Here is a 57,671-nt window from a genome sequence, read left to right as displayed (position 1 = left end):
AAACACCTGGGCGGGTTGCGGCAGTCTCCTAGGTATGGGCACAGACGCGCCGACGAGCGCCGGGCGGGGCGACGCGCGTCGCGATGCAGCCGACGCCCGCGAGCTCGGCAGTCTCGTACGAGCGCGGCAGTCCGGGGTGCCGACCTCGCGCGCGAGTGCCGAGCTCGTCGGGGATGCGTCGGGTGAGCGGGGGACGCACGTCGGGGTTGCGTCGGGCGAGCGGGGGGCGCACGACGAGGTGGCGCAGTTCGTCGGTGAGCATCGGCGTGCGCTGCTGCGCGTGGCGCTCGGCATGTGCCGCGAGGCCGCCGCAGCCGAGGACCTGGTGCAGGACACCGCGGTGCGCCTGCTCGTGCACTGGGACAAGGTGCGCACCGCGCGGGTCCCGTTCGCCTACGCGCGCACCGTGCTCGTGCGGCTCTACCTCGACCAGGTGCGCGGCCGGGAGGCGGCAGTGGTCGCCTCGGGCGGTCGCGAGCCGGTCGCGCCCGACGAGTACGCGTACGTCGAGTCGGTCGACGCGGCCGTCTCGATGATCGCCGGCCTGCCGCCCCGCGCCCGCGCGGTCCTCACGCTCCGCTACATCGAGGACCTGGACGACCGCGAGATCGCCCGCGTCCTGGGCATGTCCCGCAGCACCGTGCGCGTGACCGCGCACCAGGCCTTGCGCCGCCTGTCCGTCGCCGACCCGAGGAGGTCGTGATGAGCGTCAAGATCACCGAGAAGGACTTCGCGGCGGCGTTCCGTGCGCAGGTCGACGCGGAGGCCGACGACCTTCTCGTGCGCGCCGCCGCCGGGACGAGCCCGCAGCACGGGCCGGCGGCGAACCCCGAGCCGGGGCGAGCGGACCCCGCACCGGCGCGAGCGCGCTCGGCCGACGAGGTCCCGCGGCGCCGGTCAGGGCGCCTGACGGTCGTCACAGCGCCAACGCCGGGGCCGGACGGGCTCGTCGGGCGCCGGCGGCACGGGCGGGCTGTCGCCCTGACAGCCGCCGCAGCCGTGACCGTCGTCGGCGGTGTGGCCGCACTGCTCGTCGGACCGCTCACGGACGACGGACCGGACCCGGGTGCGGCACCGGTCTCGGCCGTGAGCATCGTCCGGGACGCGGTCCCGGACGGGCCGGTCGTCGTGGGACGGCTCGGAGTGCTCGACGGGTGCCTGGCGATCTCGCCGGGCACGCTCGTGGCCGTGAACCCGCCGACGTGGCAGTGGGACGCGCTGCGGGGTGCGCTGACGTGGATCGCCAGCTCGAGCAGCGAGCCGTTCCGGATCGGCGACGACCTGCGCGTCGCGGGCACGCTCGTGCCTGCGAGCCAGCTCCGGGCCGACGGCGTCGAGCTCCCGACGTCGTGCGCAGACTTCGCGGGCGACGTGCTGCTCCTCGGCTCGCCCGTGCCGCGTACGGACGACGCACCCGCCCTCCCGCGCCTGGGGACCGGAGAGACGTCGTCGCCGCAGGGGTAGCGCCGCGCCCGGCGACGGACCGAAGCCGATCCCGGAGCGGCCTCGCCACGGGCGTGAGCACGGTGGCCGGTCAAGCGTCGCTCGACGTGGCCGGCGGAGCGGGCTGGCGCCCGGGCGCTTGGCCGTCGCCGGGACGCTCACCGCTCGACATGCCGCCGCCAGGAGCTCCGGGGCCGGCCATGCCTGCCGCGACCTCGCCCGCGGTGCCGGTGCCGGCGGTCGTCGTCCCGGCCGTGCCGCCGCGGCTGAGGGGCCCGGCGACCGCGTCGCCTGCGGTCCCGCCCAGGACCGCGGTGTACGTCGCGCCGTCGACCACGTCGGGGGACGAGTACACGACCGACGAGAACGGCTTGACCGCGGTCAACGAGGCGAGGACGTCGCCGTCGGACGAGACGACCTGCACGACGTCCCCGGCCGCGCCCTGTTGCGACAGCGTGATCCCGACGAACGACTGCGTGCCGCCCGACGGCGTCTGCGCCATGCCCGAGGACCCGACGGCGATGAGCTCGCCGCCCGTGATCTCGAACGTCCCGGCGTAGTCGAGCGAGCCGTTGCCGTCGTTCGTCGGGCCGGACACGACGACCGTCCCGCCGGTCATGGTCAGGTTCCCGTTGGAGTCCAGGCCGTCGCCCTGGGCGTCGACGACGAGCGTGCCGCCCGCGATGGTGACGGACACGTTCTCGTCGGCCGCCTCCATGCCGCCCCCGCCGCCGCCGAAGCCGCCGCCCTGCTGGGCCTGGTCGCCGGTCGCGGTCTCGTCGGCGGAGCCGTCGGCGGTCGAGCCGTTGAGGCCGTCGTCGCTGGTGACGAGCGTGATGGTGCCGTCCAGGATCGTGATCTCCTGGGCCTCGAGCCCCTCGACGGCCTGCGTCACGTCGAGCGTCCCGCCCGTGACCTGCAGCGCGTACTCGCCGTGCACGGCGTCGTCACCAGATGCGAGCGTCAGCGCCCCGCCCGTGATCGAGACGACCGCGTCGGAGTGGATCGCGTCGTCGGCCGCATCGACCGCCAGCGTGCCTCCGCCGACGACGACCGCCGCGTCGCCGACGAGGCCCTTGGGGGAGGCGTCGTCGGCCACGGTCGCGTCCGCGCCGCCGCCCGTGGTGATGTCCAGGGTGCCGCCTGCGACGAGCACGTCGGTCGCCGCGGTCAGGCCGTCGTCGCCCGCGGTGAGGTCGATCGTGCCGTCGTTCACCAGCACGTACCCGAGTGTCGCGTCCTCGTCGTCGTCGGACTTCAGCGCGTCGCCGCCCGCCGTGACGGTGAGCGTGCCGCCCTCGACGACGAGGTAGTCCTTGCCGCGGATCCCGTCGTCGACCGCGTCGACCGTGAGCGTGCCGGACGCGACGACCAGGCCGTCCTTCCCGACGATCCCGTCGTTGCCGTTGCCCGTGACGTCCAGCGAGCCGTCGCCGGTGATCGTCAGGTCACCCGCGCTGAACAGCGCGCCGCTCGCCTCGTCGTCGTCCGCGTAGGTGGTCGTGTCGGCGAGGCTGTTGTCGCTGCCGTCGGCGAGCACGACGAGCACGTCGTCGGCCTCGAGCACCTGCAGCGGTGACGTGGTCGAGCTCGTCAGGTCGACGCCGTCGAGGACGAGCGTCACGTCCTGGTCGGCGGCCGTGACGACGACCTGCCCGTCGGTCAGTGTCCCGGACAGCCGGTAGGTGCCGCCCGCGGCGATCGTCACGGTGTCGCCGTCGACGCTCACGGCGTCCGACGAGGACGACGACGATCCGTCAGCCAGCGTCACGTCGACCGCCGTGGACTCGTCGTAGGACGCGTCGACCTCGTGCGGTGCGGTGTTCTGGGCCATCGCGGACTCGACCGTCAGGTCCGCGTCGGTGGACGCCGGGACGGTCGTGCCGGTGCCGGTGCCGGTGTCAGCGGCGGTCGCGGTCGGGGACGTCGACGACGAGTCGCCCTGCGCCGTGCACCCGGCCAGGATCAGGGCGACGACGGTCGCGGGGACGGCCGCGCGGATCGCGGCTCGCTTCAGGGGTGTGCGCATGGGGTCCTCCTCGGACTCAGGCGTGGTCGTGGGCTCGGGCGGGTTCGGGGGCCGGCTCAGACGCCAGCGGTCAGGCGCTCGTACGGCTCGATGTGCCGGTCGAGCACGCGGCGCCAGGGGGTCAGCGGGAGCTCGGGGTGCAGCACGGCCATCCCCGTCCCGTACTTGGAGATGCGGACGGGCCGGTGGCCGTGGCGCCACAACAGCCGGTCGGTGACCGACGGCGACGCGCCGGTCTTGGTCTCGACCACGACGAGCGGACCGAGCGGGCGTTCGTCGCCGGTCTCGGCGTCGACCCACACCAGGTCGGTGTCGATCGTCGTCCGGGCGATCGCGCCCGGCCGTCCGCCGTCGACGAGCAGCGTGGTGCGGCGGTAGCGGTTGGCGAGCGTGGGGCGCAGCGGACCGTCGAGCGGGCGGTGCGGGCCGAGCGTGCTCGTCGTGAACGCCCGGGCGGCGTCGGTGAGCTCGTGCGCGGCGCCGTCGTGCGGCTGGCGGAGCTTGACGGTCGCGCCGCGTGCGCCGCGGGTCTTGACCTCGACGAAGCAGTCGCCCGAGTCCGCGTACGTGCGGGTGCGGACCTTGTACCGGCCTCGCCGACGGTGCGCCGCGCCCAGGTAGCTCGCGAGCGCGGGGGTGTCGAAGTACACCGACGCGTACTGCGACGTGCGGCGACCCTCGATCTCGAGCACCCGTGCGCCGTCGGTCAGGGGGAGCGTCGCCAGCGCGACCGCGGGGAGCACGTACTTGCGGTCGACGCGGGTCAGGAGCCCTGCGCCGGCCTCGTCGATGTCCGCGAGCCCGACTGCCGTGAGCGTCGCGAGGCGCCGCTCGAGGTCCGCCGCGCTCACCGCAGCGTCTCCGGCTGCACGCTGCCGGCCCGCTCGTACCCCGCTTGGTACCGCGCCCCCTGACGCTCGGCCTGCGGGTAGCCGGTGACGCCCGTCGCGCCCATCGGCTCGTCCGACGAGAACGGCAGCGTGCCTGCCGAGTACCGCACGTCGACGGTCGTGGTGTCGTTGACCAGGTCGAGCCGCTGCACGGTCGCGGAGTGCACCCGCCCGCCGAGCAGCCGTTCGAGGTGGGCGACGAGCGCGGTCTCGTCGGCGATCGCGCGGTCCACCACGACGATCTGCTGCCGCAGCCGGTCCAGCAGGCGCGGGCTGTCCGCGAACGCGACGACCGCCACGATCGCCACCATGAGCTCGACCCCGAGGCCGATCGACGTCGTGCCGAGCCCGCCGATCAACCCGAGCGCGAGCGCCGCGAAGTAGTAGGCGACCTCGTGCTGCGCGAGCTCGGTGGACCGCAGCCGGATGATCGACAGCACGCCGAACAGCCCGAGCCCGAGCCCCGCAGCGATCGTGCTCTGCGCGAGCGCCGCCGACACCGCGAGCACCCCGACGTTCACCGCGAGGAACGCCACGACGAGGTCGCGGCGCCGGTGCCGGGGCAGGTAGACGGCGAACGTGAGGACGAGGATCGCGACGAGATCGGCCGCGTAGAGGGCGTAGGGCGACACGTGGTGCTCCAGAGGTCGGGGCTGGGAACGACCTCGATTCAGCCAGCCTGACCTGGGCGAACACTGGGCGCCGGCTGGACCCCGGGTCCGAGTTCGTTGACCCTGCGTTCACGCCGACGCGGCTCAGCGGGTGAGCGTGAGGTGGGAGCTCGACATGAGCGGGCACCGGCGAGGGCGGCACTCCGGCGCGAGATCGGCAGTCCGGAGTGCCGACCTCGCGCAGGACTGCCGACCTCGCCGCCGCCGACCGCGCAGGGCTGGTCGACGTGGGAGTGCGGGTTCGCCTTCGACGAGGTCAGGGCGTGGCGAGCTCCACCGGGACGGGGCCGGCGACGAGAGTGCTCGGGGTGCCGTCGACGGTCACGCCCAGGGCCGCCCAGGTGTCGTAGGTCCCGGTGCTCAGCGGCCCGTCGCACCCCTCAGGGTCGCTGTAGGTGGTGCTGAACGTCGTGGACTCGCCCGGCTGGAGCGTCGTCGTGGTCGCGTCGTACATCGCGGTCAGGCCCATGCCCACCACCTGCTCGCCGTCCGAGAGCCCGGCACTCAGATGATCGGGCAGGAGAGTGACCGGGACGTCCCCGCTGTTCGTCACCGTGACGGAGAGCGCGCCGTCGGCCGGCGCCGCGGTCGCCTCGACGGCCAGCGGCGACTCCTGCGTGATCGCGGCCCACTGCGCGAGCTCGTCGGCGGAGGTGCCGCACGTCATCTCGAGCAGCCCCGGCATCTGGTCGTCGACGACCGCGTCGCCGGTGACCTGCAGCGGCCACGGCCCGGCCGCGGCGGACCAGTCGTCGGCGTCGGTCTCCCGCGCGCCGTCGGGACCCAGCGGCGTGAACGTCGACAGCGCCCAGACCTCGTAGTCGCCCGGCTCGAGCGGCGTGGTGTCGTCGGTGCAGCTCAGCAGGAGCGTCCCGGCGTCGAGCGGCGTCGACGCACCCGGGTCGAGCGAGAGGTCGATGCCGATGGCCTCGATGGGGCCGGGGCCGCCGACGACGACACCGTCACGCACCAGGACGACCTCGGGGTAGCCGGTCCGGGCGTCGATGTGCGCGGGGCCGTCGTTGGTGACCGCGAGCTGCAACGACAGGTTCTTGCCGGACGCAGCGGTGCGCGGCACCGAGCTCGCGCTGAGCAGCAGCGGCGCCGGGTTGGTCTGCGGGTCGGCGAGGTCGCGCAGCTCGTCGTCGGTGGCGCCGCAGGTCGTCGGGCCGGCGAGCGGCGTGCTACTCCCGGCGGGGACGACGACCTGGAGCGGCTCGCTGGTCGAACGGGCGTCGTGCAAGTCGCCCGGCACGTCGGAGCCGCGGGCCGCGAGGCCAAAGCGGATCGTCGAGGTCGCCACCAGCTGGTACGTGCCCGCGTCGAGGACGGCGTCCTCGCCGGTCTCGCACGAGACGAAGGTGCCCGCGAGGTCGACGTCCAGGGGGAACGGCTGCGGCTGCATGTCGACGGCGACGCTCCGGGCCTCCTCGAGCGACATGTCGTACGAGCCGTCGAGCACGGCGACCACCGCACCGTCGCGCACCAGCACGACGGACGTCGCGATCGAGCCACCCAGCGGGGTGCCGAGGTAGTCGGCGGCCTGCATGTCCGCGGTCGTGCTCACGGCCATGGCCCACCGCCCCTGCCGTGCGGGCTGGAGCGTGCCGGGGACGACCCTGGTCTCGACGACCCATCCGCCGTCCCCACCGTCGGCACCGACGACCCCGTCGCCCGCACGGATCTGTGCCGGCGACACGCTGCACTGCGCGGGCGCGTCCGCGGCGAGCCGCAGTCCGCCGTCCCCGTCCGCGAGGCGCGGCACGGCGACCGCGACGCCCGCGACGACGAGCGCGAGCGCACCGGCCGCGGCGGTCGTCCGACCGGCCCGACGACGCCGTGCGCGCGTGCGCACGAGCTCGACGGGGACCTCGTAGGCGCGGGCCGCGGCAGAGTGCTCGGCGGCCGACAGCGCGTCGGACAGGGGGTTGCGGGGCTGGTCGTGGTGCTCGGTCATGACCGGGTCCTCCCGGGGGTGAGCGGCACCGACTCGTCGTCCGGGAGCGGACCGAGCAGCGCCTCGAGCTTGTGACCTGCGGTGGACAGGTACCTCCTGACGGTGCCGTCGGCCAGGCCCATGCGGGCCGCGACCTCCGGCACGGTGAGGTCCTCGCACCAGCGCAGGACGGCGGCGGCGCGCTCCTGCGGTGCGAGCGTCGCCAGGGCGGCGCGCACGTCCAGCACGGCTCCCACCGCGGGTGCGGGGTCGCGTGCGGGCTCGTCGTGCCGGCCCAGCAGGTGCCGGACGCCCGACCACCGCTGGCGCCGACGCGCGTCGTCCAGGAACGTCGTCAGGATCGCGCGCCGCACGTACGCCTCGGCGTCGTCGGGCGTGAAACCGGCCCGACGACGCGCGAACGTGCGCACGAGCGCCTCCTGCACCAGGTCCTCGGCGGCGTGCGACTGCCCCGTGAGCAGGTAGGCGTAGCCGAACAGCGCCCGCCCGCGCTCGCGGGCCAGCGTCGCCAGCACGTCGTCGTCGCCCACACCGCTCCGATCGGTCACGAGGCCGGCGGTGCGCCGTCCTCATCAGCAGAGACGACGAACCCTCGCGAACCGTTGTAGTGCATGGCAAGGCTCATCCGGTCGTCCGTCACCATCAGCGCGACGAGCCGAGCCGCTTCGTTGTTCCCGCACCGGTTCGTCGGGTCGCACCGACGAACCGGTGCCGGACCGACGAAGCCAGCCGCCGGGACGACGAACCGGGTGCGACGCACCGGCACGGGGTGGGTCAGCCGGCGAGCGTGATCGCCAGGGGTGCGCTGCGGGTCAGCAGGACGCGCTCCGGGGAGGAAGCGGTGAACCGGGAGCCGTCGGGCTGGACCAGGGTCGGGTCGAGGACCAGGTACAGGACGGTGAGCTCGTAGTCGCCCGGAGGAAGCGGGTTGCCGTCGCACGTGGCAGACGCGTCGCCCGGCGACGCCAGGGTCACGTCCATCGGGACGGGCAGCCCCGTCGGCAGCACGACGTGCTCGAGGCCCGCGTCGCCGGGGCCGAGCTCGGAGCCCGCGACCACGACTCCGTCGCGCAGCAGCCAGTACGTCGCGTACGCGCGCGCGGTGCCGCTCAGGACGCCTGGACCCGTGTAGGTGACGGTCACGGGCAGGTGCCAGCCGTCGGGCGACGGCGTGATCCCCTGCTCGGGCAGGGTGGCGTCGACCCGGACGGGTGAGCCCTCAGGCCACTGCGGTGCCGGTTGCCCGCACACGGTCTCCATCCACCCGAGCGGTGGCAGTGCCGGGTCGGCGGTCGAGCTCGGGGCGGGGGTCACGTCCTCGGCGGTGCCGACGATCTCGAGCGTCCCGACGACCTCGTCACCGCGAGTCTCGCGGTCGAGCCGCGCGGAGACGAACAGCTGGTACGTCCCAGCAGGCAGGGGCGCCCCGGCCGACGAGCCCGCACCGTCGTCGCACACCGCGGCTGGCGTCCACGCCGCGACGAGGGTGTCCGAGGTCCCGTCGCCCAGCTCGGTGGCGTCGGCTGTTGCCACGACTACGCCGTCGAGCGCCAGCGCGAGCGTCAAGCCCTCCAGACGCGCACCTTCCTGCACGAGCCGCACGGACGTGAGCGTGCGCGCCGCGGTCCCTGAGCGCACCTCGTCGTCGAGGAGCGTGGTGCGAACGGTCGCGGTCGGAGCGTTGTCGCGCGTCGCGAACCACTGCGTGGGGTACCCGCACAGGTCGCCTGGCGCGCCCGGTGTGCTCCGCGGTGTGGGCAGGACGACCGGTGCCGTGCTCGCTCCGGCCGTCGCCGTCGGTCCAGCCGTGGCGGTCGGCGTGACCTGGCCCGGGACGACCTGGGGCTGGCGCAGGCCCACGGCGAGCGTCGAGCCGCCCACCCAGATCCCGACCGCCGCGACCGCGGCGACGCCGCCCAGCGCGAGGGTGCGGCGTCGACGACGCCCGTGCACGCGCGCCAGGACGACGTCGAGGTCCTCGAGCGGGCGTCGGGCGTGCGGGTCGTCGCCCAGGTCGTGCAGACGGTCGCGGAACTCGGTCATCGGGCACCTCCGTCGGGTCGAGCGGGCGGGCTGGTCTGCGGGCCGGTCTGCGGTCGTGCTCGCGGGCTCGGGTCGAGGTCGCGGCCCGGCCGCGGGCCGGCGGGGGCACGGCGCGCGACGACCGGCGTGACCTCGTCGTCGGCGTCCAGCGGGCCGAGCTCGTCCTCGAGCAGGCGCAGCGCGTCGTGCAGGTAGCGCTTGGCGGTGCCGACGGCCACACCCAGGCGTGCCGCGACCTCGGGGACGGTGAGGTCGTCGTAGTAGCGGAGCACCACGGCCGCGCGGTGCTGACGGCCCAGGACGTCGAGCGCCCGGCGCAGGTCGAGCCGGTCGTCGCTCTCGCCCGGGGCGGCGGCCTCGTCGGGCGTCGCGACGACGTGCCGAACCCGGTCGAACCGGGCCGACGAGCGGCGCTCGTCGAGGAACACCGTGAGCACCGCGCGCCGCACGTACGCCTCGGCGGAGTCGGGCGTGAACCCGCGCCGCAGGCGCCCGAACACGCGCACGAGCGCGTCCTGCACGACGTCCTGGGCCGCGGCGCGGTCGCCGCAGAGCAGGTGCGCGTACCCGACGAGTGCCGGTCCTCGTCGGTGCACCAGATCGGCCAGCAGCCGGTCAGCGTCGTCGTCGCGCACCGTGCTCCCTCTCCCGCTCGTCCGTCGTCGGGCCCGTCGCCCTCCTACCTTCTCGACGTCTGCGGCCACCAGGACCGTTGCCCCGCCGAAGGCGCGCGTCCACGTGGCCGTCACGCCGCGCCCGGACGGTGGTTACTCGCCCGTCACGTCTAGGACCTTGGGCCGTGGCTAGACTGCCCCATCGCGCGGCAACGGGGCCGTGCGGGAGGACGTGCAGGGGGTGCGTCCGAGGGTCCGAGGAGGGTGCATGGTCGAGCTCGGTTCCACGAGCCTGACGATCGTCGGGGTCATCGCAGCGTTGGCGATCGCCTCGCTCGTCGTCGCGGCGGTGCTGCGGCGGCAGGTGCTGGCGGCAGGCGACGGCACGGCGTCGATGCAGGAGATCGCCAGAGCGGTGCAGGAAGGCGCGTCCGCCTACCTCAACCGGCAGTTCCGGACGCTCGCGCTGTTCGCGGTGGTCGTCTGCGCGTTGCTGTTCCTGCTGCCGGGAGACGGCGGGGTCAAGCTCGGACGCTCGATCTTCTTCCTGGTCGGTGCGGCGTTCTCCGCCGCGATCGGCTTCCTGGGCATGTGGCTCGCGACGCGCGCCAACGTGCGCGTGGCCGCGGCGGCGTCGCTGCCCGGCGGACGGGCCGAGGGCGCGCGCATCGCGTTTCGGACCGGCGGCGTCGTCGGCATGTCGGTGGTGGGCCTCGGCCTGCTCGGTGCTGCGGGAGTCGTGCTGATCTACCGGGGTGACGCCCCCGCGGTGCTGGAGGGCTTCGGCTTCGGTGCCGCGCTGCTCGCGATGTTCATGCGCGTCGGCGGCGGCATCTTCACCAAGGCCGCGGACGTCGGCGCGGACCTGGTCGGCAAGGTCGAGCAGGGCATCCCCGAGGACGACCCGCGCAACGCCGCGACCATCGCGGACAACGTGGGCGACAACGTCGGCGACTGCGCCGGCATGGCGGCCGACCTCTTCGAGTCCTACGCCGTGACGCTGGTCGCGGCGCTCATCCTGGGCCGCGCCGCGTTCGGCGAGCAGGGCCTGGTGTTCCCGCTCATCGTGACCGCGGTCGGCGCGCTGGTCGCGGCGCTGGGCGTGCTGATCACGCGCGTGCGGGGCGCGGAGAGCGGCCTGACCGCGATCAACCGCGGCTTCTACATCTCGGCGGTCGTCGGGGTCGTCCTCGCGGGCATCGCGGCGTTCGTGTACCTGCCGGGCTCGTTCGCGGACTTCGTCGGCGGCACGGCGGACCTGTCCGGCCAGGACGGCGACCCCCGGCTGATCGCCACGGCGGCGGTCGCGATCGGCGTCGTCCTCGCGGGCGTCATCCTGTGGGTCACCGGCTACTTCACCGGCACGACGAGCAAGCCGACGCTCCACGTCGCGGAGACGACCCGCACGGGTGCGGCCACGGTCGTGCTCTCGGGCATCGGCGTCGGCTTCGAGTCCGCGGTCTACACCGCGGGCATCATCGCGGCGGCGATCTGCGGCGTGTTCCTCATCGCGGGCGGCAACGTCGCGCTGTCGCTGTTCCTCATCGCGCTCGCGGGCTGCGGCCTGCTGACGACGGTCGGTGTGATCGTCGCGATGGACACGTTCGGGCCGGTCTCGGACAACGCGCAGGGCATCGCGGAGATGTCCGGCGACGTGACCGAGGAGGGCGCGCAGATCCTCACCGACCTCGACGCGGTCGGGAACACGACGAAGGCCGTCACCAAGGGCATCGCGATCGCGACGGCGGTGCTCGCCGCGACGGCCCTGTTCGGGTCGTACGCGGACGCCGTGGCGACCAAGATCGCCGAGGTCGGCAACGCACCCGTCGACGACCTGGTCGCCGCGATGATGAACTACGAGATCATCAGCCCGGTCACGCTCGTCGGCGTGATCCTGGGTGGCGCGACCGTGTTCCTGTTCTCGGGGCTGGCGATCGACGCCGTGACCCGCGCGGCAGGTGCGATCGTGTTCGAGGTGCGCCGCCAGTTCCGCGAGAACCCGGGCATCATGACGCACGAGGTGCGGCCCGAGTACGGCCGTGTCGTCGACATCTGCACGCGCGACTCGCTGCGCGAGCTCGCGACGCCGGGTCTGCTCGCGGCGTTCGCGCCCATCGCGGTCGGGTTCGGTCTCGGCATCGGCCCGCTCGCCGGGTTCCTCGCAGGGGCGATCGGCGCCGGCGTGCTCATGGCGGTGTTCCTCGCGAACTCCGGCGGCGCGTGGGACAACGCGAAGAAGATCGTCGAGGACGGGCACCACGGCGGCAAGAACTCGCCCGCGCACGAGGCCGCGATCATCGGTGACACCGTCGGTGACCCGTTCAAGGACACCGCCGGCCCGGCGATCAACCCGCTCATCAAGGTCATGAACCTGGTGTCGGTGCTCATCGCCCCGGCGATCGTCGTGGTCTCGTTCGGCGAGGACGCGAACACGCCGCTGCGCCTGGGCATCGCGCTGGTCGCGGCGGCCATCGCGTTCGGCGCGGTCATCGCGAGCCGCCTGCGTGCGGCCCGCGTGGACCGGGAGGGTGCGCTCGCGCACGCGCTCGACGAGCCGGACAAGATCGCGGCCGTCTGATCCTCCGCACGACCTCGCACGAACCTCGCACGAACCCGCACGACCCGTACGCACGAGAGCGTGGCACCGCACCAGGTGCCGCGCTCTCGTGCTCCCGGTACGGGTTCGGGCGCAGGAGGTCTTGCGGGCCCAGGTGAGCGGCGTGGTTGGCTGGGGGCATGGCGACGGTGCTGGTGCTGGCGGGTGCGGGACGGTACAGCGACCCGTGGCACGACTGCGCCGCGCAGGCGGACGAGGTCGCGCAGGTGGCGCGTGCGCTCGGCCACGAGGTCCGCGTGCGCAGCACGCACCCCGCGACGTTCGACGAGCCGGGGCTCGACGAGTGGGCGCCGCAGCTGCTCGCGGTGGTCGCGGCGGGCGACCCGGCGCACCGCGCGGACCCGGGACCGGAGGCCGGCGAGTGGCGCCGCTTCCACGACGCGCGCCAGGCGCTCGTCGACGGCGGTGCCGCGGTGCTCGCGCTGCACGAGTCGTCGTACGCGTTCGGCGACGACCCGCGGTGGGCCGCGACGATCGGCGGCCAGTGGGTCGACGCCCGCTCGTGGCACCCGCCGTACGGCCCGGCGACATTCCGCGTCGTCGACGACGAGCACCCCGTCACCTGGAGCCTGGGCGAGGTCACGACCGAGGACGAGCGCTACGCCGACCTCGTGGTCGCCGACGAGGCGCACGTGCTCGTCGTCGCGGACGTCACGCCCGACGAGGCGCACGGGCACGGCACGGCGGGCGCGCACCCCGTGGTCTGGACGATGCCCGGCACGACGAGGGTCCTGTACGACGCGCTCGGCCACGACGCCCGCGCGCTGTCGAGCCCGTCGCGCCGGGCGCTGCTCGCGTCCGAGCTGTCCTGGCTCCTGCAACGCTGACGACCGAGGGGTGCCGATGAGAACCGGGAGGCGGCGGCTCGTGGCCCTGACCGCGGGCGCGGCGCTCGCGCTGGGCCTCGTGGGCTGCACGACGTCCGACGACGCGACGACCGACCGTGCGACGGCGGACTCCGCAACGGCAGACCGCGCGGCGACCGACCGCGCGACGCGCGGCGAGCAGACCGACGAGGCGACCCCCGCCGCCACGACCGGCACCGGGGCGTTCACGCACGTGTTCGACTTCGGCTCCAACCCCGGCGGTCTGAGCATGTACCAGTACCTGCCGGCCGAGCTGGCGGACCCGGCCCCGGTCGTCGTCGCGATCCACTACTGCTCGGGCTCGGCGCAGGACTTCCGCACCACGGGGATCGAGCAGCTCGCCGACTCGCAGGGCTTCGTCGTCGTCTACCCGCAGGCCGACCGGCTGGGCCACTGCTTCGACGTGTCCTCGACCGCGAGCCTCACGCGGGACGGCGGCGGCGACTCGCAGAGCATCGCGCAGATGGTCGAGCAGGTGCAGGGCGCGCACCACACGGACCCCGGGCGCGTGTTCGTGTTCGGCTACTCGTCGGGCGCGATGATGACCGAGGTGCTCTTGGCCGCCTACCCGGACGTGTTCGCGGCGGGCGCGGCGTTCGCGGGCGTCCCCGCGGGCTGCGCCGCGACGTCGGACCCGCCGCCGGGCCCGCTGCGCCCGGTCCCGCGCACGCCGGAGTGCTGGGGCGGTCAGGTCGATCACACGCCGCAGGAGTGGGGCGACCTCGCGCGCGCGATGGACCCCGCGTGGACCGGCCCACGACCACGCGTGCAGCTGTGGCACGGCACCGACGACGCCGTGCTGCTCTACCCGAACTTCGGCGAGGCCGTGGAGCAGTGGACGAACGTGCTCGGGGTCTCCGCGGAGCCGGTCTCGACCGTGGAGCTCGACGGCGGGTGGACGCGGACGCGGTACGGCGCGGACGGCGACCAGCCGCCCGTCGAGGCGTTCAGCCTGCAGGGCGGGACGCACACCTTCGCGGTGGACGTCGCGGCGATGGCCCGGTTCTTCGGCCTCGACGACTGAGCGAGCAGGCCCGAGACGGCCGGCCCGGGACAGGGGCGCAGCGCGGCAGGTGCGCGCGCCGCTCGGGGAAGATGGGGGAGTGGATGCTCCCCTGAACGCCCCGGACCTGGTCGATGCGCTGCGGGCCGACCTCGACGCCGTCGGGTACGACGTCGAGCACGTCGAGTCGGTGCTCGGCCCCGTGGCCGCGGGTGCGCTGCACCGCGCGGAGGTCGTGCCGGCGCTGCGCGCGACCGACACGGCGCTCGCGCTCGGCGGCGGCGACGAGGCGGTCGCGGTCCTCACCCGCCTGTTCGTCCTGGGCGTCTCGACCACGCGCGGCCGGCTGGACCGTGCGCTCGCCCGGCTGGGCACGGACGGCGCGCAGCGCCTCGGGCTCGTCACGACCGCGGGGCAGGCGCCCGACGACGAGGTGCGCGCACTCGTCGACCTGCGCCCCTACGCCGCCGTCGACGGCCGCGGCGAGGCGACCTGGTGGCTCGCGTCCGACCTGGGCGAGCTCGCGACAGGGGGCGCGCTGCGCACGGACCACGTGCTCGGGGTGGGCGGCGCCTCGACGACGCTCGCGCAGGTCACCGTGCGCGACGAGCGCGCGCGAGGCCTCGACCTCGGCACGGGCTGCGGTGTGCAGGCGCTGCACGCGTCGCGGCACGTCGGGCACGTCACGGCCACGGACATCTCGCGGCGCGCGCTGGGCTTCGCGCGGTTCAACGCGGCGCTCGCGGGGATCGGCGAGGACCGGCTCGCGCTGCGCGAGGGCTCGATGCTCGAACCGGTCGCGCACGAGCGGTTCGACCTCGTCGTGAGCAACCCGCCGTTCGTCATCACGCCGCGGCGCGCCGACGTCCCGTCGTACGAGTACCGCGACGGTGGCCGCGCGGGCGACGACCTGGTGCGCGACCTCGTCGTCGGGGTGGCCGACGTGCTCGAGCCCGGCGGCGTCGCGCAGCTCCTGGGCAACTGGGAGGTGCGGCGCGGCGAGCCGTGGGACGCGCGCGTGGGGCAGTGGCTCGACGCGTCGGGCCTGGACGGGTGGGTGGTCCAGCGCGAGCTGCTGGACCCCGCGCAGTACGCCGAGACGTGGATCCGGGACGGCGGCACCACGCCCGAGCGGGACCCCTCGGGGTGGGCGCTGCGTTACGGCGCGTGGCTCGACGACTTCGCGAGCCGTGACGTCGCGGCGGTCGGGTTCGGCGTCGTGACGCTGCGCAAGCCGCACGACGAGGCCGCCCGGGGCGCGCGGCTGCGCCGCCTCGAGGAGGTCACCGGGACGGTCCAGCAGCCGCTCGGGCCGGTGCTCGCGGCGTCGCTCGCGGCGCACGACTGGCTCGCCGCACGCGACGACGACGCCCTCGCGCGCGAGCGCCTGCAGGTCGCAGGGGACGTGACCGAGGAGCGGTACCTCACGCCGGGTGCCGCGGACCCGCAGGTCGTCCTGCTGCGCCAGGGCGGCGGGTTCGGACGCACGGTGCAGGTCGGCACCGCCGTGGCGGGGCTCGTCGGGGCGTGCGACGGCGAGCTCGCGGTCGGCCAGATCGTCGGAGCGCTCGGCGCGCTGCTGGGGACCGGCGCCGAGGCGGTCGCGGCCGAGGTCCTGCCGACCGTGCGCGGGCTCGTCGAGGACGGCCTCCTCCTGCCCGCCTGACATCACCGTTCTGCGGCATTCGCGCAGGCCAGAGCGCCGCGCTCCCAGTCTGCTCACAGGTCCGTCACATCCTCACCCCAGGTCCCTTCCCTACGTTCTGGCCCGGAACGTTCGGAGGAAGGGTGCAGATGTCTGCTCGGACAAGGCGTCGGTGGGTGCGCGTCTCGGTGTCCGCCGGCGCGGTGGTGGCGCTGCTCGCCGGCGGTGCGTGGTGGATCTGGTGGCGCGACGCCGGGCCGGCCGAGGCCGACGAGGTCACGACCCAGACCGTGCAGGCGAGCCTGACGACGATGGAGAAGTCCGTCACCGGCACGGGCACGCTCACCCCGACGGTCAACGAGAGCGTGTCGTTCGCGGTCTCGGGCACGGTGACGTCCGTCGCGGTCGCTGTCGGCGACACCGTCACGGAGGGTCAGGAGCTCGCGACGGTCGACACGCTCGAGCTCAACGCGGACCTCCTGGACGCCAAGGCGACCCTCGTCTCGGCGCAGGCGACGCTCGCGAACGCCGAGGACGACGACGACGGCTCCGACGTCGCGCAGGCCCAGGTCGACGCGGCGGCCGCACAGGTCGAGGTCGCCCAGGCGCGTTACGACGACGCCGCCGAGGCGATGGACGACGCGACCCTCGTGGCGCCCGCCGCGGGCCTGGTCACGAGCGTGGACCTCGAGGTCGGCGACGTCGTGACCGGCAGCGGCTCGTCGAGCGGCGGGGGCGGCTCGACGGGTGGGGCGTCCGGCGGGGCGGGCGGCACGACGAGCACGTCGACGGCCTCGTCGGCGCAGTTCGTGATCGTCGGGACGCAGGCGTGGGAGGTCACCACGAGCGTTGACGAGTCCGACGTCGCGCTGGTCGAGGTCGGCGACCAGGTGGAGATGACCTCCGACGACCTCACGGAGACGCTGTACGGCGTCGTGACCGAGGTCGGGCTGGTCTCGAGCAGCACGACGAGCGTGGCGTCGTTCCCCGTGACGATCGACGTGACGTTGCCCGAGCAGACGCTGCACGACGGCGTGAGCGTGGACGTCGAGATCATCTACGAGCGCCGTACCGACGTCCTGACGGTGCCGTCGCTCGCGGTGACGCGTGCCGACGACGGCACGTCGCAGGTCACGAAGGCCGGCGACGACGGCGCGACGCAGACCGTGACGGTCGAGACCGGGGCGTCGTCCGGCACCGTGGTCGAGATCACCTCCGGGCTGAGCGAGGGCGACTCGGTCGTCGTGCAGGTCGCGCCCGCCGGCCGCGGCAACGGCACCGGCGGAGGCACAGGGGGCGAGCAGGGCCAGTTCCCGGGCTCCGGCGGCAGCGACGGCCAGATGCCGCTGCCGCCCGAGGGCTTCGATTTCGGGGGCGCGGGCGGTGGGCCGCGCAATGGCTGACCTGTTCCCGCCCGCGTCGACGCTCGACGCCGGCCACCCGGACCCGGCGGTGGACCACCCCGTCATCGAGCTCACGGGCGGCCGCAAGACGTACCGCACGGGATCGATCGAGTTCGAGGCGCTACGTGGCGTGGACCTGCGGATCGACCGCGGGCAGTACGTCGCGATCGTCGGGCCGTCCGGCTCGGGCAAGTCGACGCTCATGAACGTCCTGGGCTGCCTCGACACGCTCACCGCCGGCGAGTACCGGCTCGCGGGCGAGGACGTCGCCCAGCTCGACGAGGTCGAGCTCGCGCAGGTCCGCAACCGGCGCATCGGATTCGTGTTCCAGCAGTTCCACCTGCTGCCGGCGCTGTCCGCGCTGCGCAACGTCGAGCTCCCGCTGCAGTACCGGCGCGTGCCGGCCGCCGAGCGTCGGGCGCGCGCCACCGAGGCGCTCGAGCGCGTCGGGCTCGGCGACCGCCTGGACAACCGCCCGGGCGAGCTGTCCGGCGGCCAGCAGCAGCGCGTGGCCGTGGCGCGTGCGCTCGTCGGCGACCCGGACCTGCTCCTGGCCGACGAGCCCACCGGCAACCTGGACTCCACGTCGACGCGCGACGTGCTCGCGCTGCTCGACGACCTGCACGTGCAGGGCCGCAGCATCGTGCTCATCACGCATGAGCCCGACGTGGCGCAGCGTGCGCAGCGCGTCGTGCACGTGCTCGACGGGCTCGCGCAGGAGGAGCGCCGGCCGTCGGCTGCCCGGCGGACGGAGGAGCGGGCATGACCTGGACCGAGACCCTACGGACCGGGTGGTCGGCGATCCGCAGCCACGGCCTGCGCTCGTCGCTCACCGTCCTCGGCATCCTCATCGGGATCGCGGCGGTCATCCTCACCGTCGGCCTCGGCCTCGGCACGCAGAAGGACGTGTCCGCGCAGATCAGCGCGCTGGGCTCGAACCTGCTGATCGTCACGCCGGGCTCGAGCACGTCGACCGACGGCACACGCGGCGGGTTCGGCTCGGCCGCGACGCTCACGCGCACCGACGCCGACGCTCTCGCCTCCGAGGTCGCCGCGCCGGACGTCGCGGGCGTCGCCGCCGAGAAGCAGACGAGCCTGTCGCTCGAGGCGAACGACACCAACTGGACGACGACCGTCACGGGCACGACCGAGCGCTGGCTCGAGGTGCGCTCGCGCGCCCTGTCGTCGGGCGAGTTCCTGACCTCGGCCGACGACGCCGAGCGAGCCGCGGTCGTCGTGCTGGGTGCGCAGACGGCGACCGAGCTGTTCGGCCGCACCAACGTCGTCGGCCAGACCGTGACGATGTCCGGGACGGACTTCACGGTCGTCGGCGTGCTCGCCGAGCAGGGCGCGAGCGGCGACGCGAACCTCGACGACCTCGCGGTCGTGCCGCTGTCGACCATGGCCGAGTCGCTCGTGGGCGGCTGGCAGCGCAACGCGCTGTCGACGATCTACGTGCAGGCCGCGTCGTCCGACCAGCTCTCGGCCGCGTCGCAGGAGGTCACGACGATCCTGCTCAACCTGCACGGTGCGACCTCGAGCGACTCGGCGGACTTCACGGTCGCGTCGCAGGACTCGCTGGTCTCGACGGCCACGGCCGTCTACCGCACGCTCACCGTCCTGCTCACGGGCATCGCCGCGTTGTCGCTGCTCGTCGGCGGGATCGGCGTCATGAACATCATGCTCGTGTCCGTCACCGAGCGGACGCGCGAGATCGGCCTGCGCAAGGCCCTCGGCGCGCCGCCGTGGGCGATCCGGCGGCAGTTCCTGGTCGAGGCGTCGGTGCTCGGCCTCGGCGGCGGTGTGCTCGGCGCGGCGCTCGGCATCGCCGCAGCCACCTGGCTGCCGGACCTGCTCGACACGTCGATCGTCGTGTCCGGAGCGGCCGTCGCCGGATCGGTCGCGATCGCGGTCGGCATCGGCCTCGTCTTCGGCGTGTACCCGGCGACCCGCGCCGCACGCCTCGCCCCCATCGACGCCCTGAGGGCCCAGTGACCGCGGCCCGCGCGAGAACCACCCCGACCGTGCGAGCGCCCCGACAGGAGAGATCCCGATGAACCCCCGACGCACGACCCGCCCGCTCCTCGTGCTGCTGACGGCGGCGACCACCGCGCTCACCCTCGCGGCGTGCGGAGGCGGCGGCAGCTCCGACGCCGCGACGCCGACACCGCAGAGCACCGCGACGCAGGGCACGGAGCAGCAGCCGCCGGACGCGCAGGGCCAGGGGCCTGGTGGCGGCGTGAGCGGTCAGGTCGTGCACGTCGGCGACCAGCTCATGCAGGTCCGCGACGACGACGGCCAGACCGCCGTGACCTGGACCGACGACACGACCGTGCAGGTCACGACGACCGCGGACCTGTCGGCCGTGACGGTCGGCTCGTGCGTGACCGCGACGAGCGGCGGCGGGCGTGTGCCGAGCGACGACGACGAGGTCGCGACGCCGTCGACCGACGAGGACCCGGTCGCCACGACCGTGACGGTCTCGCAGCCCGTCGACGGCGCGTGCGCCGCCGGCCCGGGCGGCGCGTTCGGGCCGGGCGGCGGCGTGCCGACCGACCTGCCCACCGACATGCCGAGGCTCGAGGGCGACGCACCCGGTGACCGGCCGACCGACCTGCCGACCGACCTTCCGGGCGGGGCCCCGGACGAGGGCGGCGGCGCGTCGGGCGGGATGCCGGGCGGCGCGTTCGGCGGCGTCACATCGGGCGCGGTGACCGCGGTCGACGGCTCGACGATCACGGTCGAGACGATCGCGCAGGACGGCACGACGAGCAGCGCGACCGTCACGGTCGACGACTCGACGACGTTCACGACCACGACCGCGGGCGACGCGAGCGCGCTCGTCGTCGGGCAGTGCGCGACGGTCCGCGGGACGGCCGACGAGAGCGGCAAGGTCGCGGCGACGAGCGTCGTCGTCTCGAGCCCGGGCGACGACGGCTGCACGCGCGGATTCGGGGGCCGCGGCCCGGGCGGCGCGCGCCCGGGCCAGGACGACCGGCCGGGCGGCCAGACCGGTGAGCAGACGGGTGAGCAGCAGGATGAGCAGGGCAGCGATGACTGACCGGCGCGGGCGTCCGCGGCGGCGGGTGCTGGGCGTGGTCGCGGGCGCGACCGTGCTGTGCGTCGCGGGCGGCGGGGTCGCGCTCGCGCTCGCGGGCTCCGACGCGACGCGCTACCGCACGGCGACCGCCGAGCTCGGCTCGGTCGCGCAGCAGGTCGCGCTCACGGGCACGGTCGCCTCGGCGACGCGCCGCGACGTGGCGTTCTCGGTCGGGGGCACCGTGGGCTCGGTCGAGGTCGCGGTGGGCGACGAGGTCGCGCCCGGCGACGTGCTCGCGACGATCGACGACACGGACCTGCAGCAGGACGTCGACGACGCGACCGCCACGCTCGCGGACGCCCAGCAGCGGCTCGAGGACGACCTCGAGTCCCAGACCACCAGCACGTCCACCGCCAGCACGTCCTCCACGGGTGTCAGCACGACGAACGCCAGCACGACGAGCGCCAGCACGACGAGCGCCACCACGACGAGCAGCGCCGCGAGCGCGAGCACGACGAGCGGCGCCGGAGAGGTCGGTGGGGTCGTTCCCGCGGCCTTCGTCGTCCCGACGAGTGCGTCCTCGCCGACGCCTCCCGGACCGGGCGACCCCAGCGACCCCGGCGAGGGCGAGCTGCCCGCCGAGGTGCAGGCCGCGCTCGACGACGTCGCGGCGGCGCAGGAGGACCTGCTGACGCGCTACGACGAGGCGTCCGACCTGCTCGCGGCGAGCGAGGACGGCCTCGGCGCGGCCGCGCTCGTGTGCCAGCAGCTGCTCGACGCGCCGAGCGGGTCGCCCGCGACGGGCGACGTCCTGACGCTCACGCCGGGCACGGTCGCGGCGGGGGGAGCGCTCCGCGTCGACGCGACCGGCACCGTCGCGGGCACCGAGTACCAGCTCGTGCTCGTGTCGTCGGGTGCGGTGCTCGCGACGCTGACCGCGTCGGGCTCGTCGTTCGCGACGGCCGTGCTGGTCCCGTCGGGCGTGCAGGGGACCGACGCGGTCGCGCTCGTCGGCCCGTCCGGGACCGTGTCGTCGACCTCCCTGACGGTGACCGCCGCGGACGCGACGTCGCTGCCGGACGCTCTCGTCGCGTGCCAGGGCGCGGTCACCGGCGTGCTCGGCGACCAGCAGGACGTCGCCGAGGCGCAGCGCGCGCTCCTGGACGCGACGACCGCGCTCGACGACGCGCTCGACGCCCTCACGCAGGCCGTCCGGAATGCGACGACGCCCACCGATCCCACGGACCCCACCGACCCGACGGACCCCACGCACCCGACCGACCCGACGCAGCCGACGGACCCGGCCCAGCCCACGCCGGGAGCCCCGACGACGCCGGCGCAGCCGAGCGACCCGTCGACGCCGGGTGACCAGAGCGGGACGCCGGGCGGCGGCGAGTCCGGCGGGTCGGTGGAGCGGGTCGCGACCGCGGCCGACGTCCTGGCCGACCGTGCCGCGATCGAGCTCGCGCAGGCACGGCTCGACGTCGCCGAGAGCTCGCTGCGCCTCGCGACGCTGACCGCGCCGATCGGCGGGACGGTCGCGGCCGTCTCGATCGCCGAGGGCGCGGCCGTCACGGCGTCGTCGACGTCGGCGCTCGTCACGATCATCGGCGGTGACGGCTACGCGGTCACCACCTCGGCGACGCTGAGCCAGGTGGACCTGCTCGCGGTCGGGCAGAGCGCGCGCGTCTCGGTCCGGACGACGGACGAGCCGCTGACCGCGCAGGTCACGTGGATCGGGCTGCTCAACACCGAGTCGTCGAGCTCGACGCCGTCCTACGCGGTCGACCTCGCGATCGACGCACCGGCGGGCGGCGCCGTGACGCTGTACGACGGCTCGTCGGCCGAGGCGACGGTCGCGGTCGCGGACGGCGAGCAGGTGCTCACGGTCCCGACGTCCGCGGTGCACGTCGAGGGAGGGACGACGACCGTGGACGTGCTGCGGGACGGCACGCCCACGAGCGTCGAGGTGACCACGGGTGCCGTGGGTGCCGAGCGCACCGAGGTCACCGAGGGCCTGTCCGCGGGCGACGAGGTGGTCCTCGCGGACCTGACGCGGACGATCGTCTCGGACGACGCGTCGTCGTCGGCGGGCCTGTCCGGTCTCGGTGGCGCGACGCCGCAGGACTCGAACCGGGGCCCGGGCGGCGGGCAGCCCCCGGCCGGGTTCACCGGCGGCGGCTTCGCCGGCCCGCCGGGCGGCTGAGCCACGGGTGGCGGCTAGGCAACGGAGGCGGCTGAGGGACCCGAGGGTCGATAGGCTCGCGCGCGTCGCCGTGTCCTGACCGCCACGACGACGAGGGTGCGCGGCGGACGAGCGGCGCGCGACGAGCTCCGGTGCGCCGGTGACGAGGGGTGGCACGACGATGACCGAGCAGCAGCGTGGCGGGACGAACGCGGCGGTCGCCGTCCTCGGCGGCGGGGTCATGGGCGAGGCGCTGCTCTCGGCGCTCCTGGCGGGGGGCTGGCCCGCGCACCAGGTCGAGGTCACGGACCAGTCGCCGGAGCGGGTCGAGGCCCTCGCCGCGCGCTACGGCGTGCGCGCCGGCAGCTCCAACGCGCAGGCGGCGCAGCGTGCCGACGTGGTGCTGCTCGCGGTCAAGCCGAACGTCGTGCCGGCGGTGCTGACGCAGATCGCATCGCAGCTGCGCGGCGGCACGCTCGTCGTGAGCGTCGCGGCGGGCGTCCCGATCGCGACGTACGAGCAGCACCTGCCGGCGGGGACGCCCGTGGTGCGCGTCATGCCGAACACCCCGGCGGTCGTGGGCAAGGGTGCGAGCGCGATCGCGCCGGGCACGCACGCGGGCGAGGGGCACCTGGTCCTGGCCGAGCGGATCCTGGCCGCGACGGGGCTCGTCGTGCGCGTCGCGGAGAAGGACCTCGACGCGGTGACCGCGATCTCCGGGTCCGGCCCCGCGTACGCGTTCTACCTGATCGACGCGATGGCCGAGGCGGGCGTGCTGCTCGGCCTGACGCGTGACCTCGCCACGCGCCTCGCGGTCGCCACGGTCGAGGGTGCGGGCGCGCTGGCTGCGCAGGGCGAGCACCCGGTGGTGCTGCGTGAGCGGGTCTCGTCGCCGGGCGGCACGACCGTCGCGGCGGTCGCCGAGCTGGACGCGCACGGCGTGCGCGCGGGCGTCGTCGCGGCCGCGCGCGCGGCCCACGACCGCTCGAAGGAGCTCGGCCGCTCCTGACGCGTGCCCGGGCCGCACGCCCGACGTTCCCCTGTCCGGGTGGTTCCGGGCGTGTTCGGGTCACGTTCAGGACACGGCGCTAGGCAAATTGTGAGCGCTCACATAGGGTCCATCGCGACGTTCCCATTCCCCTTGGGTTCCGCCACCGCGCCGGCAAAGCCGCCGGCCGACCGAAGGATGTCGATGACGATTCCTCGAGCGGCCACAGCCGCACTGACCACACTCGCGTTGACCGCGGGCACGATGGCGGGGCTCGTCCTGCCAGCGTCTGCCGCGGCCCCCACGCAGGACCTGATCGCGCACTACGAGTTCGACGAGACCACGGGTGCCACCGTGGTCGACTCCTCGGGCAACGGCCACGACGGCACCGTCGTCGGCACGCCCACCTGGACCCCGGCCGGCCTGCAGCTGTCGGGCGCCCCGTCCAACGCCAACTACGTCCGCCTCCCGGACGGCCTGCTGCAGGGCAAGGCCGCCGCGACCGTCTCGGTGCAGGTCAAGGCCGACGACGCCGCCAACACCACCGACAACTTCCTGTGGAGCTTCGGCGGCGCGTCGCAGAGCAGCGGCTCGGGGACGGGCAACTGGTTCGTCGGCCCCAAGAACGCGCTGCGCACCACGGTCACGCCGAGCCACTGGACCGGTGAGCAGAGCGCGACGTGGACGGGCAACCGGCTCACGCCGGGCAAGTGGCAGAACGTCACGGCCACGATCGCCCCGAACGACGGCGTCGCGACCTCGACGCTCAAGCTGTACGTCGACGGCACGCTCGTCGCGACGAACCCGGCCGTCACCACGAGCCCGGCGACGCTCGCGGACCACACCCGCAACCGCCTGGGCGGGTCCGCCTACGACGGTGACCGCGGCTTCCCCGGCACCTACGGCGAGACGCGCGTCTACGGCACGGCCCTGACGGCCACCGAGGTCGCCGACCTCGTCGCCGAGGACGGCGCCGACGCCGCGGACAAGCTCCTCGCGGGCCTCGACCTGGGCAGCACGTCCGCGGTCGTGTCCGACCTGACGCTCCCGACCGGCGGCCTCACGTGGACGACGAGCGCGGCGGGCGTCGTGACCGCGGGCGGCGTCGTGACGCGGCCCGCGCAGGCCCAGCCCGACGCGACCGCGACGCTCACGGCGACGGCGACCGTCTCCGGCCAGGTGCGTACCCGCACCTTCGAGATCACCGTCAAGGCCCTCGCCGCGGGTGAGGACCCGATGCCGGCGACGTCGGACCTGCGCTCGTGGTTCCCGCTGAACACCTCCTACCCCGGCACGCCGGCGTTCGGGACGACGACGTTCGTCGGCGCGACGAACACCCCGGTGTGGACCTCCACGCACGTGGACCTCACGGGTGGCGGCTACATCGCGAACAACTCCGCGGCCGGGCTCGGCCTGACGACCTCGTCGACGTCGTCGTTCGACGCGTACCTGCCGTCGAACGCGACCGGCACGGTGAACAGCACGCTGTTCACGATCGGGAGCAACGCGACCACGAACAACCTCTCGCTGCACCCGTTCTACTCCGACGGCAAGCCCGCAGCGGTCATCCGCATCGGCAATGCGGTCGTCGCGACGGCGCAGCTCACCGCGCCGTTCCCACGCGACGTGTGGACCCACGTCTCGCTCGTGCTCGACGACACGGCGGACACCCTGACCGTCTACCTCGACGGCGTGCAGGCGGCCCAGGCGACCGGCGTCACCGCGACCGCGGCGACGATCGGCACGTCGGTGCTCCGCTTCAACCGCGAGGGCTGGGGCTTCTCGAACCTGCCGGCCAAGTTCCGTGACCTGCGCGTCTACGCCGCGGCCACGCCGGCGTCCGGGGCCCGTGCCCTGGCTCGCCAGAACGCGCAGTTCGCGTTCGACCAGCTCATGGCGTCGATCGCGATCCCCGCGCTCGCCACGAAGGACCTCACGCTGCCGGCGTCGCCGTCGGTCACGTGGACCTCGTCGGACCCGGCGGTCGTCTCCACGTCGGGCGTCGTCACCCAGCCCGCGCCCGGCCAGCCCGACGCGGAGGTCACCCTGACGGCCGCCACGAACCGCGGCGGTCTGGCGCTCTCGCGCGAGTTCGACGTGACGGTGCCGGCCGCGCTCTCGGCCGGCGAGAAGGTCGCCGAGGACGCTGCCGCGCTCTCGGTCCTGCACGCCGACAGCATGCGCAGCATCACGACGCTCGCCGACGCGGGCGCGGAGTTCGGCTCGGACATCACGTGGAGCACGTCGGACGCGACCGCGGTCGCGCTCGTCACCGACGACGGGACGGTCTACGCCGACCCGCAGCGCGCCCCGTACGGCTACGACGCGCGCACCGCGACGCTCACGGCCACGCTCGAGCTCGACGGCGCCACGCTCGACGTGCCGTTCGACGTCACCGTCCCGGCGATGCCGCGTGCGGTCGACGACGAGGGCTACGCGTTCGCGTACTTCACGGCCAACACCGTCGCGGGGGAGAACATCTACTTCGCGGCGTCGGACGGCAACAACGCGCTGGCCTGGGACACGCTGAACAACGGCAACTTCGTGCTGACGTCCCAGTTCGGCGAGAAGGGCCTGCGGGACCCGTTCATCATCCGCTCGCACGAGGGTGACAAGTTCTTCCTCATCGCGACCGACCTGTCGATCGGCCGCAACGGCGACTGGGGCCGGGCGCAGCAGTCGGGCAGCCAGTACATCGAGGTGTGGGAGTCCACGGACCTCGTCAACTGGTCGCAGCAGCGGCACGTGAAGGTCTCGCCCGACACGGCCGGCATGACCTGGGCACCCGAGGCGTACTGGGACGACGAGCGGGGCGAGTACGTGGTCTTCTGGGCCTCGCGCCTGTTCACCGACTCGACGCGCACGACGTGCATCACGACGGCGAGCGGCGCCGGCTGCTACGCCCGCATGATGTACGCCACGACGAAGGACTTCGTGACGTTCTCCCCGGCGCAGCTGTGGCAGGACACGGGCGCCGCCCGGATCGACACCACGGTGCTCAAGGACGGCGAGCACTACTACCGGTACACGAAGGACGAGGGCGGTCAGACCGGCTGCGTCGACATCATCGCGGAGCGGTCCACGTCGCTGACCCAGGTCACGACGAAGGCCAGCGCGGAGGCGAACACCGGCTGGACGCGCGTCGCGTCGTGCGTCGCGCGGAACTCCGGGTTCAACGCCGCGGTCGAGGGCCCGACGGTCTTCAAGGCCAACCCGGGTGACACGTCGCCGTACGACTACTACCTGTACCTCGACAACTACGGCGGCTCGGGCTACTTCCCGCTCGGCACCAACGACCTCGCGTCGGGCACGTGGACGCGAGCGACGGGTCAGCTGCCCGGCCAGCCGCGCCACGGCACGGCCATGCCGGTCACGCTCGACCAGTGGCAGACGCTCACGGGCGCGACGGTCGAGCAGACCGCCACGACCTCGGCGCTGACCTTCTCCAAGGTGACGCGGCAGGCGTCGGCGACGGTCACCGCCACCGACGGCTACCAGGTCGGCGGCAAGGTGACGTTCGCGCTCGGCGCGTGGTCGACGACCGTGCAGCTGACGCCCGCCCAGGGCAGTGCGACGGCGACGGCCACCGTCCCGGCGGACCTCCTCGGCGAGCTGACGGCGACGTTCTCGGGCACGGCTGAGCTCGCCGCGGGCGCGCCCGCGACGTTCGAGGTCACCCCGGCGCAGCCGACGGGCCTGGAGCTCACGACGCTGCCCACCACGAGCTACCTGGTCGGCGACGCCCTGAGCCTCGTGGGCCTCGCCGGGACCGTCACGTTCGACGACGGCACGTCGCGGACGATCGGTGCCGCCGACGTCACGGCCACCGGGTTCAGCTCGACCTCGGCGGGAACGCGCACCGTCACGGTGTCGTACACCGCCGAGGGCGCCACGGTGACCGCGACGTACGTGGTCACGGTCGGGCTGGTGCCGGGCACGCCCACGGCGCTCGCGCTGACGACGCTGCCGAAGACCGCCTACGAGATCGGTGAGGCGCTGAGCCTGACCGGGCTCGTCGGCACCGTCTCGCTCGCGGGTGGCGACACCGTCACGGTGGGGGCGAACGACGTCACGGCGACCGGCTTCAGCTCGGCGACGACCGGCCGCAGGACCGTCACCGTGTCCTACACGGCGATGGGCGTGAAGGTCCGGGCGACCTACACGGTCACGGTCGTGAAGGCGGCGTCCCGCACGACGCTCACCGCGTCGGCGACGTCGGTCGCGCACGGCGGCAAGGTCACGCTCAAGGCGAAGGTCACGAGCGCGATCAAGCCGACCGGCACGGTCTCGTTCTGGTCCGGCGGCAAGCGTCTCGCCACGGCGAGCCTGTCCAACGGGTCGACGAGCGTGAAGGTCACGCTCAAGGGCGTCGGGACCAAGCGCATCACGGCGGTCTACAACGGCGCGGCCAAGGTGGCCACGAGCTCGTCGTCGGCCGTGACCGTCAAGGTGCGCAAGGCGAAGGCCACGTCGATCGCGGTCACGAGCTCGACGTTCACCAAGGGCACCCGCCCGCAGGTGGTCGTGCGCGTGGGCAAGCTCGACAACGGTGCGTACCCGGTCGGCAAGGTCGCGATCCGCTACGGCGACGCGACCAGCACCGTCACGCTGCGCGCCTCCGCCCAGGGGGTCGTGAAGCTGACGCTGCCGAAGTCGCGCACCACGGCGATCAAGGTCAAGGCGACCTTCCTGCCGAGCGACCCCGCGAACGTGGCGTCGCGGACGTCGGCCTGGAAGACCATGACGCCTCGCTGACCGAAACCCACAGAAAGTGCCGAGCGCGGTCGTGATACGGCCGCGCTCGGCGCATTCTGGCGGCGCTCAGCCGGAAGACGGAAAATCCCGAAAACCATTGCGGTCCCGCCTCGCCGATGGTTGACTTCGGCCACCGGCGTCTTCGTCCCTCACCGAGAGGCCGGCGAACGACTCGTCGCAACGACGCGGCCGCAGTTGGGCAGCGCCTCGCCGTGACGAGAAAGCCACACGTTCCCGAACGAGAGGACTGGGTCATGCCGCGCTCCACGAGGGGCTCAGCACGTCGATCCACCACCCGCAGGAGACTCGTCGCCGGCAGTGCTGCCGCGGCGGTCGTCGCCTCGTCGATCGTCATGCTTCCCACGGCCGCCCACGCGGCCGGCCCGGTGCTGCCGGGCAACGAGTCGGACATCGGTGTCTACACGAACGGCGAGAGCCACGTGATGGACATCGGTGACCCGACCTACAACTACGAGTCCGAGGTCGCGGCCCTGCTCGAGCCCGGCGTGCCCTACACGGCCGACTCGATGCACCAGAGCATCTTCGAGAAGGACCTCGCCGCAGGCCAGAACGACTTCTACCTCGACCGCGTGCTCGGAGTGCGGGGCGCGATGGGCGCCAACGTGCTGCAGACCCGCGGGCGCAGCCTGTACATGCGCGGCGCCTCGAACGCGAACTTCACCACGATGGGCTTCGCCGGCTCGGCGTTCGCGGGCGGCCCCAACAACCTCGGCAACTTCTACACGATCACGGTCCCCGGCCAGACGATCTCCGAGGTCAACGCGCAGCGCTTCAACGCGCCGAGCCACATGTCGGACCGCTACACGATCGGCACCACCGGGGTCAGCGCGGACCTCAAGAAGTTCATCACGTACGACAACGTGGCCGTCACGACCCTCGACCTGACGAACCCGGGCACCGAGGACGTGACCTTCACGGTCCGTGCCGCCTCGCCGATCGCGACGGGTACCACCGACGCGGACGACGAGCTCGTCGGCACGCGCAACCTCACGTCCGGCTCGAACAACGGCCTGGTCGACACCGCGTGGAGCAAGATCACGGTCGGCCTCAAGGCCGGCGGCTTCACGCCCAACGGCACGAGCCTCGAGCGTGAGGTCACGGTCCCGGCCGGCGGCGACCTCGAGCTCTCGGTCGTCGGCGTCCTCTACTCGGACGACCTGCCCGAGTCGAAGGCCAGCTTCTACGAGTACGCCGCGATGGGCGCCGACGAGGCGTTCTCCACCGGTGTCACCGAGTTCCACCGCCGGTGGGCGCAGGACATCCCCTACATCGACGTGCCGTCGCCGGCCGTCGAGAAGGCGATCGTCTACCGCTGGTGGGGCGAGCGCTACAACACCCTCGACACCAACTCGTCGGGCTACGTCTACCAGTACCCGACGACGATCGAGGGGGTGAACCTCTACCAGAACTCGGTCGTCCTCACGCAGCCCATGCACCTGCAGGACACCAAGTGGATCCGCACGCCGTACCTGGCGTACGGGCAGATCCTCAACATGGGTGAGCTCTCGGGCTCGTCGGCGTTCCTGGACAGCCCCGGGCACACGAGCTGGAACAACCACTACTCGCAGTACACCGGCACCGCCGGCCTGGAGGCCTACAAGGTCCACGGTGGTGGCGCCGAGATCGCCGAGCGCTTCGCGAGCTACTTCAAGAACGACGGCATCGGCCAGCTCGAGCACTACGACGGCAACGACGACAACCTCATCGCCTACGACACCAACTACATGCCGGGCAACGACTCCGACGCGATCAGCTTCGGCTTCCCGAAGGCGAACGCCACGGCGCCGGGTGCGCGCACCATCGAGCGCCCCGAGTCGGCGTACGTCTGGGGCGACTTCAACGCGGCCAAGGAGCTCTACGAGATCGCCGGCGCCGACGCGTCGGTCGTGACGGAGATGGGCGACAAGGCCGACGACATCCGCGACGCGATCCTCGACCGCCTGTGGAGCGAGGACATGCGCATGTTCCTCGCCGGCACGTCCCACGGTGCGGTCTCGGGCGCGTCGTCGAACGGCAAGGCGAACCCGCTGCCCGTCGAGGCGCGCGACCTGATCCCGGCGAAGGAGTCGAACCTCTACGACGTCTACGCCGAGAACCTGATCCCGTTCGAGGACGCCGACCAGTACGTCGACGGCTTCCGCTTCCTCAACTACGGGGACAACTTCCCGATCTTCCCGTTCTACACGGCCAACCAGTACGACCGGGCGGCCTACGCGATCGGTGGGTCGAACAACTTCTCGAACATCAACTTCACGGTCCAGTTCCGTGGCGTGCGTTCCGCGCTGCGGCACTACGACCCCGACCACAAGTACGTCACGCCCGAGTACGCCGCACGCCTGCTCGACTGGATGGCGTGGAGCACGTACCCGAACGCGGACCTGCGCGTCCCGAACCAGGCCGAGTACTACTCGAACTGGAACCCGACGACGAAGACGTACAACCGCAACAACCCGAACCACATCATGCTCGGCAACATGAACTACATCTACGTCGAGGACATGGGCGGCATCCAGCCCCGGTCCGACGACAAGGTGGAGCTCTGGCCGATCGACCTCGGGTACGACCACTTCATGGTCAACAACCTGCGGTACCACGGCAAGGACGTCACGATCGTCTGGGACGAGGACGGCAGCCACTACGGCCTCGGTGCGGGCTACAGCCTGTTCATCGACGGTGAGCGCAAGGCCGCCACGGACGCCCTGGGCCACTTCGTCTACGACCCCGAGGCGAACACGGTCGACGCGATCGACGACGTCGAGGTGACGTTCGTCGCCGCGGCGGGCGCCGACGTGCCGACGGCCGTGGACACCGCGATCGACGACGACCGCGTCGTCAGCTACCTCAAGACCGCGGGCATCGACCTCGAGGAGTCGGCCACCAACCTGGCCGCCACCGCGACCCTGTCGTCGTCCGCGACGCAGGACGGACCCCGCTCGACGCCGTGGCGCAACTTCCACACGCCGGGCTGGAGCACCTCGTCGATGAACTACACGCCGGGGGCCATCGCGACCACCGAGCGTCCCGTGTCGCTGGCCGCCGTGAACGACGGCGAGACGGTCAACGAGCCCTACTGGGGCAACCACGGCACGGGCGACACCAGCGGCTACGTCGAGCTCGACCTGGGTGCGGCGAAGTCGTTCGACAACGTCAAGGTCTGGTTCGTCAGCGACCGGCAGGCCGGCGGCTACAAGGAGCCGGCGAAGTACCAGATCCAGGTGCCGGACGGCGAGGGCGGCTGGACGGTCGTCCCAGACACGTTCAAGGCGCCGAAGATCACCGGCCCGAAGTTCAACGAGGCGCTGTTCGAGACGGTCACGGCCGACAAGCTCCGTGTCACGTTCACCAACAGCCCGGGCTTCGCCACGGCCATCTCGGAGATCCAGGTCTTCGACTCCGGCCGCGACGTCCCCGAGGTCGTCAACGACGCACCGACGGTCACCGCGACGCGCGACACGAGCAAGGACGGCAACCTGTCGACCACCCTCGTGGCGACCGTCACGGACGACGGCATCCCGGACGAGGGCGAGCTCACCTACGGCTGGACCACGGTGTCCAAGCCCGAGGGTGCGGCGGTCATCTTCGCGAACGACCGCGCGCTGAGCACGCTCGTGACGGGCACGGTGGCGGGCGAGTACGTGTTCCGCTTCACCGCGCACGACGGTGAGCTCACGACGACGCGCGACGTCACCGTGACGCTCGCGACCAAGGAGATGGTCGCCGAGTTCGGCTCCATCGCGACCATCACGACCACGGGCACCGCGTCGTGGGAGGACCACACGAAGGTCAACCTCCCGACGACCCCGACGAGCTCCAACCCGGGCACCAACCAGGGGTGGGGCACGTGGGGTCTGCCGAACAGCGGCCTCTCCGTGGCCGCCGCGGCGGCGATCACGTACACGTGGCCCTCGCCGGTGCTCCTGACGTCGACCGACATCTACTGGTACGACGACAACGGCGGCACGCGCATGCCGCGTGCCGACACGTGGGCGCTCGAGTACACGACCGACGGCACCACGTGGCAGCCGGTCACGCTGACGAACGGCTCGACGTACGCCGCCTCGCTCGTCCGCAACCGCTACAACCACCTCGACTTCGAGGCGGTCAAGGCCACGGCGCTGCGCGTCCGGATCTTCGGTCTGCAGGGTTCCGCGGGTGGCACGGGCATCGTCCGCTGGCGCGCGAACGGCGACACGGTCGACACCGTGGCGTCCCCGGTCATCATGCGTACGCCGACCGGGACCGTGCCGGAGCTCCCGGCCGAGCTGGACGTCGTGTACTCGGCCGGCGAGCGGGACGTGCTCCCGTTCGCGTGGCAGGAGATCACGCCGGACATGGTCGCCGAGACCAACGTCGAGCCGTTCGTCGTCTACGGGACGAACTCGGCGTACGGGCTGATCGCGGAGGCGCGCATCTACGTGCGTCCCGAGAACTCGACCGGCGGCATCTCGATCCAGGGTGCCGAGCAGTTCGCGCAGACCGTCTGGCAGGGCGAGCAGCCGGTGCTGCCCACCCGCGTCGCGGTGTCGTACAACGACGGCTCGCGTGACAACCAGGCGATCGGCGTGGACTGGGACTTCGACGAGGAGATCGTGAACACCCCCGGTGTCCACGAGATCCGCGGTGACCTGGTGCTGCCGGACTACGTCAGCTCTGCGGGCACCGTGGCGACGACCCTGACCCTCACGGTCAAGGCACCGCCGTCGGTCGAGTCCGTCGCGGTCGTCCCGGCGTCCACGCGAGCGCTGGCCGGCACCACGGTCCAGCTCGAGGCTGACGTCACGACGGTCTCCGAGGCGAGCGCCGAGGTCACCTGGACCGTGGCGGGCGCCCAGTCCGCCGGCACCACGGTGAGCGAGACCGGTCTGCTCACGATCGCCGCCGACGAGGCTGCCGCCCCGCTGACGGTGACCGCCACGAGCGTGTTCGACACCTCGAAGTCGGGCTCGGCGACCGTCACGGTCGTCACCCCGCCTCGGGTCGAGGCCACGCTGCCGGCGGGTGTGAGCCTGCTGGACGGCTGGAACGACGAGCCGTTCGAGGTCACGCTCACGACGGCCGCTGACGCGACCGTCCAGTACCGGCTCGACGGTGGGCAGTGGACCACGTACACGTGGCCCGTCGCCATCGACGAGGGCCGGCACACGCTGGTCTACCGGGCCCTGTGGGAGGGCGCGGTCGTGGCCGGGTCGCAGGAGACCTTCGTCGGCGGTGTCGACGTGGTCGGCCCGACGACGACGGCGACGACGACACCGGCCGACGGCCGGGGCACCGTGCTCGAGCCGGTCACGGTGGTCCTCACCGCGACCGACGAGGGCGTGGGCGTGTCGCACTCGCAGTACCGGATCGCTCCGGAGCTCGCGTGGCGCAACGCTCCCGCCGAGGGCATCGTCCTCGACGAGGCCGGCACGTCCGTCGTCGAGTTCCGGTCGCTCGACCGGTTCGGCAACGTCGGCGCCACGGGCTCGACCCAGGTGACGATCGAGGCCGCGAACGACCTCGCCCGTCTGGTGCTCACGGCCGACAAGTCCGCGATCGCCAAGGGTGACCCGATCGGGGCGCGCGTCGAGGGCTTCGCCCACGACGGCACCTCCGTCGGCGACCTCACGTCGGACGCGGTCATGACGACCGACATCACGACGGTCTGGGAGAACGGCACGTCGACCTTCAGCCGGTACCGGTACGCGCTCACCGCGACGTACACGTGGACCGACGAGCGGGACGTCGTCCGGACGCTCACGAGCAACACCGTCACGGTCGAGGTCTTCGACGCCCAGGCCCTGCTGGCTGCGATCAGCGGCACGCCTGCCGTCGGTGAGACCCTGACTGCGATCACGCTGCCCGACTGGCCGACCACGTTCCAGTGGCTGCGTGACGGGCGTCAGATCGAGGGTGCCACCGGTGCGACCTACACCGTCACGGCCGACGACGCAGGCTCGAGCCTGAGCGTGCGGGTCGACGTGGCGGCGGCGGAGTTCACGACGTCGAAGACGTCGGAGGCCGTCGAGGTCGCCAAGGTCGCGCCGGTGCTGTCCGCTCAGCTGCGGGCTGCCTCGGTGCCGACGACCGGAACGGTGACGGTCGACGTGACGGTCGAGGCCGCGGGCATCAGCTCCGCGGGTGGCACCGTGACGGTCGTGGCGGGCAACCGCAGCGCGACGGGCACGGTCGTGGCGGGCACGGCGAGCATCCAGCTCCCGGCTCCCGCGGCGGGCACGCACGCCGTCTCGGTCGTCTACCACGGCACGAGCCAGATCGCGCAGGCCACGGCCGACGCGGGCACGCTCACGGTCACCAAGGCGACTCCGGGCGTGGTGGGCAAGCTCGCGGCGACCAAGGTCACCACGGGCCAGAGCGGCAAGGTCGCCGTCACGGTGACGGCGGCCGGTGTCACCGGCCCGACCGGCAAGGTGACGGTCAAGGCCGGCAGCAAGTCGGTGTCCGTCACGCTCAAGGCGGCCGACAAGGGCAAGGTGACGGTCACGTTGCCGAAGCTGCCCGCCGGCAAGCACGCGGTCTCGGTGGTGTACGCGGGCGACGCGCTGGTCGCGGGTCGCACGGTCTCCGCCGGAACCCTCACGGTCACCAAGGTCACGCCGATGGTGAAGGCGACGCTGGTCCAGAAGACCATCTCTGCCTCCGTCAAGGGCAAGGTCTCGGTGCAGGTCAGCGCGGCGGGCATCACCGGGCCGACCGGCACGGTGACCGTCACGGTGAACGGCAAGAAGGTCACCCGGACGCTCAAGGCCTCCGACAAGGGCCGGGTCGTCGTGACGCTGCCCAAGCTCGGCAAGGGCACGTACAAGGTGGCCGTCTCGTACGGCGGTGACGCCATGGTGAGCTCCGCGAAGGCAGCGTCGACGACGCTCGTCGTGAAGTGACCCTGGTGCACCGGTGAGACGTGGGTGGGACGGGCCGCGAGGTCCGTCCCACCCACGTCCTTCACCCCGGTGTTGGCGCCCCGCGGGCAGCCCTGGAGCCGTACGGTACGTAGGGAGAAGAACACGGTGCCGTCGGGCACCGGTGGATCGCGGCGTACGCGTCGCACCTAGGGAGCAAGGGTGTCGACTGACACGGGGGCGCGGCCGCCCGCCATGAGCGACGTGGCGCTGGCCGCAGGGGTGTCGCACCAGACCGTCTCGCGAGTGCTCAACGGGCACCCCAGCGTGCGGCCGGAGACGCGCATGCGTGTCCAGGACGCGATCGCGAGGCTCGGCTACCGGCGCAACAGCGCCGCGCGGGCGCTCGTCACGCGCCGGTCGGACACGCTCGGCGTCGTGACGCCGGCCTCCGCGCTGTACGGGCCGACGAGCACGCTCGTCGCGTTCGAGGAGGCGGCACGCGAGGCGGGCTGGTACGTGTCGGTCGCGACCATGCGCCGGTTCACCGCGGACTCGATGCGCGCGGCCGTCGAGCACTTCCTGGACCACGGCGTCGACGCGCTCGTCGTCATCGCCCCGACTCGCGAGGTCGCCTCCGCGGTGTCCGGGCTCGACGTGCCGGTGCCCGTGGTGCTCATCTCGTCGGCGCTGGAGCTGCGCGAGCGTGAGGGCGTGCTGTCGGTCGGCGTCGACCAGCGCCTCGGCGCGCGCCTGGCGACGCGGCACCTGCTCGCGCGGGGCCACACCCAGGTGCTGCACGTCGCCGGCCCGCAGGACTGGTTCGACGCGCAGGACCGGCTCGCGGGCTGGCGTGAGGAGTGCGAGGCGGCGGGCGTCTCGGTGCCGAAGCCCGTCGTCGCCGGCTGGTCGGCGGACAGCGGGTACGAGGTCGGCCGCTCGCTCGCGGCGGGCGTCCTGCCGAAGGCGATCTTCGCGGCGAACGACCAGCTCGCCCTCGGGCTCGAGCACGCGTTCTGGGACGCGGGGATCCGTGTGGGTCAGGACGTCGCGATCGTGGGCTTCGACGACGAGGTCGGCTCGGCGCACTACCTGCCGCCGCTGACGACCGTGCGGCAGGACTTCGCGCGCCTGGGCGCGCTCGCCATCGAGGTGCTGCGGCAGGCGCTGGGCGGCGTCACGGGACGCGAGGCGCCCCGGCTCGTGCCGCCCGAGATCGTCGTGCGGCGCAGCTCGGGCGTGTGAGCCGCCCCTCCTGAACCGAAAAGCCCGAAAAGGCTTGCTGACGATGAGCCGGATCTCCTAGGGTGCTGTCCACGCGCTATCTCACTGTCGAGAGGTGACATCGTGGGCATCCGCTCCGCCGCGTCGGCGGCTCGTCGACGCACGCCGTTTCGCAACGGACTGTCAACGTTTTCGGCCCTCGGGGCTCGGATCGCGCGCTGATCCTGCGGTCGACTGCCGGCGCTGACCGCGCCGATCGTCGACCCCTGCGCGGCCGGCGCCCCCGCACGGGCGTCGGCCGCACCCCTGCGTCGCCCCGGCGACGGCTCCCGATCGAAGGACAAGGTGGTTCGTCGATGTCACAGCAGACCTGGCGCCGCGCCGCGGCCGCCGCGGTCACGACCCTCGCGCTCGCCGCGACGGGTGCGCTGACCGCAGCCCCGGCTCTCGCGGCCGACCTCCCGGAACCGACCCGCACGATCACGTCGGCCGGCAACCCGATCATCGCCGACGGCTCGCTCTACACGGCCGACGCGGCACCGCTCGTCGGCGCCGACGGGCGGCTGTACGTCTACACCGGCCACGACGAGGCCGGCCCCCAGGTCGGCACGTTCGTGATGAACGACTACGAGATCCTCGCGACCGACGACGTCGCGTCGGGGCAGTGGGACGTCTACGAGCACGCGATGGACCCCGGTGACGTCTTCTCCTGGGCCACGGGCAACAACGCCTACGCCGGGCACACGACCATCGGCGCGGACGGCCGCTACTACTGGTACGCGCCCGTCCAGTGGAAGAACACCACCGTCGCCAACCGCATGGCGATCGGGGTCGCGGTCTCGGACACGCCCGTGGGCCCGTGGACGGACGCCATCGGCGCCCCGCTCGTGACGTGGGCCGACGTGTTCGGCTCGTCGACCAGCGGCCAGGAGGTCATCGACCCGCACGTGTTCACCGACGTCGACGGCACGGTGTACCTGTACTGGGGCTCCTGGAACGTCGCGCGCGTGACCAAGCTCAAGGCCAACATGGTCGAGCGTGAGGGCGCGATCTCGACGATCTCGGGCCTGACCTCGTTCTACGAGGCGCCGTGGGTGTTCGAGCGGGCCGGCACCTACTACATGGTCTACGACTGGAAGCAGGGCGGCTCGTCCTGCACCCCGTCCAACTACCAGGCGTGCATCGCGTACGCGACGGCGCCCTCGGCCATGGGCCCGTGGACCTACCAGGGCATCATCCTGTCCGGAACGTCCGCGACGACCGTCCACCCGTCGGTGATCGAGTTCGACGGCTCCTGGTACCTGACCTACCACACGAAGGACGCCGTGGGCGGTGGGCACTTCCGCCGCTCGGTCGCGATCGACGAGATCACGTGGGACGGCGACCGGATGCTCCCGGTCACGCAGACGCGGGCCGACGACCCGCGGTTCCGGCTCACGCCCAACGTGGCGCTGGACGCGAAGGTGACCGCCTCCTTCACGGAGCAGCCCCCGATGCGCACGACGGCCGTCAACGACGGCTTCCGCGCCACCACCGCGCTGCTGCCGCCGGACCAGTGGGGCACGTACCGCGGCACGACGAGCACGACCGAGAAGGACTGGCTGTCGTACCAGTGGCAGGCGCCCGTGCACGTCGGATCGGTCGGCATCCAGTTCCACCAGGACTCGAACTGGATCCGTCCGCCCGCCTCCTGGTCCCTGGAGTACCTCGACGCCGACGGCGCGTGGCAGCCGGTGCAGGCGGCGACGTACCCGACGACGAACAACACGTGGCTCACGGTGACGTTCACGCCGGTCACCACGACCGCGCTGCGCGCGACGTTCGCGGGCCGCGCGAACGGTGCGTACTACCACTCGGTCGCGGTCTCGGAGTGGGAGGTGAATGCGGTCGAGCCGACCGCGGTCGCCCCGGTCGCGGTCGTCACCGAGCCGGGCGTCGCCCCGCAGCTCCCGCCGGCCGTGCGGGTCACCACCGGCGGCACGCAGCTGTGGGCGCCCGTCGCCTGGCGTGCGATCGACCCGGCGTCGTACGCGACCGAGGGCGCCTTCACGGTCGAGGGCCGTGCGCTCGGCGTCGCCGCCGACCACGTGACCGCCACGGTCACGGTCGACGAGGACGCGGTCGTGACGCCCCCGGCCGACGACGCACCCCCGCGCGTCACCGTCGCGGCCTCGGGCAGCACCGGCAAGGCCGACTGGTACTCCTCGAACGTGGTCGCGCGGGTCGCCGCCGACGACGACGTGGACTACCTCACGACGGTCTCCACGAAGGTCGGCGACGCCGACTGGCAGTCCACCGCGGACGTGCGGCACGTCGACGTCACGATCTCCACCTCCGGCACCACGACGATCAGCGGCAAGGCGCGGGACGCGGCGGGCAACGAGTCCGACGCGGTCTCGCGGGTCGTCAAGATCGACAAGGTGCTGCCGACGGTCGCCGGCGTGCTCGACGAGAGCACGCGCACGGTCACGCTGACCGCGTCCGACGCGCTGTCCGGCGTGGACGCGCTCGAGTACCGGTTCGACGGCGAGGGCGCGTGGATCACGGTCACGAACGGCACCGTGGTCGCGCCGCCGTCGGGTCAGCCGCACCAGCTGGTGTTCCGCGCGCGTGACCTCGCGGGCAACGTCGCGAGCGGCACGGTCATGGTCCCGCGCGACCCCGACGCGCAGCTCACGGGCAACGTGGCGTCGTACGCGACGCCCTGGACCACCTACACGGCGCCCTGGAACAGCGTCGCGGGCCTCAACGACGGCTCCAACGCGCCGTTCGACAACGTCGCGTCGAAGTACGGCGCGGCGTGGGGGACCTGGCCGCAGGTCGGGGAGATGGTGGCTCGCCTGACGTGGGAGTTCGACGTCACGACGGACTCGGTCGGAGTGTGGTGGTTCCGCGACAGCGCCGACAGCGCCAACGCGGGCATGATCCCGCCGGCGTCCTGGGTCCTGGAGTACCTCGACGCCGACGGCACCACGTGGCGTGAGGTCACGCTGCGCGACGGCGCGGCGTACGGCCGCACGAGCAACGGGTTCGACCGCGTCGACTTCGAGCGGGTCACGACCAAGGCGCTGCGGGTCGTCGCCCAGTCGTGGGGCCAGGAGGAGGGCGAGGGCTCCGTCGGGATCAACGAGTGGCAGGTCATCGCCGCGGCCGCTCCGCAGGTCGAGCAGGTCACGCCGCAGGCGCCGACCTTCACCGAGGCGCTCGAGTGCGTCGCGGGCGTGCCGCAGCCGGCCACGGTCGTCGTCCCCGCGGTCGCGGGCGTCGTCTACCGCGTGGACGGCGAGGTCGTCACGGGCCCGGTCGAGGTCCCGGCCGACGCGACGGTCGCGGTGACCGCGCACGCGGCCGAGGGCTATGCGCTCGCCGAGGGCGCGACGGCCCAGTGGGACCACACGTTCACCGCTCCGCAGTGCCCGGCCGTGCCCGTCGAGGTGACCGCGATCGCCCCGACCAGCACCGCGCCGGCGTGCGTCGACGGCACGCTCACCGAGGGCTCGATCACGATCCCCGTGGTCGAGGGCGTCCGGTACACGGTCGACGGCGACCAGGTCACCGGCCGGGTCGCCGTGGCCGCGGGCGAGTCCGTGACCGTGCTGGCGCGTCCGCTCGCGGGCTTCGTCCTGACGGGCGACAGCCAGGTGGTGACGTACGCGTTCAGCTTCCCGCCGATCGACTGCGTCCCCGACCCGGTCCAGGTCGAGGTCGGCACCGTCACCGTGACGGGCACGCCCGCGGTCGGCTCACGGCTCACCGTCACGACGCGTGGCTGGGGCCCCAGCGGGGTGCGGCTCGCGTACCAGTGGCAGGCGGACGGCGCGGCGATCGCCGGTGCGACCGGCACGTCGTTCACGCTCACCCCCGCGCAGCTCGGTGCCCGGATCACGGTGCGGGTCACGGGCTCGGGCGACGGCCTCGCGAGCGGCTCGGCGCTCTCGGCCGCGGTCGGGCCGGTGGCCAAGGGCACGTTCGTGGCCCCGAGGCCGACGATCTCGGGCTCGGTCAAGGTCGGCGCGAAGGTCACGGCGGTCGCCGGGACCTGGAAGCCCGCGCCGACGACCGTGAGCTACCAGTGGTACGCCAACGGGAGCAAGGTGGCGCGGGCGACGTCGTCGTCGCTGACCCTCACGCCTGCGCTCGCGGGCAAGAAGCTCACCGTCCGGGTCACGGGTGCGCGCACGGGGTACACGACCCTGAGCGTCACGTCCGCGGCGAGCACGGTCGCGAAGGGCACGTTCACGGCCGCGAAGCCGCGCATCGCCGGCACGGCGAAGGTCGGCCGCACGCTGAGCGTCCTGCGTGGCACGTGGAGCCCGAAGCCGAGCACGGTGCGCTACCAGTGGTACGTCGACGGCAAGAAGGTCGCGACCACGTCGACGCTGCGCCTCACCGCCGCGATGGCGGGCAAGAAGGTGACCGTCGCGGTCACCGGCTCGCGCACGGGCTACGTCACCAGGACCGTCACCTCGTCGGCACTCGTCGTGAAGAGGTGACCTCGACGGCCGGCGCGCTGATGTGAGGGTCGGCGCGCCGGCTCGCGGACGGGCGGGTCCTTCGGGGCCCGCCCGTCCGTCTCTACGGCGTCCGAGGTCGGCCGGCGGGTCAGGAGGCGGTGGAGCTCCGCAGCGCCAGCCGGCACGGGATCGTCTCGATGCCGTGGGCCGGGTTGCCCTCCATGGCCTCGAACAGGCGCGCGGCGGCGCGCCGGCCGAGCTCCTCGAGGTTCATGTCGATGCTGGTCAGCGGGGGCCGGGCGTTGCTCGCGAGGACCTCCCAGTTGTCGTGGCCCATGACCGCGACGTCCTGCGGGACCTCGCGACCGGACTCGCGCAGCGCGTCGAGGCAGCCGCGCGCGATCTGGTCCGAGCCGCACAGGACCGCGTCGACGTCGGGGTGCTTGGCGAGCAGGCCGCGCATGGCGCCGCGGCCCCAGTCCTCGGTCCACGCGCCGAACAGCGCCTGCCCGCCGACGAGCTCGAGCCCGGCCTCGTCGAGCGCCTGCTGGGCGCCGATCACCCGGTCCTTCGCGGCGCCGTAGCTCGCGTCGCCGGAGATGATCGCGATGCGCGTGCGTCCGCACGCGACGAGGTGCTCGACGCCCATGCGCCCGCCGCCGACGTTGTCGGTGACGAGCGAGCAGTCCTGCGGGTCGTCGGACGGCGCGTACGCGTAGACCACCGGCACGGGCATGTTGCCGAGCGAGGGCCGCGGGTCGGGGCGCGCGCCCACGATGATCAGCCCGTCGACCCGCCGGCCGAGCAGCGCCTGGATGTGGTGCTGCTCGCGGATGGAGTCGCCGCGCGCGTCGCACAGCAGGACCGAGACCTTGCCCGAGCCGAATGCGTCCTCGGCGCCCATGAGCGTGGGGATCGAGAACCGGCCCTCGAGGTCGTGCGTGACCAGCCCGACCGTCCCGGAGCGTCCGGACAGCAGGCTGCGCGCGAGGCCGTTGGGGGAGAACGAGAGCTGCTCGGCGGCGGCCAGCACCTTGGTGCGCGTCTCCGCGCGTACCTGCGCGCGTCCGTTCAGGGCCTTGGACGCCGTCGCGATCGACACGCCCGCGAGGCGGGCGACGTCCGACAGCGTCGTCGTCCTGCGACCCTGAAAGCCTTCATCGGGTCGTTTCGCCGCCCGCTGCGGGCGGTCCCCCTCGACGTCCTCGTTCATGCGGCGATCGTAGCGATAGTTGCCGCAAAATGAAGACGGTTCGCGTGATTGACGTCAGCGGGCGACCTCCGCTAGGGTCACGGAAAACCATTTCGTTGGTTTCGACAACGACGGAACGGCAGAACCTCGAAGTACCCGGTCGTCTCCGCAGAGGGCCGGACAGCATCTTCAACGTCGAATTGCTGAGGAGAGGCAAAAATGAGGAAGGTCCACCCTCGCGGGCGTACGCGCTTGGTGGCTGGTCTGGCCGTCGCGGGCATCGCGCTCGCGGGTCTGACGGCGTGCAGCGGCGACGACGACAAGAGCGCGACGCCCGATCCGACGAAGGGCGGCGGTGAGTCGGCGGCCGCCGAGATCGGCGTCGACGACGGCACCGAGCTGACGATGTGGACGCGCGCACCGCTCGAGGCGCAGGCGACGCGCCTCGTGAAGGCGTACAACGCGAGCCACAAGAACCAGGTCAAGCTCGAGATCATCCCGAACGACGACATGGAGTCGAAGGTCGGTGGCGCGGCCGCCAACGGCGAGCTGCCCGACCTGCTCGCGGGCGACGTCGTGCGCGTGCCCTACTGGGTCGACAACGGCCTGTTCACGGAGATCACCGACGAGATCGGCTCGCTGCCGTTCAAGGACGACATCTCCTCGGGCCACATCGACGCGGGCACGGTCGACGGCGCGATGCACACCCTGCCGTTCGTCCAGGACATCTCGGTCATGGTCTGGAACAAGGACCTCTACCGCGAGGCGGGCCTCGACCCCGAGGCCGGCCCGACGACGATGGCCGAGTTCAAGGAGCAGGCCCAGGCGGTCGCCGACCTCAAGAAGGACGGCGTCTCCGGCACGTACTACGGCGGCAACTGTGGTGGCTGCCTCGTGTTCACCTGGTTCCCGAGCATCTGGGCCTCGGGCGAGGAGGTCCTGTCGGCCGACGGCACCGAGTCGCTGCTCGCGAGCGACGCCGCCAAGGAGCTGTACGGGATCTACGCCGACCTGAACAAGTCCGGTGCGATCGGTGCGGGCTCCAAGGAGGAGACCGGCGCGACCTGGGTCGCCCCGTTCCAGGGCGGCAACGTCGGCGTCATGCAGTACCCGAACACGGTCGTCGCCGCGGCGATCGAGGCGGGCATCGACGTCGGCGTCGGCCCGATCCCGGGCGTCGACGGTGGCACCTCGACGTTCCTCGGCGGTGACGCCATGGGCATCTCGAAGGACTCGAAGAACGTCGAGCAGGCGTGGAACTACCTCGCGTGGATGGTCTCCGAGGAGACCCAGCTCGAGGTCGTGGCCAAGGCCGGCGACGTCGTATCCCGCAACTCGCTGCTGGAGAACGAGTTCACCAAGAGCGACCCGGTCGCGGCCGTGGCCGCCGAGGCGATCCCGAACGGCCGCACCCCCGTGGCCGCGTACTTCGCCGAAGCGTTCAACGCCTCGGGCAGCCCGTTCGTGACGATGATCCGCAACGCGACGTTCGAGGCGACCAACACGGTCGACGCCGACAACGACGCCGTCACCGAGATCCTCTCGCAGTAACCGACGGACGTGCGGCGGCCGCCACCCCTGACGGCGGCCGCCGCACGCCACCCCGGCAGCGTCGGAACCCGCAACGGGAGCTCAGCATGACCCTCACACAGCAGTCCCCACCCGCGGCCGCGGGCGCGTCCAGCACGCCGCCCCGCCGCCCGCGCAAGGCCAGCGCCAAGCGCAGCCTGCGCGCCTGGGCGTACGCGAGCCCCACCGCGGCGCTCGTCCTCGTCTTCTTCGTGATCCCCGTCGTCCTCGTGTTCTTCATGTCGGGCGCCGACTGGCCCCTGCTCGCGGGCAACAAGGGCGTCAACATGCCCGACAACTACACGGACGTCGTGGACCACCGGCTCTTCTGGCCGGCCATCTGGTTCACGCTGAAGTACACGGTCATCGCGACCGTGCTGCTCATCGGCCTCGGGCTGGGCCTGGCGTTCCTCGTGCAGGAGGCCAGCCGGTGGCGCGCGTTCCTGCGCACCACGTTCCTGCTGCCGACCGCGCTCGGCCTCGCGTCAGCCTCGCTGCTGTTCTACGCGATGTACTCGCCGCAGGTGGGGCCGATCGCCCCGCTGCTCGACAAGCTCGGCCTCACCGAGGGTGTCGTGTCCCCCCTCGGCACGCCGACCGGCGCGCTGTGGTCGACCGTGATCCTCATCGTCTGGCGGTTCGCGGGCTTCTACATGCTGCTGCTGCTCGTCGGCCTGCAGTCCATCCCGGGCGAGGTCTACGAGGCGGCGCGCATCGACGGCGCCTCGCGCTCCCAGATGTTCCGGAGCATCACCATCCCGCTGCTGCGGCCGTCGCTCGCGCTCTCCACGATCATGTGCGTCACAGGCTCGCTGCTGGCGTTCGACCAGTTCTACATCCTGACCAAGGGCGGTCCGGACTCCTCGACCATGACCGTCGTCCAGCTCGTCTACAACCTGGCCTTCGAGTCCAAGCGCGACCTCGGCATGGCCGCCGCGCTGTCGGTGATCGTGCTGCTCGCCCTCGTCGTCATCAACGTCGTCCAGCTCCGCGCGCTGCAGGGCAGCGACGACGGGACGGGCGCGAAGAAGAAGGGGGTCAAGCGATGAGCCGCCTCGCCCAGGGCCTGACGCGCACGCCGTTCTACGTGCTGACCGGCGGGCTCGCCGTGATCTTCCTGTACCCGATCATCTGGACCGCGATCAGCTCGGTCTCGGCGCAGCCGGGGTCGAACCAGGTCAGCGGCTTCGGGTTCGGCAACTACGAGACGGTGGTGAACTACCAGGCCGGTCTGTGGACCTACCTCGGCAACTCGCTCGTGATCAGCGCGACCGCGGTGGTCGTCACGCTCGTGGCGTCGACGTTCGGCGGGTACGCGTTCGCGCGGTTCAGCTTCCCGGGCAAGAACGTCCTGTTCCTGCTCACGCTCGCGATCCTCATGGTCCCGTACGCGACGTTGCTGATCCCGCTCATGACGTGGCTCAAGGCGATCCACCTCAACAACTCGCTCATCGGCGTCGGGCTGGTGCTGGCCGTGTTCCAGCTGCCGTTCGCGACCTTCATGATGCGCATCTCGTTCGAGGCCGTGCCCAAGGAGATGGAGGAGGCCGCGCTCGTCGACGGCTGCGGCTCGTTCGGCGCGCTGCGCCGGGTGCTGCTGTTCGCCGTCAAGCCCGGGCTCATCACGGTCGGCCTGTTCGCCTTCCTCGCAGCGTGGAACGACTTCATGGTCCCGCTGTTCCTCGTCGGCGGGGACAACCAGCCCCTGCCGCTCGCGATGGTGAACATGCGCCAGCAGGTCATGGGTGTCATCGACTACGGCGCGACTCAGGCAGGCGTCGTGATCCTCACGGTGCCGTGCATCTTCCTGTTCCTCGTGCTGCAGCGCCACTACGTCAACGGATTCATGTCCGGTGCCCTGAAGGGATGATCACGATTCTCAGCAACGACACACACGGCGTCGTGGCCCCCGCTCTCCCGGGCGCGGGCGTGCTCCGACCGCTCGGGCTCGACGAGGTGACCATCACCGGTGGCTTCTGGGGCGAGCGTCAGCACGTGAATGCGACGGCGACCATCGACCACTGCGACGAGTGGGAGCAGCGGGTCGGGTGGATCGACAACTTCGCCGCGGCGGCCGAGGGCTCCGTCGCCGCGACGCGCACCGGCCGCGAGTTCTCGGACTCCGACGTCTACAAGCTCGTCGAGGCCATGGCGTGGGAGGTGGCCCGCACCGGTGACCCGCACCTCGAGGCGCGGATCCAGGAGCTCGCGCAGATGTTCGAGCGCGTGCAGGAGCCCGACGGCTACCTCTCGACGAAGTACGGCCGGCCCGGCCAGGCGCCGCGCTACAGCGACCTGGCGTGGGGCCACGAGCTCTACTGCTACGGGCACCTGATCCAGGCGGCGGTCGCCCGGCTGCGCTCGGGGCACGACGACACGCTGGTGCGGGTCGCGCTGCGCGCCGCGGACCACATGTGCGAGGCCTTCGGGCCGGACGGCATCCAGTCGGTGTGCGGCCACGCGGAGGTCGAGGTCGCCCTCGTCGAGCTGTACCGCGCGACGGGCGTCGAGCGGTACCTGGCGCTCGCCAAGCTGTTCGTCGAGCGGCGGGGGACCGGCACGCTGCCGGACATCGAGTTCGGTCGCGAGTACTTCCAGGACGACATCCCCGTCCGGGAGGCCACCGTGCTGCGCGGTCACGCCGTGCGCGCGCTGTACCTGACCGCGGGCGTCGTCGACCTCGCGCTCGAGACCAAGGACGACGAGCTGCTCGACGCGGCCCGCGGGCAGTTCGCGACCACGCTGGCCCGGCGCACGTACCTCACGGGCGGCATGGGCTCGCACCACCAGGACGAGGCGTACGGCGACGACTTCGAGCTCCCGCCGGACCGTTCCTACTGCGAGACGTGCGCGGGCGTCGGGTCGGTCATGGTCGCGTGGCGCCTCGCGCTCGCGACGGGCGACCTGTCGTACGGCGACGTCGTCGAGCGGGCGCTGTACAACGTGGTCGCGACGTCGCCTGCGGCGGACGGCCGGGCGTTCTTCTACACGAACCCGCTGCACAAGCGGGTCCCGGGGCAGGAGGCGGAGGCCGACGAGGTGAGCCCGCGCGCGCTGTCGCGGCTGCGCGCGCCGTGGTTCGAGGTGTCGTGCTGCCCGACGAACGTGGCGCGCACGTTCGCCTCGCTCGCCGGGTACGTCGCGACCGCGACCGACGCGGGCGTCCAGATCCACCAGCTCGCGCCGTGCTCGATCCAGACGCGCCTGTCGGGCGGCGACGTGCGGCTCGCGGTCGCCACGCGCTATCCCGACGACGGCGACGTCGTCGTGCGGGTGGTCGAGGCGCCCGAGGGCCCCTGGGAGCTCTCGCTGCGCGTGCCCTCGTGGGCGCAGGGGTCCGCGACGCTCGACGGCGTGCCCGTACCGGGTGCGGTGGCCCGCGTGAGCGACCTGCGTGCGGGCGAGGAGGTGCGCCTCTCGCTGCCGATGCGCGTGCGCGTGACCGCGCCCGACCAGCGGATCGACGCCGTGCGCGGGTGCCTCGCGTTCGAGCGCGGGCCGCTGGTCCTGTGCCTCGAGTCGACGGACCTGCCGGACGGCCTCGAGGTGGACGACGTGGTGCTCGCCGAGCCGACCGCGCACGACGTGGACGGCCGGGCGCACGTCGCCCTGCGGCGCGTCGAGCACGACGACCGTGCGTGGCCCTACGCCGAGCACGGCACGGGACGCGCCGAGGGCGACACGCTCACGGCGGCCCTCGTCCCGTACTACTCCTGGGCCAACCGGGGCCCGTCGACGATGCGGGTGTGGATCCCGCAGGGCTAGCGGAAGGTAGGAGCACGAACGGCGCCGCTCCCTCGCCCGGCCGAGCCTGTGCTCGGTCCCGGTGCAGGTGAGGGGCGTGCAGGAGGTCGACGCGCGGCGGCGACGAGGCGGCACCGTGCGCGACGGTGCGCCACGTCGCCGCCGCGCTCGTCGGTCGACCGTCGCGAGTGTCGGAAGAATGGTCGAGAATCTCGACAGGGACGCGGTGTGTACCTGGGGCCGTGTGAGCGTTAACATCGAGCAGTCGCCCCGACAGGGGAAGTGGACAGGAACGTGCGAAGGGGCGCGATGAGCCAGAACGAGACGCCGGATGGCGTCGACCAGCAGGCGGCGGTGGCGCAGGTCCGGGACGACATCGTCGCCGGCCGGACGGCGCTCGGGATCGAGCTGGGGTCGACCCGCATCAAGGCCTGCCTGATCGGGCCCGACTCCGCGCCGATCGCGGCCGGCGGGCACGAGTGGGAGAACCAGTTCGTCGACCGCCGCTGGACGTACTCCCTCGAGGACGTGTGGAGCGGGCTGCAGGCCGCCTACGCGTCGCTGGTCGCGGACGTCGAGGAGCGCTACGGCGTCACGCCCACCACGTTCGGCGCGCTCGGCGTCTCGGCGATGATGCACGGCTACCTCGCGTTCGACGCGTCCGACGAGCTGCTCGTCCCGTTCCGGACCTGGCGCAACACCAGCACGGGCCCGGCCTCCGCCGAGCTCTCGCAGCTGCTGGGGCACAACATCCCGCTGCGCTGGTCGATCGCGCACCTGTACCAGGCCGTCCTCGACGACGAGCCCCACGTCCCGCAGATCTCGTTCGTCACGACGCTCGCCGGGTACGTGCACTGGCGCCTCACGGGCGAGAAGGTGCTGGGCGTCGGCGACGCCTCCGGGATGTTCCCGATCGACACCGGCTCGCGCGACTACGACGCGCGCATGCTCGACCAGTTCGACACGCTCGTCGCCGACCGGCGACCCGGCACGCGCCTCGTGGACCTGCTGCCGGCCGTGCGGCTCGCGGGCCAGGACGCCGGACGACTGACCGCGCAGGGCGCGGCCCTGCTCGACCCGACCGGGACGCTGGCGGCCGGCGTGCCGCTGTGCCCGCCCGAGGGCGACGCGGGCACGGGCATGGTCGCGACCAACTCGGTCGCGCCGCGCACCGCCAACATCTCCGTGGGCACGTCGATCTTCGCGATGGTCGTCCTGGAGAAGCCGCTCACGCAGGTGCACGACGAGCTCGACCTCGTCACGACGCCGTCGGGCGACCTGGTCGCGATGGTGCACTGCAACAACGGCGCGAGCGAGCTCGCGGAGTGGGCGGACGTGTTCGGCCGCTTCGCCACCGCGCTGGGCCACCCGTCGAGCCCCGACGACGTGTTCGGCGCGCTGCTGCGCGAGGCGCTCGACGGCGACGCCGACGGCGGCGGGCTGCTCGCGTACAACTACCTGTCCGGCGAGCCGATCACGGGCCTGGCCGAGGGTCGCCCGCTGTTCGTGCGGACGCCCGACAGCCGCCTGACGCTGGCCAACTTCATGCGCACGCAGGTGTACGGCGCGTTCGGCACGCTGAGCCTCGGCATGCGGGTCCTGGCCGCGGAGGGCGTCGAGCTCGACGCGATGTTCGCGCACGGCGGCCTGTTCCGCACCGCGGGGGTCGCGCAGCGGCTGCTCGCGGCCGCGGTCGGTGCGCCGGTGGCGGTCGGCAGCGCGGCCGGCGAGGGCGGTGCGTGGGGGATCGCGGTGCTCGCGGCCTACCTCGAGCACGCCGCCGAGCAGGACCTGGGGACCTACCTCGCGGAGCGCGTCTTCGGCGAGGCTCAGATCGACGTGGTCGCGCCCGACCCGCAGGACGTGCGCGGGTTCGCCGCCTACCTCGACCGGTACGAGGCCGGGCTCGCCATCGAGCGCGCCGCGGCCGACGCGATCTAGACCGACACCGCCCGAGACGACCCTCACCGTGACGACAGCAGGAGCACCCCCGATGACGACGACCCTGGCCGACTACCCCGCGAGCGTGCAGGAGCAGGTCGCGCGCACGCGTGAGGTCGTGGCACGCCTGCACGCCGAGCTCCCGCGCTGGGGGCTCGTGGTGTGGACCGCGGGCAACGTCTCGCAGCGCGTGGTCGTCGACCCCGCCGGCCCGAGCGCGCGTGACCTGCTGGTCATCAAGCCGTCGGGCGTCACCTACGACGAGCTGACGCCCGAGGCGATGGTCGTGTGCGACCTCGAGGGCACGCTCGTCGAGGGCGACCGCGCGCCGTCGTCGGACACCGCCGCGCACGCGTACGTCTACACGCACATGCCCGAGGTCGGCGGCGTGGTGCACACGCACTCGACGTACGCGACCGCGTGGGCCGCGCGGGCCGAGCCCGTGCCGTGCGTGCTGACGATGATGGCCGACGAGTTCGGCGGCGACATCCCGATCGGCCCGTTCGCGCTGATCGGCGACGACTCGATCGGCCGCGGCATCGTCGAGACGCTGCAGGGCTCGCGCAGCCCCGCGGTGCTCATGCGCAACCACGGCCCGTTCACGATCGGCAAGGACGCCAAGGCGGCCGTGAAGGCCGCGGTCATGGTCGAAGAGGTCGCCCGGACCGTCCACGTCTCTCGCCAGCTGGGCGAGCCGCTGCCCATCGAGCAGCACCACGTCGACTCGCTCTACGCGAGGTACCAGAACGTCTACGGCCAGGGCACCGCCGCCACGGCCACCAAGGAGGAGCACGCGTGAGCAAGCCCTACGCCGACCGTGAGGTCTGGTTCTTCACCGGGAGCCAGGACCTGTACGGCGAGGAGACCCTGCGCCAGGTGGCTGAGCAGTCGCAGGAGGTCGCGCGCCTGCTCGACGCCAGTGCCGACGTGCCCGCGACGGTCGTGTGGAAGCCGGTCCTGAAGGACTCCGACTCGATCCGCCGCGCGATGCTCGACGCGAACTCCGACGACCGCGTCCTCGGTGTCATCACGTGGATGCACACCTTCAGCCCGGCCAAGATGTGGATCCACGGCCTGTCCGTGCTCGACAAGCCGCTGCTGCACCTGCACACGCAGGCGAACGTCGAGCTCCCGTGGGACTCGATCGACTTCGACTTCATGAACCTCAACCAGGCCGCGCACGGCGATCGCGAGTACGCGTACATCGCGTCGCGCATGGGCGTCACGCGCACCACGGTCTCGGGTCACGTGAGCAACCCGGCGGTCGCGCGTCGCGTGGGCACGTGGGTGCGCGCGTCGGCGGGCCGGGCGGCCACGCAGTCGCTGCGGCTCGCCCGGTTCGGCGACAACATGCGCAACGTCGCGGTGACCGAGGGCGACAAGACCGAGGCGGAGGTGCGGTTCGGCGTCTCGGTCAACACGTGGGGCGTCAACGACCTCGTCGCGGCGATCGCCCAGGTGGCCGACTCCGACGTGGACCTGGTCGTCAAGGAGTACGAGGAGCTGTACGACGTGGCCCCCGAGCTGCGCGTCGGCGGTGAGCGGCACGAGTCGCTGCGCTACGCGGCCAAGCAGGAGGTCGCGCTCGAGACGCTGCTGTCGTCGCTGGGTGCTCGGGCGTTCACGACGAACTTCGAGGACCTGGGCGACCTGCGTCAGCTCCCGGGCATCGCCGTGCAGCGCCTCATGTCCAAGGGCTATGGGTTCGGTGCCGAGGGCGACTGGAAGACGGCCGTGCTGGTGCGCGCCGCGAAGGTCATGGGCGAGGGCCTGCCCGGCGGCGCGTCGCTCATGGAGGACTACACGTACGACCTGACGCCGGGCGACGAGCTGATCCTCGGCGCGCACATGCTGGAGATCTGCCCGTCGCTGACGACCTCGACGCCGCGCGTGGAGATCCACCCGCTCGGCATCGGCGGCAAGGAGGACCCGGTCCGCATGGTGTTCGACGCGGACCCGGGGGTCGGCGTCGTCGTCTCGCTCGCGGACATGCGTGAGCGGTTCCGCCTGACGGCGAACGTCGTCGACGTGGTCCCGCCGCGCGCGTCGCTGCCGCACCTGCCCGTCGCGCGTGCGGTGTGGAAGCCGCGTCCGGACTTCGCGACGAGCACCGAGGCCTGGCTCACGGCGGGCGGCGCGCACCACACCGTCCTGTCGACCGCGGCCGGCGTGGAGGCGTTCGAGATCTTCGCCGACCTGTCCGGGACCGAACTGCTCGTGATCGACGAGAGCACCACGCGGCGCGGCTTCCGCGACCAGGTGCGCTGGAACCAGGCGTACCACCGCCTGGCGCAGGGGTTCTGAGTCCGACCCACCCGGACCCCGTCGTCGCAAGGCCCCGACCGCTCCCGTCAGCGGTCGGGGCCTCGTCTTGCCCGCATGCAGGGCTCTGACCTGCGCGGGCGTGCCCCCGATCGTGTCGTCGGTACGCATGTCGGGTGACTTCGTTGCCAGCGTCGAGAGCCCTGGGCTATGGTCGCGCCACCAGATGTGAGCGCTAACACGCACCGCGTCCGAGACCTCCGACACCGCCGTCGGACGCTCGACGACCAGACGCAGCAGCGCGGTGCCCGCGCGCCTCACGCAGGTTCCGACTTCACGAAGGAACGGGATCCACGAATGAGCTCAAGGGTGAGCACGAACGGCAGGACGGCGCGCTCGCGCCGAGGAATGACGGTCGCCGCGGCCGTCACGCTCGCGCTGGCGGTGCCGACGGCGCTGCCCGCAGTCGCGTCGGCCGACGAGGGGACGGACGCGCTCATCGCGAACCTGACCTTCGACGACGCGACGACGGGCCTGACCGGCGCGGGCGCACGCGCCACCGTCAACGGCGCGCTGACGCTCGACGACGGCGTCGACGGTAAGGCCGCGCGCCTGTCCGTCGGGAACTGGCTGAGCCTGACCAAGGAGGACGGCTCGCCGCTGCTCGCCGGGCTCGAGACCGTCACCATCTCGTACGACTCGCTGCCGACGAACAGCTCGGCGAACAAGGGCTGGACCGTCTTCGCGGCTCCGAACGCCGCGACGCAGACCTACGCCACGGAGAAGTACCTCGGCGTGATCGACAAGGCCACGAGCCTGGTCGTCGAGCGGTACGCCAACACGGCGGGACGCGACTCGACCGGCAACCTCAACGCGGGGACCGTGGCCGCCGGCTGGCGCCACGTCGACCTCGTGCTCGACGGCACGTCCGGCATGCTCTTCGTCGACGGCACCGCGGTCGCGACGAACACCACGGGCAAGCTCCTGAGCGCGGTGGTCGGTGCGTCCGGCGGCGTCTTCCAGATCGGCAAGGGCAACTGGGAGGCCGGCGAGTACTTCGCGGGCCTGATCGACAACCTGCAGGTCCGCAGCCGGGCCGTGAGCAGCGACGAGGTCGCCGTGACGGCGGCCGCCAAGGCGCTCACGCTCGCCGGCGCCGACGCGGTCGCGGCCGACCTGACGCTCCCGTCCACCGCCTCGCACGGCGCGACCGTCACCTGGTCGTCGTCCGACCCGGACGTCGTCGGGGACGACGGCACGGTGACCCGCGGCGCCACCGCGGGCACGGCCACCCTCACGGCCACGCTCACGGTCGGCGCGCACACCGCGACCCGCGCGTTCCCCGTGACCGTCCTGGCGCTGGCCGACACCACGGCGCTGGACGCGGCGCTCGCAGCCGCGGACGCACTGGTCGCGGCCGACTTCACCGAGCAGTCCTGGACGCCGTTCGCCGACGCCGTCACGGCGGCGCAGACCGTCGCCGACGACGCGGCAGCGACGCAGGCCCAGGTCGACGCGGCACTGCAGGCGCTGCGCGACGCGAACCTCGCACTCGTCTCGCTCGCCGGCGCCTCGCTCGTCGCGGACCTGTCGTTCGACGACGCGACCTCGGGCCTGACCGGAGCCGGGGCGAAGGCCACGGTGAACGGCGAGCTCACGCTCGAGGACGGTGCCGACGGGACCCAGGCCGTGCGCCTCAGCAGCGGCGGCTGGCTCAACCTCACGAAGGACGACGGGACGCCGCTGCTGGCGGGTCGTGACACGGTGACGATCTCGTACGACTCGCGTCCGGACGCCTCCGGCAACGTCGGCTGGCTGTTCTTCGCGGCGCCCAGCACCGCGACGCAGACCTACCAGAACGAGCACTACGTCGGCTTCATGGACAAGGCGACGAGCCTCGGGGTCGAGCGCTACAACAACGCGGGCGCGCGCATCTCGACCGGAAACCTCAACGCCCCGGCCGGCACCGTCACGGCCGGCTGGAAGCACGTGGACCTCGTGCTCGACGGCATGCAGGGCGCGCTGTACGTCGACGGTCAGCTCGTCGCGAGCAACGAGGCGGGCCCGCTCCTGTCCGCGATCCTCGGCGCGTCCGGCGGCGTGGTGCAGGTCGGCAAGGCCAACTGGGTCAACGGCGAGTACTTCACCGGGCTCCTGGACAACCTGCAGGTCCGGGGTGCGGCGCTGAGCGCCGCACAGGTCGAGGCGCAGCTCGCGCAGGCCGCGATCGCCGCGATCCCCGCGACGCTGGCGGTCACCGAGGACACGTACACCCTGCCCGGTGGCCCGCTCGTCACGTGGACCTCGGCGTCCGACGACGTCGTCGTCGGCGCGGACGGCCGTACGGCCACAGTGACGCGTCCCGAGCCGGGCGCTCCCGCGACGACGGCCGCGCTGACGGCCGGCGTCGTGCTGCGGGGCATGACCGTGACGCGGGCGGTCACGGCGACCATCTCGGCACCGCTCACGATCGAGCAGCGCGCACAGCGCACGCTCGAGGAGATCTCCCTGGTCGGGCTCTCGGACGTGCGCACGAACCTCACGCTGCCGACCGAGGGCGCGTACGACCTCCCGATCACGTGGACGTCGTCGCACCCCGCGGTCGTCTCCGAGAGCGGCGGTTCCGTCGCCCCCGGTGTCGTCACGCGGCCCGCCGCGGCGACGACCGTCACGCTGACGGCCCACGCGGGCACGCTCACGCGCGACTTCACGGCGGAGGTCCGCCAGGCCGTCGCCGCGCCCGCGACCACCGACTACGTCTTCGCGTACTTCACGGGCTCCGAGGGCAGCCGCACGGACGAGCAGATCTACTTCTCGACGAGCCCCGACGGCAAGACGTGGACGGACACGCGCGCGAACGGCAACCCCGTCCTGGAGTGGAACGCGGGCGACAAGGGCGTGCGTGACCCGTACCTGGTGCGCTCGCCGCAGGGCGACACGTTCTACCTGATCGCCACGGACCTGAGCATCTACTACCGCGGGGGGTGGGGCAGCGCCGCTGCCACGACCACCGGGTCGCTCAAGCTCGTGGTGTGGGAGTCCCACGACCTGGTGCAGTGGACCGAGCCGCGGCTCGTCGACGTCGCGTCGGGCATCCCCGGCGCCGGCATGGCGTGGGCCCCGGAGGCGATCTGGGACGACGTCGAGCAGCAGTGGGTCGTGTTCTGGGCCACGGGCTCGGACGTCTCGAACGACCTCGGCGACCGCACGAACATGTACTACTCGACGACGCGCGACTTCGTGACCTTCACCGACCCGGTGAAGTGGATCGACCGCCAGCACTCGATCATCGACACGACCATGATCAAGGTCGGCGACTGGTACTACCGTGCCTCCGCCGACGGCCAGATCACGATCGAGCGCTCGAAGGACCTGTACGCGGTGACGACGGCCGCCACGGCGCCCGCCTACGTCGACGACGACCACTGGTCGGTCGTGGGCACGCTGGCCGGGATCCTCGGCACCAGCGCGTACTCGGGCGCGTACCTCGAGGGCCCTGAGCTCTTCGAGTACAACGAGGACGACCGGGTCGACCCCCTCACGCCGCTGTACGGCCTGATGGCCGACCAGTACGCGCAGGGCAAGGGCTACCTGCCGTTCCGCACGAGCGACATCGGCAGCACGTCGGCGGCGGACTGGTCGCTCGCGAGCGACATCACGTTCGGTGCGCTCAAGACCCGCCACGGCACGATCCTGCCGATCACGGCCTCGGAGCTCGCGGCGCTGCAGAAGGCGACGCTCGGCACGACCGGTCAGCTGCCGGTGCTCGACCCTCAGAACCCGGACGCGCCCGTCACCTACCTCCTCGACCAGGCGATCGCCTCGGCGGCCGGGCTCGTCGCGGCCGACTTCACCGCAGCGACGTGGGCGACCTTCGCGTCGGCGCTCGCCACGGCCCAGGCCGTCGCGGCCGACCCGGCGTCGCAGACCGACGTCGACGACACGCTCGCCGCACTGAAGGCGGCACGTGCCGCGCTCGTGGTCGAGGGTGAGGGCGCCGACCTGCTCGCCGAGCTCACGTTCGACGACGCCACGACCGGCCTCTCCGGCGGCGTCGCGCGGGCCGCGGTCAAGGGCACGCTCACGCTCGCCGACGGCCGGGACGGGACGAAGGCCGCGAGCCTGTCGTCCGGCAACTGGCTGGACGTGACCAAGAAGGACGGGACCCCGCTGCTCAAGGGCCTGGACGAGGTCACGATCTCGTACGACTCGAAGCCGGCGGCCGGCTCGGCCAACAAGGGCTGGTCGGTGTTCGCGGCGCCGAGCGCGGCGACGCAGACGTACCAGAACGAGCACTACCTGGGCTTCATCGACCTGCCCACGAGCCTCCTCGTCGAGCGGTACGACAACAACGGGACGCGTGACTCGAGCGGCAACCTCGCGGCGAGCGGGCTCGCCGACGGCTGGCGCCACGTGGACCTGGTCGTCAAGGGCACGTCCGGCAAGCTCTTCGTCGACGGCCAGCTCGTGGCCTCGAACACCACGGGACGGGCGCTGAGCTCGATCCTGGGTGCGTCGGGCGGCGTGCTGCAGATCGGCAAGGGCAACTGGGTCGCGGGCGAGTACTTCACGGGCCTGATCGACAACGTGCGGATCTACGCGAGCGCGCACCGGCTCGGCGACGAGCCGTTCCCTGCGACGGTGACGGCGACGTGGCCGACGCTCACGTACGGCACCGCGGGGACGGTCGGGGTGACGGTCGCCTCCGAGGGGCCGACGCCCACCGGGACGGTCGAGGTCCGTGCAGGTGCGGACGTCGTCGCCTCCGCGACGCTCGACGCGTCGGGCACGGCCCAGGTGCCGCTCCCGGCGACGCTCGCCGTGGGCAGCCACACGCTCGTCGTGGCGTACCTCGGCGACGACGACACCGAGCCGGCGACGGCCGCGGCGCAGACCGTCGAGGTGGGCAAGGCGTCCTCGTCGACCGCGGTCAGCGCGGGCACGGTCCGGCACGGGACGGGTGGCACCGTCACGGTGCGGGTCACCTCGGTCCCGGGCGCGACGGTGCTCCCGACGGGCACGGTGCGTCTCACGGACGCGTTCGACTCGTCCGTGCGCACCGCGACGCTCAGCGGCGGCACGGCGACGTTCGCCCTGCCGAAGTCGGTCGCACCGGGTTCGCACCGGTTCTCGGCCCAGTACCTGGGGTCGGGCGAGGTCGCGGCCTCGGCGGCGGCGCTGACCGTGAAGGTCCTGCGGGCGACGTCCGCGACGACCGCGAAGGTCTCGACGGTGCGGTACGGCTCGGGCGGCACGGTGAGCGTGACCGTGACGTCGGCGGTCGGTTCGAAGGCCACGGCCGGCAGGGTCCGGGTCTCGAACGTCGCGGGCGGGTCCGTGCGGTACGGAACCGTGACGAACGGCAAGGCCGTCGTCAGCCTGCCGACCACGCTCAAGCCGGGCACCTACCGGTTCACGGTCGCCTACCTCGGGACGACGACGATCGAGCCCTCGTCCCGGACCGTGACCGTGAAGGTCGGGCGTGCGGTGTCGACGACGACGGTCGCGGCGGCGAGGGTCTCGACCGGCATCAAGGCGACCGGCGCCGTGACCGCCAAGGGGGTCACCCCGGTCGCGGGGAAGGTCAAGGTCGCGGTGCTGAAGAACGGCAAGACCGTGTCGACCAGGACCGTGTCGCTGGTCAAGGGCCGCTACTCGGTCGTGCTGCCGGTCCGTGCGAAGGGCTCGTACCAGGTCCGGGCGACGTTCCAGTCGACCACCACGGTGCTCAGCTCGACCGCCACGAGGGCGCTGAAGATCGGCTGACCCGGTCCTCGTAGCCCGACGACAGGGGTGCAGGCACGCGTCGCGCGTGCCTGCACCCCTGCGACGCGCCGCTGCCGCGCCGGTGCCGGCACTCCGGGACCGTGCACAGCACAATCGAGACCGGTGTTGCGCAACGGTGATCCGCGGGGGCTTGATCCCGGCGCGCGGGGCCCCCACGATCGGACCAGTGCGACGCTCACTCGTGCGAGTGAGCAGGGTCACAGGTTCGTAACAGAACGCCAAGACGCTAGGAATGAGCACGTGTGAGCGTTAACATCGCCAAGTGAACGCTCACATCGGACACGGTCGCATGGTCGCGGCCGAGCCGGTGCAGGCACCGCAGACGTGCACAGCACGACTGGTTTCTCGAGGAGGAGAAAGCATGGTCAGCAAGAAGTTCCGGGCCCGCGGGATCGCCGCAACGGTGGCAGTTCTCGCGCTGGGCCTCGCGGCCTGCAGCAGCGACGGCGGGGACAGCGGCGACAAGACCCCCGACGCCGGTGGTGGCGACAA

Annotated in this window: 32 protein-coding genes; 24 read left to right on the top strand and 8 right to left on the bottom strand. The window is 72.7% G+C overall.

The window, feature by feature from the left end; genetic code table 11:
* The first annotated feature begins 34 nt into the window (after positions 1 to 34).
* Both CGE01nite_RS04940 and CGE01nite_RS04935 read left to right on the top strand, forming a co-directional pair.
* Positions 35 to 703, top strand: a complete 669-nt coding sequence (locus CGE01nite_RS04940; protein ID WP_141369339.1) for an RNA polymerase sigma factor — start codon at positions 35 to 37, stop codon at positions 701 to 703.
* Positions 703 to 1,464 (top strand): hypothetical protein, encoded by a 762-nt coding sequence (locus CGE01nite_RS04935; protein WP_141369337.1) that lies wholly within the window; start codon positions 703 to 705, stop codon positions 1,462 to 1,464. Before CGE01nite_RS04940 ends, CGE01nite_RS04935 begins: the two co-directional genes overlap by 1 nt.
* 70 nt (positions 1,465 to 1,534) lie before the next feature.
* On the opposite strand, the gene CGE01nite_RS04930 is transcribed toward CGE01nite_RS04935, so the two are convergent.
* The 7 genes from CGE01nite_RS04930 to CGE01nite_RS04900 form a co-directional block, all read right to left on the bottom strand.
* On the bottom strand, positions 1,535 to 3,472 hold the full coding sequence (locus tag CGE01nite_RS04930) for a carbohydrate-binding domain-containing protein (protein ID WP_141369335.1): 1,938 nt from the start codon (positions 3,470 to 3,472) through the stop codon (positions 1,535 to 1,537).
* A gap of 56 nt (positions 3,473 to 3,528) precedes the next feature.
* A complete protein-coding gene (locus CGE01nite_RS04925; RefSeq protein WP_141369333.1) occupies positions 3,529 to 4,323 on the bottom strand; it encodes a polyphosphate polymerase domain-containing protein in 795 nt (264 codons plus the stop codon).
* Complete coding sequence (locus CGE01nite_RS04920) at positions 4,320 to 4,994, bottom strand: DUF4956 domain-containing protein (RefSeq protein ID WP_229747488.1); 675 nt, start codon at positions 4,992 to 4,994, stop codon at positions 4,320 to 4,322. The genes CGE01nite_RS04925 and CGE01nite_RS04920 overlap by 4 nt, the downstream gene beginning before the upstream one ends.
* Positions 4,995 to 5,289: 295 nt before the next feature.
* Positions 5,290 to 6,990 (bottom strand): hypothetical protein, encoded by a 1,701-nt coding sequence (locus tag CGE01nite_RS04915; RefSeq protein ID WP_141369331.1) that lies wholly within the window; start codon positions 6,988 to 6,990, stop codon positions 5,290 to 5,292.
* Positions 6,987 to 7,538 carry a sigma-70 family RNA polymerase sigma factor gene (locus CGE01nite_RS04910; RefSeq protein WP_229747487.1) on the bottom strand — a complete coding sequence of 184 codons (552 nt, stop codon included), beginning with the start codon at positions 7,536 to 7,538 and terminating at the stop codon, positions 6,987 to 6,989. Before CGE01nite_RS04910 ends, CGE01nite_RS04915 begins: the two co-directional genes overlap by 4 nt.
* Before the next feature lie 226 nt (positions 7,539 to 7,764).
* Entirely contained in the window at positions 7,765 to 9,033 is a 1,269-nt protein-coding gene (locus CGE01nite_RS04905) for a hypothetical protein (RefSeq protein ID WP_141369329.1), read from the bottom strand.
* The gene (locus CGE01nite_RS04900; RefSeq protein ID WP_141369327.1) at positions 9,030 to 9,668 is read right to left on the bottom strand and encodes an RNA polymerase sigma factor; all 639 of its coding nucleotides are present in this window, start codon (positions 9,666 to 9,668) and stop codon (positions 9,030 to 9,032) included. Before CGE01nite_RS04900 ends, CGE01nite_RS04905 begins: the two co-directional genes overlap by 4 nt.
* Positions 9,669 to 9,915: 247 nt before the next feature.
* On the opposite strand from CGE01nite_RS04900, the gene CGE01nite_RS04895 reads away from it, so the two are divergent.
* From CGE01nite_RS04895 to CGE01nite_RS04830, 14 genes are all read left to right on the top strand, one after another.
* Positions 9,916 to 12,225, top strand: coding sequence for a sodium-translocating pyrophosphatase (locus CGE01nite_RS04895; RefSeq protein ID WP_048344528.1), 2,310 nt, complete (start codon positions 9,916 to 9,918; stop codon positions 12,223 to 12,225).
* A gap of 158 nt (positions 12,226 to 12,383) precedes the next feature.
* Positions 12,384 to 13,091: a ThuA domain-containing protein gene (locus CGE01nite_RS04890; RefSeq protein WP_141369325.1), complete on the top strand. Its 708-nt coding sequence runs from the start codon at positions 12,384 to 12,386 to the stop codon at positions 13,089 to 13,091.
* A gap of 16 nt (positions 13,092 to 13,107) precedes the next feature.
* A complete protein-coding gene (locus CGE01nite_RS04885) occupies positions 13,108 to 14,154 on the top strand; it encodes an extracellular catalytic domain type 1 short-chain-length polyhydroxyalkanoate depolymerase (protein WP_141369323.1) in 1,047 nt (348 codons plus the stop codon).
* Between the two features lie 79 nt (positions 14,155 to 14,233).
* Positions 14,234 to 15,799 carry a DUF7059 domain-containing protein gene (locus CGE01nite_RS04880; protein ID WP_229747486.1) on the top strand — a complete coding sequence of 522 codons (1,566 nt, stop codon included), beginning with the start codon at positions 14,234 to 14,236 and terminating at the stop codon, positions 15,797 to 15,799.
* Between the two features lie 128 nt (positions 15,800 to 15,927).
* Entirely contained in the window at positions 15,928 to 17,181 is a 1,254-nt protein-coding gene (locus tag CGE01nite_RS04875; protein WP_141369321.1) for an efflux RND transporter periplasmic adaptor subunit, read from the top strand.
* Positions 17,174 to 17,947, top strand: coding sequence for an ABC transporter ATP-binding protein (locus tag CGE01nite_RS04870; protein WP_141369319.1), 774 nt, complete (start codon positions 17,174 to 17,176; stop codon positions 17,945 to 17,947). The genes CGE01nite_RS04875 and CGE01nite_RS04870 overlap by 8 nt, the downstream gene beginning before the upstream one ends.
* Positions 17,944 to 19,176 (top strand): ABC transporter permease, encoded by a 1,233-nt coding sequence (locus CGE01nite_RS04865; protein ID WP_141369317.1) that lies wholly within the window; start codon positions 17,944 to 17,946, stop codon positions 19,174 to 19,176. The genes CGE01nite_RS04870 and CGE01nite_RS04865 overlap by 4 nt, the downstream gene beginning before the upstream one ends.
* A gap of 58 nt (positions 19,177 to 19,234) precedes the next feature.
* Positions 19,235 to 20,242, top strand: coding sequence for a DUF5666 domain-containing protein (locus tag CGE01nite_RS04860; RefSeq protein ID WP_141369315.1), 1,008 nt, complete (start codon positions 19,235 to 19,237; stop codon positions 20,240 to 20,242).
* Positions 20,235 to 22,427, top strand: coding sequence for a permuted SH3 domain-containing protein (locus tag CGE01nite_RS04855; RefSeq protein WP_170210896.1), 2,193 nt, complete (start codon positions 20,235 to 20,237; stop codon positions 22,425 to 22,427). The genes CGE01nite_RS04860 and CGE01nite_RS04855 overlap by 8 nt, the downstream gene beginning before the upstream one ends.
* Before the next feature lie 160 nt (positions 22,428 to 22,587).
* Positions 22,588 to 23,415, top strand: coding sequence for a pyrroline-5-carboxylate reductase (proC, locus tag CGE01nite_RS04850; protein WP_048343151.1), 828 nt, complete (start codon positions 22,588 to 22,590; stop codon positions 23,413 to 23,415).
* Between the two features lie 183 nt (positions 23,416 to 23,598).
* A complete protein-coding gene (locus tag CGE01nite_RS04845; RefSeq protein WP_141369311.1) occupies positions 23,599 to 28,149 on the top strand; it encodes an immunoglobulin-like domain-containing protein in 4,551 nt (1,516 codons plus the stop codon).
* A gap of 353 nt (positions 28,150 to 28,502) precedes the next feature.
* A complete protein-coding gene (locus tag CGE01nite_RS04840; RefSeq protein ID WP_141369309.1) occupies positions 28,503 to 35,048 on the top strand; it encodes an Ig-like domain repeat protein in 6,546 nt (2,181 codons plus the stop codon).
* A gap of 180 nt (positions 35,049 to 35,228) precedes the next feature.
* Positions 35,229 to 36,251, top strand: a complete 1,023-nt coding sequence (locus CGE01nite_RS04835) for a LacI family DNA-binding transcriptional regulator (RefSeq protein WP_141369307.1) — start codon at positions 35,229 to 35,231, stop codon at positions 36,249 to 36,251.
* Between the two features lie 335 nt (positions 36,252 to 36,586).
* Positions 36,587 to 40,723, top strand: coding sequence for a family 43 glycosylhydrolase (locus CGE01nite_RS04830; RefSeq protein ID WP_141369305.1), 4,137 nt, complete (start codon positions 36,587 to 36,589; stop codon positions 40,721 to 40,723).
* A 109-nt stretch (positions 40,724 to 40,832) separates the two neighbouring features.
* On the opposite strand, the gene CGE01nite_RS04825 is transcribed toward CGE01nite_RS04830, so the two are convergent.
* A complete protein-coding gene (locus tag CGE01nite_RS04825; protein ID WP_082156374.1) occupies positions 40,833 to 41,897 on the bottom strand; it encodes a LacI family DNA-binding transcriptional regulator in 1,065 nt (354 codons plus the stop codon).
* Between the two features lie 234 nt (positions 41,898 to 42,131).
* Between CGE01nite_RS04825 and CGE01nite_RS04820 the strand changes: the two genes are divergently transcribed.
* From CGE01nite_RS04820 to CGE01nite_RS04785, 8 genes are all read left to right on the top strand, one after another.
* Positions 42,132 to 43,427 (top strand): ABC transporter substrate-binding protein, encoded by a 1,296-nt coding sequence (locus CGE01nite_RS04820; RefSeq protein WP_231583770.1) that lies wholly within the window; start codon positions 42,132 to 42,134, stop codon positions 43,425 to 43,427.
* A gap of 86 nt (positions 43,428 to 43,513) precedes the next feature.
* Positions 43,514 to 44,494, top strand: a complete 981-nt coding sequence (locus tag CGE01nite_RS04815; RefSeq protein ID WP_048343156.1) for a carbohydrate ABC transporter permease — start codon at positions 43,514 to 43,516, stop codon at positions 44,492 to 44,494.
* Positions 44,491 to 45,315, top strand: a complete 825-nt coding sequence (locus CGE01nite_RS04810) for a carbohydrate ABC transporter permease (protein ID WP_048343157.1) — start codon at positions 44,491 to 44,493, stop codon at positions 45,313 to 45,315. Before CGE01nite_RS04815 ends, CGE01nite_RS04810 begins: the two co-directional genes overlap by 4 nt.
* On the top strand, positions 45,312 to 47,210 hold the full coding sequence (locus tag CGE01nite_RS04805) for a glycoside hydrolase family 127 protein (protein ID WP_141369303.1): 1,899 nt from the start codon (positions 45,312 to 45,314) through the stop codon (positions 47,208 to 47,210). Before CGE01nite_RS04810 ends, CGE01nite_RS04805 begins: the two co-directional genes overlap by 4 nt.
* 288 nt (positions 47,211 to 47,498) lie before the next feature.
* A complete protein-coding gene (locus tag CGE01nite_RS04800) occupies positions 47,499 to 49,130 on the top strand; it encodes a xylulokinase (protein WP_048343159.1) in 1,632 nt (543 codons plus the stop codon).
* A 52-nt stretch (positions 49,131 to 49,182) separates the two neighbouring features.
* Positions 49,183 to 49,929: an L-ribulose-5-phosphate 4-epimerase gene (locus CGE01nite_RS04795; RefSeq protein WP_048343160.1), complete on the top strand. Its 747-nt coding sequence runs from the start codon at positions 49,183 to 49,185 to the stop codon at positions 49,927 to 49,929.
* Positions 49,926 to 51,434, top strand: coding sequence for an L-arabinose isomerase (araA, locus tag CGE01nite_RS04790; protein WP_141369301.1), 1,509 nt, complete (start codon positions 49,926 to 49,928; stop codon positions 51,432 to 51,434). The genes CGE01nite_RS04795 and araA overlap by 4 nt, the downstream gene beginning before the upstream one ends.
* Positions 51,435 to 51,761: 327 nt before the next feature.
* Positions 51,762 to 57,158: a LamG-like jellyroll fold domain-containing protein gene (locus CGE01nite_RS04785; RefSeq protein ID WP_170210895.1), complete on the top strand. Its 5,397-nt coding sequence runs from the start codon at positions 51,762 to 51,764 to the stop codon at positions 57,156 to 57,158.
* The last annotated feature ends 513 nt before the right edge of the window (positions 57,159 to 57,671 follow it).

This window comes from Cellulomonas gelida, assembly GCF_006538725.1.
In the GTDB taxonomy this organism is placed as follows: Bacteria; Actinomycetota; Actinomycetes; order Actinomycetales; family Cellulomonadaceae; genus Cellulomonas; species Cellulomonas gelida.
This window is presented reverse-complemented; position numbering and strand designations above follow the sequence as displayed.

Excerpts from the sequence above, each read along its gene's own strand:
- CGE01nite_RS04940 (WP_141369339.1), top strand. The coding sequence starts at position 35 with ATGGGCACAGACGCGCCGACGAGCGCCGGGCGGGGCGACGCGCGTCGC.
- CGE01nite_RS04935 (WP_141369337.1), top strand. The coding sequence starts at position 703 with ATGAGCGTCAAGATCACCGAGAAGGACTTCGCGGCGGCGTTCCGTGCG.
- CGE01nite_RS04930 (WP_141369335.1), bottom strand. The coding sequence starts at position 3,472 with ATGCGCACACCCCTGAAGCGAGCCGCGATCCGCGCGGCCGTCCCCGCG.
- CGE01nite_RS04915 (WP_141369331.1), bottom strand. The coding sequence starts at position 6,990 with ATGACCGAGCACCACGACCAGCCCCGCAACCCCCTGTCCGACGCGCTG.
- CGE01nite_RS04905 (WP_141369329.1), bottom strand. The coding sequence starts at position 9,033 with ATGACCGAGTTCCGCGACCGTCTGCACGACCTGGGCGACGACCCGCAC.
- CGE01nite_RS04895 (WP_048344528.1), top strand. The coding sequence starts at position 9,916 with ATGGTCGAGCTCGGTTCCACGAGCCTGACGATCGTCGGGGTCATCGCA.
- CGE01nite_RS04890 (WP_141369325.1), top strand. The coding sequence starts at position 12,384 with ATGGCGACGGTGCTGGTGCTGGCGGGTGCGGGACGGTACAGCGACCCG.
- CGE01nite_RS04885 (WP_141369323.1), top strand. The coding sequence starts at position 13,108 with ATGAGAACCGGGAGGCGGCGGCTCGTGGCCCTGACCGCGGGCGCGGCG.
- CGE01nite_RS04875 (WP_141369321.1), top strand. The coding sequence starts at position 15,928 with ATGTCTGCTCGGACAAGGCGTCGGTGGGTGCGCGTCTCGGTGTCCGCC.
- CGE01nite_RS04870 (WP_141369319.1), top strand. The coding sequence starts at position 17,174 with ATGGCTGACCTGTTCCCGCCCGCGTCGACGCTCGACGCCGGCCACCCG.
- CGE01nite_RS04865 (WP_141369317.1), top strand. The coding sequence starts at position 17,944 with ATGACCTGGACCGAGACCCTACGGACCGGGTGGTCGGCGATCCGCAGC.
- CGE01nite_RS04860 (WP_141369315.1), top strand. The coding sequence starts at position 19,235 with ATGAACCCCCGACGCACGACCCGCCCGCTCCTCGTGCTGCTGACGGCG.
- CGE01nite_RS04855 (WP_170210896.1), top strand. The coding sequence starts at position 20,235 with ATGACTGACCGGCGCGGGCGTCCGCGGCGGCGGGTGCTGGGCGTGGTC.
- proC (WP_048343151.1), top strand. The coding sequence starts at position 22,588 with ATGACCGAGCAGCAGCGTGGCGGGACGAACGCGGCGGTCGCCGTCCTC.
- CGE01nite_RS04845 (WP_141369311.1), top strand. The coding sequence starts at position 23,599 with ATGACGATTCCTCGAGCGGCCACAGCCGCACTGACCACACTCGCGTTG.
- CGE01nite_RS04840 (WP_141369309.1), top strand. The coding sequence starts at position 28,503 with ATGCTTCCCACGGCCGCCCACGCGGCCGGCCCGGTGCTGCCGGGCAAC.
- CGE01nite_RS04830 (WP_141369305.1), top strand. The coding sequence starts at position 36,587 with ATGTCACAGCAGACCTGGCGCCGCGCCGCGGCCGCCGCGGTCACGACC.
- CGE01nite_RS04825 (WP_082156374.1), bottom strand. The coding sequence starts at position 41,897 with ATGAACGAGGACGTCGAGGGGGACCGCCCGCAGCGGGCGGCGAAACGA.
- CGE01nite_RS04815 (WP_048343156.1), top strand. The coding sequence starts at position 43,514 with ATGACCCTCACACAGCAGTCCCCACCCGCGGCCGCGGGCGCGTCCAGC.
- CGE01nite_RS04810 (WP_048343157.1), top strand. The coding sequence starts at position 44,491 with ATGAGCCGCCTCGCCCAGGGCCTGACGCGCACGCCGTTCTACGTGCTG.
- CGE01nite_RS04805 (WP_141369303.1), top strand. The coding sequence starts at position 45,312 with ATGATCACGATTCTCAGCAACGACACACACGGCGTCGTGGCCCCCGCT.
- CGE01nite_RS04800 (WP_048343159.1), top strand. The coding sequence starts at position 47,499 with ATGAGCCAGAACGAGACGCCGGATGGCGTCGACCAGCAGGCGGCGGTG.
- CGE01nite_RS04795 (WP_048343160.1), top strand. The coding sequence starts at position 49,183 with ATGACGACGACCCTGGCCGACTACCCCGCGAGCGTGCAGGAGCAGGTC.